Source organism: Chryseobacterium sp. Marseille-Q8038, from assembly GCF_965111995.1.
In genome coordinates, this window is the sequence record NZ_CBCOPN010000001.1 from 2595219 (window position 1) to 2652889 (window position 57671).

At 36.8% G+C, this 57671-nt stretch carries 57 protein-coding genes (2 of these 57 cut by a window edge); 36 read left to right on the forward strand and 21 right to left on the reverse strand.

Going from position 1 to position 57671, the window contains the following annotated elements; all coding sequences use genetic code 11:
- From ACWPWS_RS11990 to ACWPWS_RS12010, 5 genes are all read right to left on the reverse strand, one after another.
- Positions 1-1124: the 5' portion of a CsgG/HfaB family protein gene (locus ACWPWS_RS11990; protein WP_454046640.1), read on the reverse strand. The gene continues 241 nt to the left of window position 1, outside the view; the window shows 1124 of its 1365 coding nt (coding positions 1-1124); its start codon is at positions 1122-1124; its stop codon lies off the left edge, out of view.
- A 24-nt stretch (positions 1125-1148) separates the two neighbouring features.
- Positions 1149-1559 (reverse strand): curli production assembly/transport component CsgF, encoded by a 411-nt coding sequence (locus ACWPWS_RS11995; protein ID WP_209785754.1) that lies wholly within the window; start codon positions 1557-1559, stop codon positions 1149-1151.
- An 11-nt stretch (positions 1560-1570) separates the two neighbouring features.
- Complete coding sequence (csgH, locus tag ACWPWS_RS12000; protein ID WP_454046641.1) at positions 1571-2305, reverse strand: curli-like amyloid fiber formation chaperone CsgH; 735 nt, start codon at positions 2303-2305, stop codon at positions 1571-1573.
- Between the two features lie 7 nt (positions 2306-2312).
- On the reverse strand, positions 2313-2711 hold the full coding sequence (locus ACWPWS_RS12005) for a hypothetical protein (RefSeq protein WP_309513405.1): 399 nt from the start codon (positions 2709-2711) through the stop codon (positions 2313-2315).
- Positions 2712-2829: 118 nt separating this feature from the next.
- Positions 2830-3648, reverse strand: a complete 819-nt coding sequence (locus ACWPWS_RS12010; RefSeq protein ID WP_454046642.1) for a hypothetical protein — start codon at positions 3646-3648, stop codon at positions 2830-2832.
- 481 nt (positions 3649-4129) lie between these two features.
- Between ACWPWS_RS12010 and ACWPWS_RS12015 the strand changes: the two genes are divergently transcribed.
- The 4 genes from ACWPWS_RS12015 to ACWPWS_RS12030 are packed head-to-tail and all read left to right on the forward strand — an operon-like array spanning position 4130 to position 7390.
- Positions 4130-4759 carry an NUDIX hydrolase gene (locus ACWPWS_RS12015; RefSeq protein WP_105684445.1) on the forward strand — a complete coding sequence of 210 codons (630 nt, stop codon included), beginning with the start codon at positions 4130-4132 and terminating at the stop codon, positions 4757-4759.
- A gap of 27 nt (positions 4760-4786) precedes the next feature.
- Entirely contained in the window at positions 4787-5593 is an 807-nt protein-coding gene (locus ACWPWS_RS12020) for a lysophospholipid acyltransferase family protein (protein ID WP_105684446.1), read from the forward strand.
- A 15-nt stretch (positions 5594-5608) separates the two neighbouring features.
- On the forward strand, positions 5609-6046 hold the full coding sequence (locus tag ACWPWS_RS12025) for a hypothetical protein (RefSeq protein WP_454046643.1): 438 nt from the start codon (positions 5609-5611) through the stop codon (positions 6044-6046).
- A gap of 6 nt (positions 6047-6052) precedes the next feature.
- The gene (locus tag ACWPWS_RS12030; protein WP_209785757.1) at positions 6053-7390 is read left to right on the forward strand and encodes a UDP-N-acetylmuramate--L-alanine ligase; all 1338 of its coding nucleotides are present in this window, start codon (positions 6053-6055) and stop codon (positions 7388-7390) included.
- A gap of 50 nt (positions 7391-7440) precedes the next feature.
- Here the strand turns inward: ACWPWS_RS12030 and ACWPWS_RS12035 are convergent, their stop codons facing one another.
- The 3 genes from ACWPWS_RS12035 to ACWPWS_RS12045 form a co-directional block, all read right to left on the reverse strand.
- Positions 7441-8055 carry a hypothetical protein gene (locus tag ACWPWS_RS12035; RefSeq protein WP_454046644.1) on the reverse strand — a complete coding sequence of 205 codons (615 nt, stop codon included), beginning with the start codon at positions 8053-8055 and terminating at the stop codon, positions 7441-7443.
- Between the two features lie 95 nt (positions 8056-8150).
- Positions 8151-9209, reverse strand: a complete 1059-nt coding sequence (locus ACWPWS_RS12040) for an NAD(P)H-dependent flavin oxidoreductase (protein WP_454046645.1) — start codon at positions 9207-9209, stop codon at positions 8151-8153.
- A 171-nt stretch (positions 9210-9380) separates the two neighbouring features.
- The gene (locus tag ACWPWS_RS12045) at positions 9381-10256 is read right to left on the reverse strand and encodes an aldo/keto reductase (protein WP_454046646.1); all 876 of its coding nucleotides are present in this window, start codon (positions 10254-10256) and stop codon (positions 9381-9383) included.
- 235 nt (positions 10257-10491) lie between these two features.
- On the opposite strand from ACWPWS_RS12045, the gene ACWPWS_RS12050 reads away from it, so the two are divergent.
- Positions 10492-10926 carry a GNAT family N-acetyltransferase gene (locus tag ACWPWS_RS12050; protein WP_454046647.1) on the forward strand — a complete coding sequence of 145 codons (435 nt, stop codon included), beginning with the start codon at positions 10492-10494 and terminating at the stop codon, positions 10924-10926.
- The gene (locus ACWPWS_RS12055; protein ID WP_454046648.1) at positions 10927-11394 is read left to right on the forward strand and encodes a GNAT family N-acetyltransferase; all 468 of its coding nucleotides are present in this window, start codon (positions 10927-10929) and stop codon (positions 11392-11394) included. It begins immediately after the preceding gene.
- Here ACWPWS_RS12055 and ACWPWS_RS12060 read toward each other — a convergent pair.
- Together ACWPWS_RS12060 and ACWPWS_RS12065 are read right to left on the reverse strand one after the other, a co-directional pair.
- Positions 11371-12267: a LysR family transcriptional regulator gene (locus ACWPWS_RS12060; protein WP_454046649.1), complete on the reverse strand. Its 897-nt coding sequence runs from the start codon at positions 12265-12267 to the stop codon at positions 11371-11373. The genes ACWPWS_RS12055 and ACWPWS_RS12060 overlap by 24 nt on opposite strands.
- 40 nt (positions 12268-12307) lie before the next feature.
- Positions 12308-13054 carry a metallophosphoesterase family protein gene (locus ACWPWS_RS12065; RefSeq protein WP_454046650.1) on the reverse strand — a complete coding sequence of 249 codons (747 nt, stop codon included), beginning with the start codon at positions 13052-13054 and terminating at the stop codon, positions 12308-12310.
- A 615-nt stretch (positions 13055-13669) separates the two neighbouring features.
- Between ACWPWS_RS12065 and ACWPWS_RS12070 the strand changes: the two genes are divergently transcribed.
- The 6 genes from ACWPWS_RS12070 (at position 13670) to ACWPWS_RS12095 (ending at position 18613) form a co-directional block, all read left to right on the forward strand.
- On the forward strand, positions 13670-14287 hold the full coding sequence (locus tag ACWPWS_RS12070; protein ID WP_454046651.1) for an NAD(P)H-dependent oxidoreductase: 618 nt from the start codon (positions 13670-13672) through the stop codon (positions 14285-14287).
- Complete coding sequence (locus ACWPWS_RS12075; protein WP_454046652.1) at positions 14284-15168, forward strand: NAD-dependent epimerase/dehydratase family protein; 885 nt, start codon at positions 14284-14286, stop codon at positions 15166-15168. Before ACWPWS_RS12070 ends, ACWPWS_RS12075 begins: the two co-directional genes overlap by 4 nt.
- Position 15169: 1 nt before the next feature.
- A complete protein-coding gene (locus ACWPWS_RS12080; protein WP_454046653.1) occupies positions 15170-15457 on the forward strand; it encodes a putative quinol monooxygenase in 288 nt (95 codons plus the stop codon).
- A gap of 2 nt (positions 15458-15459) precedes the next feature.
- Positions 15460-16212: a type 1 glutamine amidotransferase domain-containing protein gene (locus ACWPWS_RS12085; RefSeq protein ID WP_454046654.1), complete on the forward strand. Its 753-nt coding sequence runs from the start codon at positions 15460-15462 to the stop codon at positions 16210-16212.
- A 230-nt stretch (positions 16213-16442) separates the two neighbouring features.
- Positions 16443-17426 carry an aldo/keto reductase gene (locus tag ACWPWS_RS12090; RefSeq protein WP_454046655.1) on the forward strand — a complete coding sequence of 328 codons (984 nt, stop codon included), beginning with the start codon at positions 16443-16445 and terminating at the stop codon, positions 17424-17426.
- A 218-nt stretch (positions 17427-17644) separates the two neighbouring features.
- Entirely contained in the window at positions 17645-18613 is a 969-nt protein-coding gene (locus ACWPWS_RS12095; RefSeq protein ID WP_454046656.1) for a cyclase family protein, read from the forward strand.
- Positions 18614-19101: 488 nt separating this feature from the next.
- Here the strand turns inward: ACWPWS_RS12095 and ACWPWS_RS12100 are convergent, their stop codons facing one another.
- From ACWPWS_RS12100 to ACWPWS_RS12110, 3 genes are all read right to left on the reverse strand, one after another.
- Complete coding sequence (locus ACWPWS_RS12100; protein WP_105684462.1) at positions 19102-19545, reverse strand: carboxymuconolactone decarboxylase family protein; 444 nt, start codon at positions 19543-19545, stop codon at positions 19102-19104.
- 7 nt (positions 19546-19552) lie between these two features.
- Positions 19553-19984: a DoxX family membrane protein gene (locus tag ACWPWS_RS12105; protein WP_454046657.1), complete on the reverse strand. Its 432-nt coding sequence runs from the start codon at positions 19982-19984 to the stop codon at positions 19553-19555.
- A 63-nt stretch (positions 19985-20047) separates the two neighbouring features.
- On the reverse strand, positions 20048-20620 hold the full coding sequence (locus ACWPWS_RS12110; protein WP_105684464.1) for a Crp/Fnr family transcriptional regulator: 573 nt from the start codon (positions 20618-20620) through the stop codon (positions 20048-20050).
- Between the two features lie 63 nt (positions 20621-20683).
- Between ACWPWS_RS12110 and ACWPWS_RS12115 the strand changes: the two genes are divergently transcribed.
- The 4 genes from ACWPWS_RS12115 (at position 20684) to ACWPWS_RS12130 (ending at position 24515) form a co-directional block, all read left to right on the forward strand.
- Entirely contained in the window at positions 20684-21049 is a 366-nt protein-coding gene (locus ACWPWS_RS12115) for a DUF1304 domain-containing protein (protein WP_454046658.1), read from the forward strand.
- Positions 21050-21579: 530 nt separating this feature from the next.
- On the forward strand, positions 21580-22830 hold the full coding sequence (locus ACWPWS_RS12120; RefSeq protein ID WP_454046659.1) for a quaternary amine ABC transporter ATP-binding protein: 1251 nt from the start codon (positions 21580-21582) through the stop codon (positions 22828-22830).
- A 1-nt stretch (position 22831) separates the two neighbouring features.
- Complete coding sequence (locus ACWPWS_RS12125) at positions 22832-23659, forward strand: ABC transporter permease (protein ID WP_454046660.1); 828 nt, start codon at positions 22832-22834, stop codon at positions 23657-23659.
- 1 nt (position 23660) lies between these two features.
- Positions 23661-24515, forward strand: a complete 855-nt coding sequence (locus ACWPWS_RS12130; protein WP_454046661.1) for a glycine betaine ABC transporter substrate-binding protein — start codon at positions 23661-23663, stop codon at positions 24513-24515.
- Between the two features lie 296 nt (positions 24516-24811).
- Here ACWPWS_RS12130 and ACWPWS_RS12135 read toward each other — a convergent pair whose 3' ends face one another.
- Positions 24812-25189, reverse strand: a complete 378-nt coding sequence (locus ACWPWS_RS12135; RefSeq protein WP_105684557.1) for a winged helix-turn-helix transcriptional regulator — start codon at positions 25187-25189, stop codon at positions 24812-24814.
- 92 nt (positions 25190-25281) lie between these two features.
- Between ACWPWS_RS12135 and ACWPWS_RS12140 the strand changes: the two genes are divergently transcribed.
- On the forward strand, positions 25282-26271 hold the full coding sequence (locus ACWPWS_RS12140; protein WP_454046662.1) for an NADP-dependent oxidoreductase: 990 nt from the start codon (positions 25282-25284) through the stop codon (positions 26269-26271).
- 3 nt (positions 26272-26274) lie between these two features.
- Positions 26275-26745 carry a cupin domain-containing protein gene (locus tag ACWPWS_RS12145; protein WP_454046663.1) on the forward strand — a complete coding sequence of 157 codons (471 nt, stop codon included), beginning with the start codon at positions 26275-26277 and terminating at the stop codon, positions 26743-26745.
- A 323-nt stretch (positions 26746-27068) separates the two neighbouring features.
- Here ACWPWS_RS12145 and ACWPWS_RS12150 read toward each other — a convergent pair whose 3' ends face one another.
- Positions 27069-27530, reverse strand: coding sequence for a thioredoxin family protein (locus ACWPWS_RS12150; RefSeq protein WP_309513385.1), 462 nt, complete (start codon positions 27528-27530; stop codon positions 27069-27071).
- Positions 27527-29596, reverse strand: a complete 2070-nt coding sequence (locus tag ACWPWS_RS12155; protein ID WP_454046664.1) for a TonB-dependent receptor plug domain-containing protein — start codon at positions 29594-29596, stop codon at positions 27527-27529. Before ACWPWS_RS12155 ends, ACWPWS_RS12150 begins: the two co-directional genes overlap by 4 nt.
- A 122-nt stretch (positions 29597-29718) precedes the next feature.
- On the opposite strand from ACWPWS_RS12155, the gene ACWPWS_RS12160 reads away from it, so the two are divergent.
- The 10 genes from ACWPWS_RS12160 to ACWPWS_RS12205 all read left to right on the forward strand — a co-directional run bounded on the left by ACWPWS_RS12160 (position 29719) and on the right by ACWPWS_RS12205 (position 40030).
- Positions 29719-30870 carry a homogentisate 1,2-dioxygenase gene (locus ACWPWS_RS12160; protein ID WP_454046665.1) on the forward strand — a complete coding sequence of 384 codons (1152 nt, stop codon included), beginning with the start codon at positions 29719-29721 and terminating at the stop codon, positions 30868-30870.
- Between the two features lie 173 nt (positions 30871-31043).
- Positions 31044-32555: a succinate CoA transferase gene (locus tag ACWPWS_RS12165; RefSeq protein ID WP_454046666.1), complete on the forward strand. Its 1512-nt coding sequence runs from the start codon at positions 31044-31046 to the stop codon at positions 32553-32555.
- 201 nt (positions 32556-32756) lie between these two features.
- Positions 32757-32942 (forward strand): bacteriocin-like protein, encoded by a 186-nt coding sequence (locus ACWPWS_RS12170; RefSeq protein WP_454046667.1) that lies wholly within the window; start codon positions 32757-32759, stop codon positions 32940-32942.
- Between the two features lie 259 nt (positions 32943-33201).
- Positions 33202-34476: an acetyl-CoA hydrolase/transferase family protein gene (locus ACWPWS_RS12175; protein ID WP_309513382.1), complete on the forward strand. Its 1275-nt coding sequence runs from the start codon at positions 33202-33204 to the stop codon at positions 34474-34476.
- Positions 34477-34615: 139 nt separating this feature from the next.
- Positions 34616-35332, forward strand: coding sequence for a hypothetical protein (locus ACWPWS_RS12180; protein ID WP_454046668.1), 717 nt, complete (start codon positions 34616-34618; stop codon positions 35330-35332).
- Positions 35333-35642: 310 nt separating this feature from the next.
- On the forward strand, positions 35643-36773 hold the full coding sequence (hppD, locus tag ACWPWS_RS12185) for a 4-hydroxyphenylpyruvate dioxygenase (protein WP_105684476.1): 1131 nt from the start codon (positions 35643-35645) through the stop codon (positions 36771-36773).
- A 71-nt stretch (positions 36774-36844) separates the two neighbouring features.
- Positions 36845-37306 (forward strand): hypothetical protein, encoded by a 462-nt coding sequence (locus tag ACWPWS_RS12190; protein WP_454046669.1) that lies wholly within the window; start codon positions 36845-36847, stop codon positions 37304-37306.
- Positions 37307-37359: 53 nt separating this feature from the next.
- Positions 37360-38607, forward strand: a complete 1248-nt coding sequence (gene fahA, locus ACWPWS_RS12195) for a fumarylacetoacetase (RefSeq protein WP_454046670.1) — start codon at positions 37360-37362, stop codon at positions 38605-38607.
- Positions 38608-38707: 100 nt separating this feature from the next.
- Positions 38708-39121 (forward strand): GxxExxY protein, encoded by a 414-nt coding sequence (locus ACWPWS_RS12200; RefSeq protein WP_309513380.1) that lies wholly within the window; start codon positions 38708-38710, stop codon positions 39119-39121.
- An 84-nt stretch (positions 39122-39205) separates the two neighbouring features.
- A complete protein-coding gene (locus ACWPWS_RS12205; RefSeq protein WP_454046671.1) occupies positions 39206-40030 on the forward strand; it encodes a flavin reductase family protein in 825 nt (274 codons plus the stop codon).
- Between the two features lie 198 nt (positions 40031-40228).
- Here the strand turns inward: ACWPWS_RS12205 and ACWPWS_RS12210 are convergent, their stop codons facing one another.
- On the reverse strand, positions 40229-40735 hold the full coding sequence (locus tag ACWPWS_RS12210) for a hypothetical protein (RefSeq protein ID WP_454046672.1): 507 nt from the start codon (positions 40733-40735) through the stop codon (positions 40229-40231).
- A gap of 49 nt (positions 40736-40784) precedes the next feature.
- Positions 40785-41627: an alpha/beta hydrolase family protein gene (locus ACWPWS_RS12215; RefSeq protein ID WP_454046673.1), complete on the reverse strand. Its 843-nt coding sequence runs from the start codon at positions 41625-41627 to the stop codon at positions 40785-40787.
- 61 nt (positions 41628-41688) lie between these two features.
- On the opposite strand from ACWPWS_RS12215, the gene ACWPWS_RS12220 reads away from it, so the two are divergent.
- From ACWPWS_RS12220 to ACWPWS_RS12240, 5 genes are all read left to right on the forward strand, one after another.
- On the forward strand, positions 41689-42945 hold the full coding sequence (locus tag ACWPWS_RS12220; RefSeq protein WP_454046674.1) for a PKD domain-containing protein: 1257 nt from the start codon (positions 41689-41691) through the stop codon (positions 42943-42945).
- A gap of 15 nt (positions 42946-42960) precedes the next feature.
- Entirely contained in the window at positions 42961-43734 is a 774-nt protein-coding gene (locus tag ACWPWS_RS12225) for a HipA family kinase (protein ID WP_454046675.1), read from the forward strand.
- The gene (locus ACWPWS_RS12230; RefSeq protein ID WP_209785790.1) at positions 43721-44104 is read left to right on the forward strand and encodes a DUF3037 domain-containing protein; all 384 of its coding nucleotides are present in this window, start codon (positions 43721-43723) and stop codon (positions 44102-44104) included. The genes ACWPWS_RS12225 and ACWPWS_RS12230 overlap by 14 nt, the downstream gene beginning before the upstream one ends.
- A 20-nt stretch (positions 44105-44124) precedes the next feature.
- A complete protein-coding gene (locus ACWPWS_RS12235) occupies positions 44125-45159 on the forward strand; it encodes an alpha/beta hydrolase fold domain-containing protein (protein WP_454046676.1) in 1035 nt (344 codons plus the stop codon).
- Positions 45160-45353: 194 nt separating this feature from the next.
- Positions 45354-47195, forward strand: coding sequence for a carbon starvation CstA family protein (locus ACWPWS_RS12240; RefSeq protein WP_454046677.1), 1842 nt, complete (start codon positions 45354-45356; stop codon positions 47193-47195).
- A gap of 224 nt (positions 47196-47419) precedes the next feature.
- Here ACWPWS_RS12240 and ACWPWS_RS12245 read toward each other — a convergent pair whose 3' ends face one another.
- Positions 47420-50188 (reverse strand): TonB-dependent receptor plug domain-containing protein, encoded by a 2769-nt coding sequence (locus tag ACWPWS_RS12245; protein ID WP_454046678.1) that lies wholly within the window; start codon positions 50186-50188, stop codon positions 47420-47422.
- Between the two features lie 415 nt (positions 50189-50603).
- Positions 50604-52934: an ATP-dependent helicase gene (locus tag ACWPWS_RS12250; RefSeq protein WP_209785793.1), complete on the reverse strand. Its 2331-nt coding sequence runs from the start codon at positions 52932-52934 to the stop codon at positions 50604-50606.
- A 431-nt stretch (positions 52935-53365) separates the two neighbouring features.
- On the opposite strand from ACWPWS_RS12250, the gene ACWPWS_RS12255 reads away from it, so the two are divergent.
- The 3 genes from ACWPWS_RS12255 (at position 53366) to secG (ending at position 57280) form a co-directional block, all read left to right on the forward strand.
- Positions 53366-54679, forward strand: a complete 1314-nt coding sequence (locus ACWPWS_RS12255; RefSeq protein ID WP_309513375.1) for a M16 family metallopeptidase — start codon at positions 53366-53368, stop codon at positions 54677-54679.
- Positions 54680-54750: 71 nt separating this feature from the next.
- Positions 54751-56796: a M16 family metallopeptidase gene (locus ACWPWS_RS12260; protein WP_454046679.1), complete on the forward strand. Its 2046-nt coding sequence runs from the start codon at positions 54751-54753 to the stop codon at positions 56794-56796.
- 133 nt (positions 56797-56929) lie between these two features.
- Positions 56930-57280, forward strand: coding sequence for a preprotein translocase subunit SecG (secG, locus tag ACWPWS_RS12265; RefSeq protein ID WP_209785796.1), 351 nt, complete (start codon positions 56930-56932; stop codon positions 57278-57280).
- A gap of 51 nt (positions 57281-57331) precedes the next feature.
- On the opposite strand, the gene ACWPWS_RS12270 is transcribed toward secG, so the two are convergent.
- Positions 57332-57671 carry the final stretch of a glycosyltransferase family 2 protein gene (locus ACWPWS_RS12270; RefSeq protein WP_454046680.1) on the reverse strand. The gene runs 494 nt beyond the window's last position, so only the last 340 of its 834 coding nucleotides appear in the window; the start codon falls outside the window, past its right edge; it ends in the stop codon at positions 57332-57334.

Sequence of the window (57671 nt, forward strand, 5' to 3'; positions counted from 1 at the left end):
TATTTCGGGAAAAGTATGTATTCCAGATTCACTTCAGGACCGAAGTAGTTTCTTTTCACAATATTTGAGTTTTCAAGCGTAAAATAGCTTGCATTCAGTTCCATATTCAGATAAGGAGTAAGGAAGTATTTGAATCCTATTTTTCCTCCCACATTCATTTTAGAACTTACATAGTCATCTTTAACTTTCTGTCCTTCCACATTGGCAAATATGGATACTTTCTGTCTGTAATCCTGTGGATACCTGCCTCCAACCACCCGGTCATTATTTTGCTCCTGCTCTCTGTTATATTCATTGACTAAACTTTGATAACCGCCATTGTCATCTATTGCTTTCCCCCATATTTTATCTCTGATTCCTTCTACAATGAGGGCTTTTACAGCTTTTTCGATAGCTTCTGTTACAGCGAGCTGAACGGGTTCATTCTGAGTAAGCCCTACTTCAGCCTCCAATAGTCTTTCCGTATCAATATATCTGAAAAAACTTCCGTTAACACTGGTTGAGAGAATGGTTTTAGAAGTATAAACCGTTTTAAGAATTTCTCCGTTAAGCGTAGAAACAGCACGAAGATAGATGGTAATTCTGTCCTGGCGATACTGTGTGGAAGCTCCGATACCGAAATATCTTGCTCCAAGTCCTCCGGTCAGAATATTGCTGTCATAAGAAATAACGCCGCCTTCGAGAAGAATCCCAGCGTATAAAAGAGGAGGAAGTGATTGATTGTTTTTGTCTGCATCCTTGATATATTCCTGTCTGGTGGAACGGATGATCTGTCTTTCATTGAGAAGATTGGCGATATTTTCCCTTTCAATAGGGATAAACCAACGGCTGTCTTCTAAGGCTTTTATGAGAATGGTAGTGGTTCCCTGAGGAACTGCCGTACTCCAGTTATTTCCATTTTCAGATGGTTTATACTGGCCGGTCTGGTCTCTGAATTTGTAGACTCCTATTACAATCTTCTCTTTGGGAAGCGGAAGATTTTTTAATTCTGCGGTAGAAGAAGTAACCTCTCCCATTGTTGGTTTTTCGGGATCCGAAGGTAAACCAAATATTGAACTACAGGCCTGCATAATGCATAGCAGGAAGGTGCAGAAAAAGATTCTGGTATAAGTGTAGGTTGTCATGGTAAGTTTATTTTTAGTTATTTCCTATTTCGGAATTACGATCTCGGACTGATCGCCATTACTGGTATCCAAAATATTGATTAAAAGTCCCTGATTAGTATTGGTAATTTGTAGATAAAGGGATCCGAAGAGATAATTTCCGGGTTTTATGTTTCCATCACCAAACTGTTCATCAAACAGTTTTCTTGAAAGCTCACTGAGGATCTGTCTGTTAAGACTCTGGGTAAAACTATCAAGGGAATTCACACGATCCAGCAAGTTGCTGTAATCATTTTTTTCATCAAATGGGTTTTGTGCATTAGCAGAGCTTAAAAGCCACTGGTAATTGAAGGTATCTCCTCCAAAAGCTGGATTTACCGGCTTATAGACGAGCTGCTGAGATTTTCCGTAGAAAATACCCGCAATAAAGGTCAAAATAATGATAAAGGTTTTCATGGCGGACATTTTTAATAGATGAATTCATTTTTTATAAGATTTTTCTTGGCATTAAATTCTTTGATATATTTTAAGCTGTAGCTCAACTGTTCTTTTAAATAATCTTCTGTCGGATTGGTCATAAAACTGTAAATAATTTTATCTTCCATCTGAATAGTAATCTGGCCGCTTGTTCCACGAAGAGGGAGCTCTGTAATAGTAATAACGCTACTGCTCTTATCAGGAAGCTGACTGTACTGCATGTAAAACATGTCATAAAAGTCTTTTCCCACCTTGGTTTTCGTCTCATCAATAGTAAGTCCTCTGAGCTCGTAAGCAGCATCTTCTTCTATCTTAGCTGTTTTTTTTTTAAAAAGGTCGCTGTTCAGTTCCAGACTGTCTTTGGCAATCAGCTTCTGCGTTTCTTCATCCCTGATATAAAGGAAGGCTTTAAGAGCATCTTTTGATTCTAGATTCACATTGATTTCCGATAATACCTTTACTTCATTGGGATTGACAGAAAATTTACCACTCTGCTGGTTGTTGGAGAGATTTCCACCATTTCCTTTTTTAATAGAAACCAAAAGGTAATTCAGTTCTTTATACACTGCAGTATTATTAACTACAACTGCTTTTAACCTGACCTGGTTTTCAAGGAGACTGCTCTCTATCCTGGCGTTTACTTTCTTATCTTCCTGCCCATATGTCCATACAGACAGGAAGCTAAAAAAAGTACCCAAGCTAAGGGAATATAAAAGTTTCATCATCTGTGTTTTAATAATTTCTCATGAAGACTGTTTTATTATCTCCCTTTACATTAATCTGAATTCCATCCGAAATACTGTTGCTTCCTGTAACATCAATAATATTATTGTTTCCCTGTGCAGTAATGGCAGCTTTTGTTTCTTTATCTGTAAATGAATTGATAAAATATAGGGTATTGAAATCTCCCAGCTGTTTTACTAAAATATTCGTTCGGGCGTTAAGGGAAAGTTCGGCATTGTTATAATCTCCTATCTGAATGATATCGGATCCATAAGAACTCTGATCAGTCTGCTGTCTGGCTATAAGATTAAAGATTGTAGTACTGTTTACCTTATCCCAGTCTATTTCCTGTGCATGTAGTGGCAACATGGTGAAAAGAGCCAAAACACTCCATCTCAAGTTAAACATAGCCTATTTTATTAAAATTACATGAATAACAAACCGGAGAAAATCGAAGGTGAAAAAGGAGAAACACTGTAGTTTCTCCTTTACAATTTCTAAGATTTACAGTATTTTGTTATAGGGCTTAATTCGACTGATTCACAATCATTGAGTTTCCATTACCCATCTGAGTTCCAACATGGATATGGCCATCTCCGCTTTGTGCTACCCAGGTAAAGTTACTGTTACCCATCTGAAGGTCAATAGCAGTGTTAGAATCTCCTATCTGGAATTGATAAAGCTGGTTGGCATTACCTACCTGTAATCCTACAGAGGTGTTATCATCTCCTACCTGAACTGAAGCGGCAATATTACCTGTTCCGGCTTGAGCATGAGTAGCACTGTTATCATTACCATCCTGATACTGAACAAGAACATTATTAGCACCGATCTGAAGGGCACTGGCATCATTTCTTCTTCCCAGCTGAATTTGATAAGCATCATTACCGATACCTACCTGGATAGCAGAAGCATCATTTCTTCTTCCATCCTGATATTGAAGGACAGAGTTACCTAATCCAACCTGTACCGAAGAGGCTTCATTTCTTCTTCCGATCTGAGTTTGTTCTGTAGAGTTAAGCACTCCAAGCTGCCATGTTGAAGCAGAGTTTCTGTTTCCTAACTGCATCACTTCATTTGAGTTTCCAATACCCACCTGATCCACATCTATAGAGTTTCTGTTTCCGATACTCTGTGCATTATTGACATTTAAAATTCCTACCTGGTCAATATCAGCCATATTACGATTCCCTGTTTGTGTTAGAGAATTAATGTTCAAAAGACCTGTCTGGTCTACTGTAGCAACATTTAAGTTTCCTGTTTGAGTAGTCACATCAATATTGAATTGTGCGAATCCGAAACTCATTGCGAATAGTGTAAGTACACCTGTAAGTAAATTTTTCATCTTAGTAAAAATTAATTGGTTAATAGTAAGGCAAAGGTAGCTTCCCCGACAAAATGAAAAACCACCATCAAAGTGTAAATTTTGAAAATCACGGTTTCCAGTTCGCCAGGTCATTATTTACCGTTACGGAAAAACCCCATCACAACTTGTTGATTTTCAATAAAATCTATTAGTGGTGAATATTAATTTTTCTTCAATGATGATTTTTTCTGAATAAATCCGGGATTTTATATTTTTAAAACATCACAGTACAGGGTTTTAAGCTTTTGATAGAAACTATTGCTCAAATTTATTTACACAACCAAAAATCAATTTTGAATTAAAAATTAACAGTTAAAAGTTGAAATATGTTCTGTTTTATCATTAACGATATATCATTGGGTTTAAGAAGCAAAAATTTCCGCTTACAATGCCGTCTTTCTCATAGGTTAATTAATGTTAAGGCACTTATTTCTTCAAGATATATTGCTAAATTTGAGCTATGGAAAATTTTGGAAAAGATTTATTGAGAAAAATAAAAAGCGTGGAACTTCCCGGTGAACACGCACATGGAGTATTCTCGCCTCCCTACCGTCCCGTTTTCACTTATGATGAAGTATTGTCAAAAAATCCCAAATTTGCAGCTGTCAATATTGTTTTATATCTGAAAGACAACGAGTGGTATTTTCCCTTGATTCAAAGAACCATTAATGAACACGACAGACACAGCGGGCAGATATCCCTGCCTGGAGGAAAGCGTGAGGAGATGGACAGTGATTTTGCTGAAACAGCAGTTCGGGAAACCTCTGAAGAAATCGGAATAGATAAACATTATGTAAGGATTATCCGAGAAATGTCTCCTATTTATATTCCGCCAAGCAATTTCTATGTATATCCTTACATTTCTTATACAAAAAAGAACCCGGCCTTTGTTCTTCAGCAGACGGAAGCTGTGGAAACAATAGAATTTCCTATCACTTCCTTTTTAAACCTGTCGGATACCCCGGAAATTATGGCTTTACCCAGTGCTGGCGGACATGACGTTCCGGTGATTAATTTCAACGGATACATCATCTGGGGTGCTACAGCAATGATATTAAGTGAATTCAGTCAGTTGCTGAAAAAAATGTAACTTTGCACTACCGTGTTTAATTGAGAGATGGCGAAGAAAAATATTTTCACCGATGCATTCGGAACACCTTATTTTTTGAAAAGGTTTATTATTTTTATTTTAGGAGTTGTATCATACAGAAGATTCAACGGCTTTAATAAGTTAAAAATAACCGGTACAGAACACCTTGTGGATCTTCCGGACTCTAACGTACTTTTTGTATCCAACCATCAGACCTATTTTGCAGATGTGGCGGCCATGTATCATGCCTTCTGTGCTGTAAATAACGGATATTTAAATACGATAAAAAACCCGATCTATCTACTGAATCCTAAGATTGATTTTTACTATGTAGCAGCTGAAGAAACCATGAACAAGGGTATTCTTCCCAAGATATTCAAAATTGCAGGTGCTGTAACGGTAAAAAGAACATGGAGAGCCGAAGGGAAGAATGTCAACAGAATGGTAGACATGAGTGAGGTAGATAATATTATGAAAGCATTGGACAATGGCTGGGTAGCTACTTTCCCTCAAGGAACTACATCGGCTTTTGCACAGGGACGAAGAGGAACTGCCAAACTGGTAAAAAACCAACGCCCCATTGTGATTCCAATCAAAATAAATGGCTTCAGAAGAGCTTTTGATAAAAAAGGACTCCGCGTAAAGGTAACCGGTGTAAAACCTACGATGGAATTTAAAGCTCCTCTGGATATTGATTATGATAATGAAAAAGCACCGGAAATTTTATTGAAGATTATGACTGCCATTGAGCAGACAGAAGACTTCAATGTATTACACAGTTATGATGAAGAACTTAAAGCTAAAAAATTAGAACAAAAGGACTCAAATAATTAAAGTAAAATAAAAATTATGAACAAAATACTTGGAATCTTATTCGCAATCATAGTATTAGTTTCATGCAACAGCCAAAAGATATATTCGGATTTTGATATCAGCTATTCGAAAAGCGGTGGCTATGCTCCAGTTTATGAAAACCTGCTTATAAAAGGGAATACTGTACACTACTCTTTTGAAGGACAGGGAAAGAAATACAAACAGGATTTTAAAATTTCTGCTGAAGATTTAAAAAAACTGGATCAGGTTCTTTCTCAGAATAATTTCAGAAGAATACAGGAAGACCGTAAAAAATTGTACGACAATATTTCCACTTCCATCAATATCAAGAAAGGTCCTAATGAAGGTAGTAAAACGGATGCCAGTATGATTATTCCGAATTACCAGACCAACTGGAACAATATTATTGAGGCTTTCCAGCAGATCATTACTACTAATGTTAAAAAACAGTAAATACAATTGAAAACCCACTTCATTGCCATTGGCGGAAGCGCCATGCATAATCTTGCGATCGCATTAAAAGACAAAGGATATCAGGTGACAGGTTCTGATGACGCTATTTTTGAACCTTCAAAATCCCGATTGGAAAAGAAAGGAATTCTGCCTCAGGAAATGGGCTGGTTTCCGGAAAAAATCACTCAGGATATTGATGCAGTTATTCTTGGAATGCATGCCCATCAGGATAATCCAGAGTTGGCAAGAGCAAAAGAACTGGGGCTGAAAATATATTCTTATCCTGAATTTCTATACGAACAGTCTAAAAACAAAACAAGAGTGGTCATTGCAGGATCACATGGTAAAACTACCATTACTTCAATGATTCTTCACGTGTTGAATTTCCATCAGAAAGATGTGGACTTCATGGTAGGAGCTCAGCTTGAAGGGTTCGACTGTATGGTAAAACTGACTCAGGATAATGATTTCATGGTGCTGGAAGGTGATGAATATCTTTCTTCTCCTATCGATCTTCGTTCAAAATTTTTACTGTATCAGCCGAACATCGCTTTAATGAGCGGCATCGCATGGGATCACATCAATGTATTCAAAACCTTTGATGATTATATCGATCAGTTCAGAAAGTTTGTGGCAAGCATTACTGCCGGTGGAGTTCTGGTATACAACGAAGAAGATCCTGAAGTAGTAAAAGTAGTGGAAAATGCAGAGAACTATTTCAGAAAAATCCCTTACAAAACTCCTGAATACGAAATCAATAATGGTAAAGTATATTTAAAAACCGAAATGGGAGATGTTCCGCTTTCTGTTTTTGGAGCCCACAACCTACTGAACCTTGAAGGAGCAAGACATATCTGCCGTCAGCTTGGCATTATGGATGAAGATTTCTATGAGGCGATTATGAGCTTCAAAGGAGCATCCAAACGTCTTGAAAAAGTAGAAAGAGAAGATAAAGGAATATTATACAAAGACTTTGCACATGCACCAAGTAAGGTAAAGGCTGCTGTAAAAGCATTTGCAGAGCAATTTAAAAATGATAAGAAATATGGATTTCTGGAGCTTCATACCTATTCCAGCTTAAATCCGGCATTCCTTGAACAATATGACCACGCCATGGATGGTCTGGAAGAAGCCATTGTTTTCTATTCTGAAGATGCGTTGAAGATCAAGAGAATGGAACCTATTTCTCCTGAGTTTATCAAGGAAAAATTCAAGAATGAAAAATTAAGAGTTTTCACGAATGCTGAAGATCTTCATGCCTACTGGAATACATTAGATAAAACAAATGGTGTTTATTTAATGATGAGTTCCGGAAATTTCGGCGGTCTTGATTTAACAAAATAATAAAAAAGCTTCAGATTCTATTTCTGAAGCTTTTTTATGAAGTATACTTTCTAATTGTCGCTTAATTTTTTATTATTGGTCAGCTCAATACTCTTTATGGAGCCCAACGGTGCTATTTTTATCGTTTTATTTCCTTTTGCCAGATAAATATAATACATGCTGTTCGATCCTATCAGATGTACCTGCTCAAAGCTATCATCACCATAGTTTAATCTATAGTCATATTTAAGCTTGTTCTCCCTTATCTTTCTGGTGAGCCCAATCCCTTCTCCCCAACCTATCCCCACAAAGAAAGACAGTAGCATCATAGCGAGAAATTTCACAAACATATTGGTAAAATGATTCTCAATAGCCTCTTTGCTCATATTTTCATGTCCTTTGAGAGATGCCATCTGGAATGCCCAACGTTTATTTTTATTGGCCTGTTTGGATAAAAAAGAGGGAAAAGCAAATGAAAATACGACGATAACAATCAGAGCAATCAGTATAACCGGATGAGCCGTTAAAGTAGCAATCGGACTTATCAAAATGTCCATTATTGTTGAATATTTTAGAATATTAATATTGATCTGATAGTAGAAGACACTTTCTTTTAATATTCCCATTATAACGAGAAAAAGATACCCGAATGGAAGTGATCTCTTAATTCCTTCTGAATATTTCATGGATGTTTTTTATTGGTTTTAGTTTTATATTGGGGCAGATCAATGATATTGATGTACGAAAATATAAAATTATCATCAAATTAAAACATACAGATTTATCTTTCACATTCTTTGATCAGTTTTTTCAGAATTTCTTCTGTAGAAAGTTCGCTATATGGGTGGATAGACTGTCCTACCCAAATTCCTACAAACTCCGGATTTTGCAAAGATTTTGCTTCTTTACGCAAGGCATTGGTCAGTTTGTTCTGGTAAGGATAAGGTAAAATATATTCTGAATTTTCAACTGTTTCTATAAATTGATTTTTCACGCCTCTGGCATATCTTCCGGAAAAACTCTTTGTCAGAACAATTTCTTCTTCTCTTACCTTTTTCAATCTTTCTTTTTCAAAAGGCTGCAAAGCACTTTCCTGAGAAGCCAGTAAAAGATTGCCCACCTGAAAACCCTGTGCTCCTAACTCTTTAACAGCCTGCAATGTCTTCGCTCCATAAATTCCTCCGGCATAAATCAAAGGAACTTTTACCTGTTCATAGATCTGTGACAGCAAAGACAATCCTCCGATCTGCGGAATATTTTCGGCTTCAAAACTTCCTCTGTGCCCTCCGGCCTCTATTCCCTGAACGCAAATGATATCAATACCGGAATTTTCAAGTAATAAAGATTCTCTCACAGAAGTACAGGTTCCGATAAGAGTAACTCCGTTTTCCTTCAATTTTTGAATACTCTGATCATCGAGATTTCCGAAAGTAAAACTTAAAATTTTACAGTTTTCCTGAATAATGGCATCCACTTGTTCATGGTAGCCGTTTACACTGATTTCTTCAAGATCCGGAAGATGTACTTCAATCACATTTTCCTTTGCCAGCTGCTCAATAAAAAGCTTAGTTTTACCATACTTTTCTTTTAAAGCATCAGTCACTTCCGGAATGTGATGAACAAATATATTGGCAGCAAAAGGTTTATCTGTCAATTTTTTCGTCTCTCTGATCAATTCAACAGACTGATCTGCAGAAAGGTCAGCCAGTGCCAGTGATCCGAGACAACCTGCTTTTGCAGCTGCAACAGCCATCTGGACGGTGCTCACTCCAAACATCGGAGCCTGAATAACAGGATATTGTATCCCTAGTTTTTTACTGATTGTATCTGGCCAAAACATAAGAATTATTTTTATTAAAAAGGTACAAAAAATAGGAACACTTCATTTTCAACAGGATATGATATTCTTCACCCTGAATGAAAATACAATTCCCACAGTTTTCACTATTTCACAGATTACAATCTGTGTTTTCTGTGAGATCTGTGGGAGTATTCTTACTTTTTATTTCTATTAAATATCTGCTACAGAATTTAACATTTTTTGCTCCCATTCCGGATCTTTAGGATCAAAGAATAATCTTTTTCCGGTATCTAAAGAACGTACAACATTCATTTCATCCTCTGTCAGCGCAAAATCAAATACATTAAAGTTTTCTTCGATTCTTGAAGGGGTCACAGATTTCGGAATTACAACAAAACCTTCCTGTAAGTGCCATCTCAGAATGACCTGAGCTACGGTTTTGCCATATTTTTCAGCAATCGCTTTCAGATCAGGATTGCTTAAAAGGTTGGCATTACCATTTCCTAGTGGGCTCCAGGGCTGAGTTACGATATTATTTTCTCTGTCATATACCTGTAATTCTTTCTGCTGGAATACAGGATGCAGTTCAATCTGATTGATAACGGGTAAAACGGTTGAATTAGCCTTCAATTCCTCAAGTTTCTCGACGGTAAAATTACACACCCCAATGGCTTTAATTTTCCCTTCATGATATAACTCTTCCAAAGCTTTCCATGTTCCCAGAAAATCTCCATACGGCCAGTGGATTAGATACATATCAAGATAATCCATCTGCAATCTGTCTAATGTTCTCTGGAAAGCACTTTTTGCCTTTTCATATCCATGATCCTGAACCCATACTTTTGATGTGATAAACAATTCATCTCTGTTTACACCGCTATTTTTTACGGCAGCACCTACCGCTGTTTCATTCTGATAAATAGCAGCAGTATCTATCATTCTATATCCTGTCTGAATAGCTTTGATTACTGCATTTTCACATTCTTTCAGATCTTCCATCTGCCATACTCCAAAGCCTAAAGCCGGAATATCCACTCCATTATTTAAGGTTACCACAGGTTGTCCTGTATAGGTTTTCTTTTGCATAAGTCTTTATTTTAATGATTAATATAAAGTGATAAACAAATTTGCAATAAAAAATCGGAAATTCTGCCTACCAATTTTACTGTTCCTGTTAGAAAATTGTTAGGTAATTGCAGTTTTGAGTTGCTGGTTTCTGGTTTCTGGTTGCTGGTTGCTGGTTGCTGGTTGCTGGTTGCAAAATTATGTTCCTGCTGGTATACCATCGCTATTTTCTTTATTTTTGTTTAAATTAAACATCATGTCACAACACATCAGACTGGCAAATGCGGAGGATTATCCTCGAATTATGGAAATATGGGAATCAGCAGTAAAAGCCACTCATGATTTTCTTGCTGAAGAGGATTTCAATTATTTCAAAGAGGTAATTCCAAGAGACTATCTTCCTAACCTGGAAGTCTATTTAATTACTGAAGACAACGACGCTGAAGGATTTGCGTCCGTAGCAGAGGGCAATCTGGAAATGCTTTTCATTCACAATAACACTCGGGGAAAAGGCTATGGAAAAACTCTTTATCAGTTCATGAAAGAGAAAACGGGATTGACCAAAGTAGATGTGAATGAGCAAAATCCCCAGGCGATCGGGTTTTATGAAAAAATGGGCTTCAAAAAAATCGGAAGATCGGAAAAAGATGGTTCAGGAAAAGAATATCCACTTATCCATATGAGCCTGTAAATGGAAAATTTCACCTTCAACAAGCTAAATTCGGATTCAGAAATCCCTTATCATTTACTGCTTCTGGCTGATGAAACCCAAGAAGCTATCAATCAATATATTTTTAGTTCTGAGATCTATATTTTACATGACGGTACTGAAAACATTGCTGTAATGGCGTTGTACAAGAAGACCCATACTGAACTGGAAATTAAAAACATTGCTGTCATTGAAAGCTACAGAAATAAAGGTATTGGAACGATCCTGATAGATAAGGCAAAAGAAATTGCGAAAGAAAATTATTATAAAACACTGACTGTTGGAACATCGGATACCGGCTTCCAACAGATCAGATTTTATGAGAAAAACGGTTTCATTAAAAGTGGAATTCTGAAGAATTTCTTTATTGAAAATTATCCAGTACCTATTTATGAAAACGGTTTACAGATGATAGATATGGTTTTATTAAGCCATCACCTTGCGGAATAATCCTTTAATATGTTCTATTTCAGTTTGATAATTGGTTTTCTTGCGACAACCGAAGTAAAGCGTATTTTCAAATTTCTTCTTTCCTTCCCAAATCAACTGGATATCACCTTTTTCAATATCATTTCTGCATAGAAAATCAGGAACAACGGCTAATCCTGTTCCTCCTTTCAGACAGCGGATGATTGAGTTCATATTAGGAACGATATAATTAGGACGGAAATTGGGTTTATGACCAAAATTCAATATCCAGTACTGGAAAAGATGTTCCATGTCTCCGGTGGTTCCGTACCATTTTTCATTTTTCAGCCATTCCTCTATCTGTTCAGCATCTTTTGTTTTTAAAACCTTATTGAAAGCTGCTTTATCCACATCTTTCCCTCCTACCAGAATAATTTGTTCTGAAGAGAACGCTTCATGTTCAATATTGGGTGAAGCTCCTTTTTTCGGAGTAATGATAAGATCCAGAATTCCTTTATCCAGCTGATCCAGCATTTCAGGATATTCTCCAAAACTGATAATCAGATTAAAGGGTAATGAAGAAACATATTGTTCCAGGGTAGTCTGAAAAGTCTCAAAACACATACCCACGCTGATTGTAGGAGTATGTTTCTCAGTAGACTTCTGAAAATTCTTTTCTACATCTTCCAGCTTGGTGATTGGTTCAGCTACTGCATTAAACAATACTTTCCCACGTTCTGTCGGAATCATTTTTCTACCGGTTCTGTCGAACAGCTTATAACCTACATAAGCTTCCAATGAGCTTAAATGAAGGCTTACTCCCGGCTGTGATATGAATAAAGCATCCGCAGCACCTGTCAATGTCCCGGTTTTATAGATCGCCTTAAAAGTACGATACCATTCTAAGTTAACCATGACTTAATTATTAATATTATAATGCAAAATTACAAAATAATTATAATATTAATACATTTTCATTCTTCAGAAAGGAAGCATAATAATCCGGAATCCCGCTTTCCTTTATCTGGCGGACAGTTTCATCAATCGGATAGGATAATTGGACAATTTCCGGGGTAATTTTTTCTTCATCTAAAGTCAATACTAAATAGGAAGCCAATCTGTTTTCTTCTTTAGAACGGCCTACGGAACCACAATTGACAGCCCAGGTATCATTTTCAAACTGTTTTTTAAAAGATAAATGAGTATGTCCCATTACCATCAGATCAGCATCTGCCCTTTCCAGCATTGCCCTAAAAACCTTATCATTTTCTGATTCGTATAAGTAAGTGTCATTGCTTTCAAGACTGGAATGAACCAATTGAATATTCCAGTGCTTATTCCCTGTTTTATAGTTTAATTTTAAATGAAAAGGAAGCTCAGTAAGAAATTTTTTATTCGGTTTTGAAATGTGTTTTTTAGAGTGATCTATCGCAACAAATCTGGCATTGGTTTCTTCTTCAGAATGCTTGGACAAAGGAACTACAGGAATATCAAAAGCAATCCTTTCATCGTGATTTCCCATCAGACAGGGAATGTTTAAACTTCTAATCTTCTCAATCACTTCATTTCCCCAGGGTGCAAAATCCACCAGGTCCCCCAAACAGAATTTCTGCCGGATTCCCCTCTGCTCAATATCATTCAGTACAACTTCTAATGCAGGAAGATTTCCATGCACATCACTAAAAACGGCTATCTGTATCATTGTCCTTCAATTTGTTAGACAAATTTACACGACAGACAGGAATTTCAGTTCAAATATGATATGACATTTTACCATTAGTGCCGTCAATACTCAATTTTTGCTGCGCAAAGTCAATGATGAATCGGTATACTCATAAAAATTCACAAGCGAAGCGGATTGACTATTCACAATTAATGCTGTCAATAGTCAATTTTTGCTGAGCAAAGTCAATGATGAATCGGATACTCACAAAAATTCACAAGCGAAGCGGATTGACTATTCACCATTAATGCTGTCAATAGTCAATTTTTGCTGAGCAAAGTCAATGGTGAATCGGCATACTTACAAAAATTCACAAGCGAAGCGGATTGACTATTCACCATTCACCATTAGTACCATCAATAGTCAATTTTTGCTGCGTAAAGTCAATGATGAATCGGTATACTCATAAAAATTCACAAGCGAAGCGGATTGACTATTGACTATTCACCATTCACTCTCGATCTTCAACTTTATCTCCAAAACCTTGAATCAACAACTATAATTTAAATAATACTTTCCTATAATTTATATTATTTTTATTATACAAACATCCGTTCTAACTTTGCAGAGTAAAATTTAAACAATCATAAAAAAATGAAAAAAGTACTAATCATCAACGGAGGACAGAATTTCGGACATTCCGGAGGAAAATATAATCAGACTATTACAGAAAATACACTAGCAGTTCTTAAAGAATTGGGTAACGTAGAAGTAAAGATCACCAATGTAAGCGAAAATTATGATAAAAATGAAGAAGTAGAAAAGTTTGTGTGGGCAGATTACATCATTTACCATACGCCTATCTGGTGGTTTCAGCTTCCCAACGGATTGAAAAAATACATTGACGAAGTTTTCACAGCAGGTCATGCCAAAGGAATTTATATGAGTGACGGAAGAAATGCTGAAAATCCGGAGATCAATTACGGTACAGGAGGAATGCTTGGTGACAGAAAGTATATGCTGACTACAAGCTGGAATGCTCCTGCAACAGCCTTTACGCTTCCCGGAGAATTTTTCAGTGAAAAAAGTGTAGATGAAGGTCCTTTATTTGGTTTCCACAGAATGAATGCTTTTGTATCTTTAGAAAAAATGGAAAGTTTCCACTTTCATGATGTAGAGAAAAATGCCAATGTAGAACGTGATATGAAACGCTACAGAGACCATGTGAAAACTGTTTTTGAAAAAGAATTAAAACCAGAACTAGTATCATGAAAAAAGTACTGATCACAGGAATTACCGGCTACATTGGCGGAACTATCGCAAAAAAACTGCTGGACAAAAATTATGAAGTAACAGGGCTGGTGCGTAATGAAGCGCATTTACAGGAACTGGAATCATTGGGAATCAAGGCTATTGTGGGAGATATCCATAATGAAGACCTTATAAAAACGGCTGTTGCTGATGTGGATGCAGTCATCCATAATGCCGATTCCGCAGATGATGCCTATGCTGCAGACAACTTGATCAAGGCACTGGAAGGAAGTCATAAAACTTTTATATTCACTTCAGGTTCAGCTATTTTCGGTGGTAAAGAAAATGGTAAAAGAAGTAATTTCGTTTATACGGAAGACTTTCCATTAACTCCGAGATTGGAAATGGCATCAAGAGTACTGATCAACAATTATGTACTGCAATCTGTACAAAAAGATATAAGAAGTATCGTTATTGTTCCTACAATGGTTTATGGTAAAGGCTTAGGCATTAAAAAAGACAGTATTCAGATCCCGGCTCTCGTTAATTTTTCTCAGGAAAAAGGACATGGCGTTTACTTTGAAGAAGGGGAAAATATCTGGTCTAATTTACATATTGAAGATTTGGCAGATTTATATGTACTCGCATTGGAAAAAGCAAAAGGAGGTTCCATTTATTATGCTGAAAATGGTTCGTCATCCATAAAAAATATTGCAGAAAACATCAGTAAAAAGTACAATCTTAAACCTACAAAATCATTAAGCATACAGGATGCTGTTAATAAATTCGGTCCTGCAGGAGGTTATTTCGGCTTTGCATCTAACAGCAGATGTAGTTCCGATAAAGCCAGAACAGAACTGGATTGGAAACCTATCTATAACTCAATTGAAAATTTTATTTAATATGAAAATTCATCTTACAGCCATTATAAAAGCCAAAGAAGAACATCAGGCAGAAGTATTGGAAGTTCTTCAGAACATGGTAAAAGAAACAAGAAAAGAAGAAGCTTGTGAACTTTACAGCTTACATCAGGGAATTGAAGACAAAAATGAATTCGTTTTCTATGAAATCTGGAAAAATGAAGAAGGACTGGCTCAGCATAATCAGCAGCCTTACATCCAGGCTTTCGGAGCTTTGGTAGACGAAAAACTTCAGGAGAAGCCACAGATTTATCTTACAAATAGTATTTAACCATGAAAAAATTAGCGCTGTTAGTACTGGCAATCCTTACCATAGGATTCGTTCAGGCCCAAACCAAAAAATCAAAAAATATGAAAAAGAAAATTTTATTTGTCGTAACCAGCCATGATAAAAAAGGAAGTACCGGTGAAGATACAGGATATTATCTTGGGGAGGTTTCTCATCCATGGGAAGTTCTTCATAAAGCAGGATATGAAATTGATTTTGTAAGTCCAAAAGGAGGAACTCCTCCAGTAGACGGATTTGATTTGAAAGATCCTGTAAACAAGGAGTTTTGGGAAAACAAAGAATACAAAAACAAGATTGATCATTCTATGACTCCATCTCAGGTGAATCCAAAAGACTATTCAACGGTGTTTTATGCAGGAGGACACGGAGCGATGTGGGATTTTGCAGACAATAAAGAACTGGCAGATATCGCTTCAAAAATTTATGAAAACGGAGGTATTGTAGCAGGGGTTTGTCATGGTCCTGCAGGGCTTGTAAATATCAAACTGAATAATGGGAAATATCTTGTAGACGGAAAGAAAATCAATGCTTTTACCAATGAAGAAGAATCTGAAGTAAAATTAACCAACGTTGTTCCTTTCTTACTGGAAGATAAACTGAAAGAAAGAGGAGCAAAATTTGAAAAATCAGGGCTTTGGCAGAATCATGTAGTGGCAGATCAAAGAGTTATTACAGGACAGAATCCACAATCTGCAAAGAGCGTTGGAGAAGCTATCTTAAAAGAATTAAAGAAATAACAGACAATTTTTAACCACAAAAGTCACAATATTTTTCAGACACTTAAATAAAAAAAGTTGTTATTCAGAATACAGAGAAGAACACTTAAGTTCTTTTAAATCCGAAAAAGCTCTTAAAAGTGTCACTATTGAAACGGCGGGAATTCCCCTCCTCCGGAGGGGTGGCGAAAATTCAAAGAATTTTTGACGGGGTGGTTTAACATATAACAATCAATTTTAAAACAAACAAAATGGAATATAGAAAATTAGGAAATACCGATTTAGAATTATCAACCATCACACACGGTGCTTTTGCTATTGGTGGAAACATGTGGGGCGGTAATGAAAAGCAGGATTCTATCAATTCTATTCACGCATCATTGGATCATGGCGTAACTTCTATTGACACGGCACCTTTCTATGGTTTCGGATTAAGCGAGGAAATGATTGGTGAAGCAATCAAAGGAAAAGACCGTTCAAAAATCCAGCTTTTAACAAAATTCGGATTGGTATGGGATGGAAGTAACAATGGAAAAGGAGAATTTTTCTTCGATGCAGAAGATGAAGGGAAAACGATTCCCGTTTATAAATTAGCTTCTAAAGAAAATATCATCAAAGAAGTTGAAGAGAGCTTACAAAGATTAGGAACGGATTATATTGATCTTTTACAGCTTCACTGGCCGGATAGTACAACTCCTACCTCCGAAACCATGGAAGCCATGGAGCTTTTAATCCAGCAGGGAAAAATCCGTACTGCAGGAGTAAGCAACTATAGCGTAGCTCAAATGGAAGAAGCTAACAGAACTTTACAGCTTGCCAGCAACCAGGTTTCTTACAGCATGCTGAACCGTGCTATTGAAAACGATCTTGTTCCTTATTCTTTAGAAAACAATACCGGAATTATCGTGTACAGCCCAATGGAAAGAGGTCTTTTGACCGGTAAATATTTCAAAGAAACTCAATTGAAGGATAACGACCACAGAAACGGATATTTCTCTCAGTTTGATTTGAATAAAGTGAAAACTTTCTTAGAAAAAATTGAACCTATCGCTCAGGAAAAAGGAGCCAGCCTTTCTCAATTGGTATTAAGATGGACTACTCTGCAACCCGCTATTACAGTGGTACTGGCAGGCGCAAGAAATGCACAGCAAGCTATTGAGAATGCAAAAGCAATGTCGATTGACCTTTCACAGGAAGAATTGAACATTATCAATTCAGCGTTGAGCCAAATTTAATAGGGCTGGAAGCTGGAAGAAGGAGGCTGGAAGTTATTGATGCCGGATAATAAATAGATTGGTTTACAATTAACTTCAATTGTCATTCCGACGAAGGAGGAATCTCTTTGTTACCTACAAAATAGTGCAATAGAAATCTACTACTTATCAATATACTAATAAAACTTCCCTCCCCCAGCTTCCAGCTTCCCTCCCTTAACCCCCAAACCTTACAAAAAATGAAAAATAATCTGATCAAAATGTTCGGGTTAGCAACTCTGTTGACTATTAGCAGCGTTGCTTTAAAAGCTCAAACCCTTGTTAATCCGGAAGACCAGTCATGGTATCCGTCTGCTTATGGAGCAAAAGACGAAATCGGAGCGGCCAATCTACTGACTCCTGAAGTGGTAAAACAAGCCCTTGGTTTAGTAAAACAAGGTAAAACATTAGCCCTTGCCGTTCCTATTGATAAAAACCTTCCCGCTTTCAGACACAGAAGCTTCAATTTATACAATATTCAGCCCGGAGAACAGGCCGGAAAAAGCATAGGTCCCAATAAATTCACCTTCAATGACGAATTGGTCAACGGATGGACCGGAGTAGGAACACAGCTGAACGGTATCGGACATATCGGAATTGATAACATGTACTACAATGGAAATAAAGCCACAGACTTTGTAACCGTAGAAGGGGTAAAAAAACTGGGTGTTGAAAAATTACCTCCATTCGTTACCCGCGGTGTAGTTCTTGACATGACGGCTCATTATGGAAAATCTATTGTGCCGGGAGGAACAGAATTTACCGTAGAAGATATCCAATCCGTTTTAAAGAAACAGAAGCTTACCCTACGAAAAGGTGATATCGTTCTTTTTAATACCGGATGGCTTGAATTGATTGGTAAAAATAACCAGCAATTTCTTGAAACAGAACCGGGAATCGGAATGGATGCCGCAAAATGGCTTGCCGATCAGGGAATTGTTGCTTTTGGCGGTGATACCTGGGCGTCCGAAGTTTATCCCAACCCAAAAAATAAAGAAGAATTCCCTATCAATCAGTTTATGCTGGCTAAAAAAGGAATCTATAATCTGGAACTGATTGACAGCCGTCCATTAGTTAAACAAAAAATCTGGGAATTTTTATTCGTACTCGGGCAGCCTTTATATGTAGGTTCTACTCAGGTGAATGTAAACCCTGTAGCGATTTATTAAATCAACTACTTACAATATGAGGTTGTTTAAACTTTTATATTAATTATTTTAACCACAAAAGGCACAAAAGTTTTAAACACTTAAGTTTTTTCAGAACTACGCCTTATGCGTAATAAGTACACCTAAGTTTTGTGAAAATCTTTGATTTTCATCTTGTGTGAACTTTTCTGCGGTATCATTTTACACGTACTTAAGTGAACTCAAGTGTTTTAAAATGAAACCTTTTGTGACTTTTGTGGTTGGGTAAAATTAAAACAACTTTTATATCCGAGAAACAAAGAGACAAGGTAATTCCGTTTAAAAAATAAAATGAACCTTAGATTTATTTTTAGAATTAATACCCAAACCGTATTACACTGTCACTTTGCATATTGCATCAAAACGGCCTTTCAAAATTTGAAAGGCCGTTTTTTTAAATAAAGTAAACATCCGTAGATGATGCAGTCTTCATTAACATCCATCTTCCATCTCCCCGCTTCCAGACTTCACTATTTTGCAATCGGAAGATGAGTACTTACTGCAATTCTGTTCCATGCATTGATCGTTACGATAGCCATAATGATCTGAGCAATCTGGTTATCATCAAAAAATGACTTTGCTTTTTGGAAAGTTTCTTCAGTAAGCCCTTGATGGCTGATCAAAGTAATTTCCTCAGTCATTGTTAAAAGTACCTGTTCTTCTTCTGTGAAAAATTCTCTGGCTTCCGTCCATCCGTTCAGAATAAAAATTCTCTGAGGCGTTTCACCATATTTGATAGCATCCTTTGTATGCATATCAAGGCAGAAAGCACATTTATTGATCTGTGAAGCTCTGATTTTAATTAATTCCTTCTGAATATGGGTTAAAGAAGTAGTTTGTAAATATCCTTCTAATCCCATCATCGCTTTGTAAGCTGCTGAATCTACTGTTGCAATATTCAATCTTGCGCTCATAATATTATTATTTTTTGGTTAATTGATCTATACTTAAAGAATAATGTTGTTGTACTGCCAATAAAAGTGCGGCTGCACTTCCTACCCACACGGAATAGTTAAGCGGAGCTTTTGGTCCTGATGCAATGGTCATTGATATCGCAAAAATCAAGAGTAAAATACTGCTTCCGTACGCTGCCATTTTTGTTTTAAAACCTAAAACCAGCATTAAAGGGAAAAGAATTTCTAATACCGTTGCAGCATATGCTGAGACTGTGCTCAAAGCTTCCGGAAGGAAATAGGTCAGCTGTCTTGTATATTCTTTAAAACTCTCCATGTTTCCCCATGACGAATTTTCTTTGCTCCATAATCCGAATCGGTCTGCCACTGCAGAAAGCATCGTAACGGCAAGAGCCAGCCTTAAAAAGAGTTGCGGAAATTGATTTTTATGATCTGTCATTGCATTAGCTTTTAATTACATGACAAATTTCCGGTTTCTTATTCGTAAAAATCTTAAACTGGTTTAAGATCGTAATTTTGCCCTGATTTCGCTCAGATATTCCGGAGTAAGATTCAGAAAGGAAGCAATCAGGTATTGAGGAATTCTTTGGATAAACCACGGATATAAAGTACTGAAATGCATATAAAGTTCTTCTCTGGACATCTCATACAAATAACGGATTCTCCGTTCCGAAGCAGCATATGCCCTTTGATAGACCATCCGGAAATACCTTTCCATCACAGGATGTTTTTTTAATAAATCTTCCTGACGCTCCAGATCAATTACCAGAATAGAAGAATGCTCTACTGCCTGTATTGAAAAATCTGTCTGTATTTGTCTTTCGTAAGCAAATGTATCTGTAATCCACCAGTTTTCAATGGCAAACTCGGTAGTTTGCTCCACTCCTTTTTCGTTGATGAAGAACTTTCTTAAACATCCTTTCAACACAAAATACATCGTTCGGCAAACCTCTCCTTCCAGCACCAGATTTTGTTTCTTTTTCACATCAAGAACCTGAAAAAAAGACATGATGGAAACAAATTCCTCATCGGTTATGGTAATAAATTTATTTAAATGCGATTTGAATGAGTCCATCTTATAAATTAATACTCAAACTTAACTTTATTTTTTTAGTTTTACAATGAGAAAATATTTATTATGGAAATCGTTGCTAAAATTCTGATCGCAATCGTTGCACTGGAACATATTTATATTCTTTGGATGGAAATGTTTGCCTGGGAAACCAAAGGAAAGGAAGTTTTCAAAGCAGCTTTACCTACGGAAATGTTTAAACCTACCAAAGGATTAGCAGCCAATCAGGGACTTTACAATGGCTTTCTGGCAGCCGGACTGATCTGGTCATTTTTGATTAAAGATCCGCAATGGCAAACCAATGTGGCGCTGTTCTTTTTAGGATGTGTAGCCGTAGCAGGAATCTATGGAGCAATTTCAGCTACTAAAAAAATATTCTTCGTTCAGGCTTTACCCGCTATCCTTGCCATTATTGCCGTTTTATTGAAATAGTCTTACGGGTAATATCGTCAAAGTTTCTTTTCACATCAATATTCTCTTAACTAGAATGATAAGAGAAGAAATCCCTGTGAAACACAACTTTAAAACAATACTGAAAATCAACATATTACAGCCTAAAAAACTCATTTAATATAAAATTCGTAAATTTGCAGCGTCATAAAAAATTGATATACAGTTTTTTGATGCTGGCAAGCATTTTGATGAAATGTAGCCATTCAAGTTGTTCAGTACACATATCTGTAATTACCTCATCAGTAATTTAATTGTAGAATCTATGTAAAAGATTAACTTCCTTTTACATGATACACTCTTTTTCTAGAGTATAATCTATTGAAATATTTAAAATAAACATAAGGCCAGGTGGTCTTTATGCTGTTATTTTTTTGTTTAAAGCTTTTATCACTAAAGCCTTAGCAAATTATTTTATCCTATCGTCATCAGCAGAACAACAAATGCTAAATGTATATAATGAATTGGTGTACAATTATTTATATCAAATTATTAATTGAAAAATTCTGAATATGGAAAAAAATGAAAACACTCGAAAAGTAAAACTTAAAGTGGAAGACCTGACCATCATCTTTGGTAAAAACAAAGAAAAGGCACAGGAACTTCTGGACAAAGGTTTTTCCAAAAAGGAAATTCTTGAAAAAACAGGCTGTACCATCGGAATCAACAAAGCCAGTTTTGAAATCTATGAAGGAGAATTTTTTGTCATCATGGGACTTTCAGGAAGTGGAAAATCTACTCTGCTTCGTTGCCTCAACAGACTGAACGAACCCACTTCCGGAAAAGTATACATCAATGACGATGATATTACCGGTAAAAACAATAAACAACTGCTGGAAGTAAGAAGAACAGAAATGAGTATGGTATTTCAGAAATTCGGATTACTTCCCCATCATACCATTTTAGACAATGCAGGTTTCGGCCTGGAAATTAGAGGAGAAGACAAAGCTTCCCGTGATAAAAAAGCACAGAAAGCCCTGGATATTGTAGGATTGAATGGTTTTGAGAACCAGTATCCTTCCCAGCTTTCCGGAGGAATGCAGCAGAGAGTAGGATTGGCAAGAGCTTTGGCTAATGACCCGGAAGTACTGCTTATGGATGAAGCCTTCTCCGCACTGGATCCATTGATCAAATCTGAAATGCAGGATCAGATGCTTGAACTGCAGAATACATTACAAAAAACCATTGTCTTTATTACCCATGATTTGGACGAAGCCATTAAAATTGGAGACCGTATCGTCATTATGAAAGATGGGGTCATAGAACAGATAGGAACAGCTGAAGAGATCTTAACCAATCCTGCAAGTGATTATGTAAAAGCCTTTGTAGAGAAAGTAGACCGTAAAACAATTATTACAGCCAGATCTTTAATGTTCGACAAAGCTACAGTGGTACGTTTCAGAAAAGACGGTCCTGAAGGAGCTTTAAGAAAAATGAGAGCCACAGGACTGGAAAACTTACCTGTTGTAGATTTTCAGAATAAATTTCTGGGGTTTGTAACGCTTAATGACGTTGTCCGAATTGCAAAAAAGAAAGAACCTACAGTGGAATCCATTATCAACAGCAATGTTCCTTCAGTTTATCCAGAGGTAACTGTAGAAGAAATGCTGCCATTGATTTCCGGAAGTAAATCAGCCATCGCAGTAATTGATGAAGACAATAAATTTTTAGGTCTTGTTACCCAGCTATCTCTCATTATAGAAGCGACCAAGTTTAACGAAGAAGAAATCATTGAATTAAAAGAAATCGCAAACAATCAATAAGATGAATAAAACTATAGATATAGGTCAATATGTAGAAACTGCTATCAATTGGCTCACAGAAAATGGAAAACCTGTATTTGATGTCATAAAACACTTAGGAAACGCCTCTATTATGGGGATTGAATGGGTTTTGGTGCATACCCCCTTTTATGTTATCATTCTCTTCTTTACCCTGCTGGCATTATGGAAGGCAGGAAAAGGAATTGCTGTGGTAACGGCTGCCGGATTAAGTTTAATATTTTTAATGGGATTATGGAAAGAAACCATGGAAACACTGGCCCTTATTTTTGTTTCCACCATTACAGCTCTTATTCTTTCTATTCCTTTGGGAATTTTAGCGGCTAAAAGCACAATAGCAGACAAAATCATTCGTCCTTTACTGGATTTGATGCAGACCATGCCGGCATTTGTTTACCTGATTCCTGCCGTCCTGTTTTTCAGTATCGGTAAAGTTCCGGGAGCTTTTGCAACCATCATTTTTGCCATGCCGCCTGCGGTTCGATTAACCACATTGGGAATTGAAGCCGTTCCGAAAGATATTGTAGAAGCGGCCAGAGCTTTTGGAGCTACCAATCGTCAGATCCTGTTCAAGGTAGAGCTTCCTTTAGCCATGAAAACTATTTTAACAGGGATCAATCAAACCATACTTTTATCATTATCCATGGTGGTTATCGCAGGGATGATTGCCGCAGGAGGTTTAGGGGAGAAAGTATTGGAAGGAATTAATAATCTGGATATCGGATTAGGATTTGAAAGTGGTTTATCTGTAGTGATTTTAGCCATTATCCTCGACCGTATTACTCAGGGATTTGTAAAGAAAAAGCAATAAGATGAAACAATTAAAATATCTGTTTTTTCCCGTTTTAATGTTAGTATTTGCAGCATTAAATTCGTGTGAAAATATAAAAAACTCCAAATACATCACCATAGGAATGGTAGATGGCTGGGCAGAAGATGTTGCCATGACGCATGTTGCCAAAGCCATTCTGGATAAACAGGGTTACCATGTTATAATTCAAAAAGCGTCTACCGATATGATTATGGCTTCAATGAATAATGAAGATACAGATCTTTTCATGGGTGTCTGGCTTCCTTATACACATGCTAAAAAACTGGCAAAATTCCCGGGATTAACCCATATTGGCACCAATTACAACAATGGCCGTATAGGATTAGTAGTTCCGGAATACGTCCCTGTTAATTCCATTGAAGAACTCAATCAGCATAAAGATCAGTTCAATCACAAAATTATTGGAATTGAAAAAGGAGCTGGATTAACAACCGGAACGGATAAAACTATTATTGATTATAAGCTGGATTATCAACAGATCAACTCCTCTACCATTGCCATGATCACCGAATTGCAAAACGCCATACAACGTAAACAATGGATTGTAGTAACCGGATGGCAGCCTCACTGGATGTTCGGCAAAATGAAACTTAAATTTCTTGATGATCCTAAAAAGATATTTGGTGAAGCAGAGCAGATTAAAACCTATTCCAGAAAAAGTTTTGTGAAGGATCATCCGGAGCTTGCCAGGTTCTTTTCCAGACTTCATTTTGATGATGAAAATATGTCTGATCTTTTAATGAAAATGGAACAGAGTAAAAATAAAGAAGCTACCGCTAAACAATGGGTGGAAGATCACTCTGAACTGGTAAATTTATGGTTAGATAAAAATTAATAAACAATTTGGTTATATTCAAAATCCTCAACTCTATATGGGTCTGAGGATTTTTTATTGTGATCTATAGCTCAGAAGTATTCATAGATTCCTTGATCTTTTCCCGATGAAGCAATATCAAAGGCGCAAAGAAATTTAATAATATACTGCTGTAAGGCGCAAGAAAATCAAAGATTTTCAGCAAAGGTTTTATAAAATAAATAAACAGCATTCAATTTTATCGGAGATAAAATCCTTGCGCCTTACAACATAAGAAAAAAAAACTTAGCGTCTTTGCGTTTTCCAATATCTCATAACTACCCCATTGATTCCTTGATCTTCTCTCGATGAAGAATCCCCCAGTTTACCAATGTTTCCGTCACCGGAAAAACAGACTTTCCATATTCAGTTACCGCATACGTTACGGTAATCGGTTTTGTATCCTGAATGGTTCTTGTAATCAAAAGGTTTGTTTCCAGTTCTTTTAATTCTTTGCTCAGCATTTTAGCAGAGATTCCTTCAATACTTCGTTCCAGTTTTTTAAAATGAATCATCTGATCCGGCCTGTTGGTCAGATACCGTAAAATCATCAGTTTCCATTTTCCTCCTAACACATCCAGACTGTCCCGCATCGCGAACAATTCTTCTGTACAGCTTGCTTCTCTTTCGATGCCGTTTTCTATGATTTTTGCCATAATAGTTTCATCAAGGTAACTAGTTACCATTAGTTAACTAGTAGCAAATATAAACTATTCCCTCTTTACATTTGTGTATCAAATAAAAACATATGAAAGCACTTATTTTAAATAAAAACGGAAAACTGGAGGACGGATTTACAGAACAGCCCAAACCTAAAAGCAATGAAGTTTTAATCCAGATTAAAGCAAGTGGTTTCAACCCCATCGATTATCAGATGCTGGAAAATGAATTGGAACGGAAACTGATCAGTTCCCCGATATTAGGAAGAGAATTGTCCGGAATTGTAACAGATAAAGGTTCCGAAGTTACAGAATTCAATATTGGTGATGAAGTATATTGTGGCAGCGGCTCTATGGGAAGCAACGGTACTTACGCTGAATATATTGCTGTTCCGGAAGCTATTGTTTCTTTGAAACCTGAAAATATTTCGTTTGAACAGGCAGCTGCTATTCCTTCCGCAGGGCTTACTTCTTCGCAGATCTTTAAACGCTTACAATTAAATCCGAAAAATACTGTCCTTGTGACAGGTGCAGCCGGAGGTGTGGGTTCATTTCTGATTAAACTTTTACTGGCACATAATATCCGACAGGTTATTGCGACCGTTGGCAATGAAGAAAACAGGCAGATGCTTATCAAATTAGGTCTGAAAGATCATCAAATCATTAATTACAGAGAGGAAAATCTTATTGAAAACATTTTAAAAGCCAATAACGATCAGCCTTTTGAATTTGGAATTGATCTGGTTGGAAACTCTATGTCTGAAGTGACAGCTGAAGTTTTAAAAATTAATGCAACTTATGTGGATGTGACCGCTTTAGTCACTAAAGATGCTCATGAAATGCTGTTCAACAAGGGAACTTTGATCATGAATATCTCCAATTATACCTATGGAATGATAAAAAAATATGAGTATTATAAAAACAGTTTACTAGAAATAAAAAGACTTATTGAAAACGGAACAATTCTTCCTCCTCAGCATAAACTCGTAGGAAACCTTTCTCTGAATACTGTTTTGCAGGCACATTCTATATTAAAAAAAAATCAGACCCAAGGGTATAAACTTATTATGAAACATTAATCTATGAACAAAATACCAAGACGAATCGTAACTGGAATTAAAGAAGGAAAATCGATTATTATTGAAGATCAACAGGTAGAAAACGCTGTGGAACATTTTCCCGGACTTATTATTTCAGATGTATGGAATACGCAGAAAATGCCGGCCAGCTTAGAACTTGAAACGAAAATTCCCAATACCGGATTTCCTCAAACTCCCAAAAACGGCACTTATTTCCGATATGTAGTAATCCCTCCGGATAAAGATCTAGGAGTAGAATGGAAAAAGAACGAACCTCACCCAATGATGCATCAAACACCAACACTGGATTACATTATTATCCTTTCCGGTGAGCTCTATCTCATCATGGAAGAAGGAGAAACGCTTCTGAAACCGGGAGATATCGTCATACAAAGAGGCACCAATCATGCATGGAGCAACCGTACTGATGAACCTTGTATTCAGCTGGCTGTTTTGATTGATGCTGATAATTAATTAAAAGATTTAATTATTTAAAAATTTAAAGATTGGGATCGTTCTCACAAATTTTAAAACTTCAACAAGCCAAAAAATCTGTGGCATCTGTGTAATCTGTGGGAAATAAATAAAATTTTGCTAGGTTAGAAAAATGCAAAGGCGCAAAGAAAAATAAATAATGTGTTGTTTTTTAAAGCGTAGAAAATCAAAGATTTTCAGCAAGAAATAATCTATAAAGTATCAGGAATATACAATTTTATCGCAGATAAAATCCTCGCGTCTTAAAACATAATAAAAGAAAAAAACTTTGCGCCTTTGCGTTTTCCAACAAAATCTCCCACTTACAAAGCAGAAATCTCCAACAGTTTCTGCTTCATTTTTTCAGGCGTCATCTGCCCTTCCTGATAATACACTAAGTTCTGATGCTTATCCAAAAATACCCACAAAGGATAAACAGGCTGGTTTTTATTCTTTGACAACGCCAGTGCCAATTCATGAATTCCAGAATTTCCATTTTGCAGATATTCAAACTCCTGATTCTGAAAGTGGATTTTCTCCTTTGTCTTCTCCGCTTCAAAATTGACGAAATAAAAATGGTCATTGATCATATTAACCAACTCTTTATCTTTACTTAAACGGAAGGACTCAATTTTACAAACCGAACACCAGTCCGTATAAAGATGGATTACAACCGGTTTAGGATTTTCTTTCTGCTGAACCTCAAGATCAGAAAAAGTGCCTGTCTTCATCTGAGACAGATAAAAACAGGGCACTAACATTAAAAATAAAGCTAATTTTTTCATTTTAAAGTATATTTTACTCCCAGAAAACCTCTGATCCCTTGCATCGGAGCATAGCCGTATGCCGTATCAAAAGTATAATGATTAGGATTGTTGATAGGATCATCAACATGCTTATCAAATGGGTCAAATGGTCTCATCAAAGGATCTTTAGGCCTGAAATTGAATAAATTTTTCATCCCGCAATACACTTCAAATCCGGATTTGAAACTCTTGGACACCTGAATATTGGCCAAAGAATACAATGGTGAATATTCAGGGCGGTAGTCATTCACCAGGACCGGAAGCCTCATAGGGCCGTAAAACTGTCCTGTAAAATCTATAGTCAGATTACTTGGAAACTTATACGTCAGGTTATACGTTCCACTCCACTTTGGAGCATGCAGCTGTTGTGTTTTTTGATTCTCATTATCAAATTTCTGATAGACATCCAGGTAAGTCACTCCCAGATTAACACTCAGAGGAAACTGAAAACTAAAATCCACATTCAGGGAAGCTCCTCTTGAAATTCCATATCCATGAAGGTTATCATAAATAATTTTATTAGGATCGGAATCAAAATCTCCTACAATTTTATTACTGAAATAGGTATAAAACGCAGACGCATCAAGATTCACCATTCGGTTACCGACAGGGATTTTCCAGATATAGTTCAGGTTTCCGTTAACAGATCTTTCCGGTTTCAGGTCAGATTTTACCACAACTTCTCTTGAACCTGTTAAGGCTGCGTGATCTTCCGTAAATAAATTTACCACTCTGAATCCTGTTCCAAAATTAAAACGTAAAGTATGATATGGATTAGGATTGAATTTCCATGCAAACCTTGGTGAATGTACAGAATGATGTACTTTATCGTAATCGTATCTGTAGCCAATCAACAAAGTATTTTTATCATTGATTTCCCACTGATCCTGGATAAAAGCTCCCCAGATTGGAGATTTCATCGGAGCATTGGTAATTCCGTCTGAAGCTAAAGTTCCCGGAGTGTTATCATCGTAAAAAGTTCTTTTGAAAGTAAGCCCGGCAGTGATATCATGCTTTCCGAAGCTTCTGTCCCAATAGGTCTGTACAAAAGCTACCTTTTGTGTTGCATTGAAAGGATTTGATCCATAAAAAGAGTTCTGATCATGATAATTATAAGAAAACTGAGTCACGATATGCTCTTTCATTGGCCATTCATACAAACCAAAAACTTCTGCCCTGTTGGTGTAAATACTTTCTCCATATACTTCATCACTTCCACGGAAAGATTTATTCCATTGCATTTCTCCCCCAAAACGGTCTTCATACAGATACCTCAAAGCAAAACTTGCCTGTCTGTTTTCTTTTCTCTTAAAGTTCCACTTGTTGAATACAGAAATTCTGCTTTGTAAAGTGGCATCCGTGAAATTATCTTTATTCTGATCTATTCTTTCCTGAAAACTGAAATAATTTAAACTTAATAATGAAGCGGCATTCTTCCCGACATTAAACTTGGTAGAAAGATCCAGATTATTTTCAAACCAGCTCGATGTCATCAGGTCCACACTTAATTTAGGAGCAGTCAAAGCATTTTTGGTGATAATATTGATCACTCCTCCCATGGCTTCAGAGCCATAAATTGATGAAGCTGGCCCTTTCACTACTTCAATCCTGTCTACCAGACTATTGGGAATCCCACTCAGGCCATACACTGTAGATAGTGAACTTACAATGGGCATTCCGTCAATCAGAATCATGGTATAAGGACCTTCCAATCCGTTAATGTGAATATCTCCCGTATTACACACGGAACAGTTCAGCTGAGGTTTTACACCGTTTACCATCGCAATCGCCTCAAAAATGCTGGGAGTAGGATTTTTCTGGAAAAATTTCTGACTGTAGATCTCTACGGCAACAGGACTTTTAGACCTGCTCATTGGTTTTATAGTTCCGGTAACCACTACATCCTCAATGTTACTTGTCTTAAATTCCCTCTTCATAACTTTTGCAGAATCCAGATTTTTAGTCTGTTGTAAACTCAAGCTGTCTGTCTCCTGCGCAAAACAATAGGTTGATAAAAAAGTAATAGAAAATAATATTCGCTTCATGAAATTAAAATTGTTAGACAAATCTAACAATTATTTTTCAAATACAAAACTTAATCTAAAAATATAGGTTGAGCCAATTCGTGAAAAATGATTAAATTTGAGAAACTACATATCAAAGTAAAATGAGATATCATCAATTGGGAAATATCCCACCAAAAAGGCATACGATCTTTAAGTCTCCGGAAGATAAATTTTACTATGAGCAGCTTTTCGGAACAGAAGGCTTCCATGGTATTTCTTCACTGTTATATCATATCCACCGCCCCACTCAGATTAAATCTATCGGTGAACCGAAAGATGTTACTCCCAAAATAGCTGTGGAAAAAAATGTTGCTCCGAGAATGTTTAAGGGAATGAACGTCACTCCTGAAAATGATTTCATGGACAGCCGAAAGATCCTTTTGATGAACAACGACCTGAAAATGGGATTGGCAAAGCCAAGAAAATCGATGGATTATTTCTACAAAAATGCTGAGTGTGATGAGCTTTTGTATGTTCATAACGGTACAGGGATTTTAAAAACATTTGTAGGTGATCTTGAATTTGTAACCGGAGATTATCTTATTATTCCGAGAGGAACCATTTATCAGGTAGAGCTGAAGTCTGATGATACAGTCTTTTTTGTATTAGAAAGCCATTCTCCTATTTATACTCCGAAAAGATACAGAAATGAATTCGGGCAGCTATTGGAACATTCTCCATTCTGTGAAAGAGATATGATTGCTCCTACTTATAAAGAACCCATCGATGAAAAAGGAGAATTCTTAATTAAAGTAAAAAAAGAAAACCAGATTACCGACTTCATCTATGCTACTCACCCGTTCGATGTGGTAGGCTGGGACGGCTATTTTTATCCTTATAAATTCAATATTAAAAACTTTGAACCGATTACCGGGAGAATTCACCAACCACCACCGGTTCACCAGAATTTTGAAGGACATAATTTCGTAGTATGTTCATTCTGCGCAAGAATGTATGATTATCATCCACAGGCAATTCCGGCACCATACAACCACTCCAATATTGATTCTGATGAGGTATTGTTCTATACAGAAGGAGATTTCATGAGCCGTAACCATATTGATCTGATGGATTTCACCCTTCACCCGGGAGGAATTGTACACGGACCTCACCCTGGTGCTATGGAAAGAAGTATCGGTAAAAAATTCACGGAAGAATATGCCGTAATGGTAGACCCTTTCCGTCCTTTAAAAATTACTGAAGAAGCTTTAAAAGTAGAAGATCCTTCTTATAAAACTTCATGGTTAGAATAAAACAGTAAAAATTATCAATAAAGTATTACTGAATACATACAAAAGACGCTTTAAATCCTTTATTTAAAGCGTCTTTTTTTGTAAATTTGTAAGGTATGGTTAACATATTTAACCATCATTATTTTTCATAACGCATCCTAAGTAATGGTGGTTTAAAACAAAATCAATATTACATGTTAGAAAGAATCAGATTAGAAAGTTTACACCAAAAGGTAACAACAGCTGAAAACGCTGTAAAAATCATTAAAGACGGTATGACCATTGGGTCCAGCGGCTTTACAAAAGCAGGTGACAGCAAGGCTATTTTGCCGGCACTTGCAGAAAGAGGAAAAACAGAAGACCTTAAAGTCACTTTGATGACCGGAGCTTCACTAGGGCACGGTACTGACGGAAAGCTGGCAGAAGCCAATGTTCTGAAGAAAAGAATGCCGTTTCAGGTAGATCCTGTCTTAAGAAACAAAATCAACAGCGGTGAGATTCTCTTCATCGACCAGCATTTGAGTGAAAGTGCCGAGCTTCTCCACACCAAAAATCTTCAGAGCATTGATGTAGCCATTATTGAAGCTGCCTATATTGAAAGAGATGGAAGCATTGTTCCTACCACTTCTGTAGGTAATTCCGTGACTTTTGCAGCTTTGGCTAAGAAAGTCATCATTGAAATCAATACAGAGATTCCTGAAGAAGTATATGGTATCCATGATATCTACCAGGCAGAAGATTATCCGTACAGAAATGTTATTCCTATTGTTGCCCCATGGAACAAAATCGGGAGAAAAAGCATCCCTGTAGATCCTGAAAAAATTGAGGCTATTGTATTTACCAATCGTAAAGACAGCCCGGCAGATATCGCAGAACCGGATGAAAAGACAACAGCCATCGCCAAACACCTTCTTGCCTTCTTTGAAAATGAAGTTCTTTTGGGACGCCTTACAGACCGATTGCTTCCTCTTCAGGCAGGTATCGGTAAAGTAGCCAACGCGGTTCTTACAGGATTCAAAGACAGTAATTTTTATGATCTGACGATGTTTTCCGAAGTACTTCAGGACAGTACATTTGATCTGATAGATTCCGGTAAACTGAGTTTCGCCTCCGCATCATCCATTACCGTATCTCAGGAATGTTATGAAAGAGTGCTGGGAAATCTTTCAAAATATAAAGACAAATTTGTTCTAAGGCCTCAGAATATTTCCAATACTCCGGGATTGATCCGAAGATTGGGAGTAATAGCCATCAATACTGCTATTGAATTCGATATCTATGGAAACGTAAACTCTACCCATATCGGAGGAACGAAAATCATGAATGGAATTGGAGGTTCCGGAGACTTCGCAAGAAATGCTTATTTAAGTATTTTTGTGACTCAGGCAGCTTCAAAAGGTAACAATATCTCTCACGTTCTTCCCATGGTTTCTCATACAGACCATACGGAACATGACGTAGATATTCTGGTAACGGATGTCGGTTTGGCCGACTTAAGAGGGCTGGCACCAAGAGAAAGAGCACAGAAAATCATCGACAATTGTGTTCATTCGGATTATAAGGAAGAACTACAATCCTATTTTGACAGAGCCTGTGAAAAAGGAGGTCATACCCCACACTTACTGCAAGAAGCATTCAGCTGGCATCTGCGGTTTGCAGAAACAGGAAGTATGAAACAGAAAACAGTTTTTGAAACTGCCAATTAACCTGAGTTTGGTTTAAGCAAAATTTTAAAATAATTGACCGTCATTTACTTTATCTAAGTTTAATGGCGGTTTTTTTTTGAATAAATAATTATTTTTTGGAATAAATTATATATTTCGGAATTAATTTTTAAATTTAAAAGATTTTAAAAGCGTACTCCGAAAAGCTATACGAGTAGGAAAAACTAAAAACAATAATAACTTATGAAAAATCTAAAAAAAATGAAGAGAAACGAGCTGAAAAATGTAAAAGGAGGAGATAATCCAACACGTGTCGTTTGTATTCAACTTATGAATCAGTTTGTAGAAGCATTTCCTGAAGATTTTTGCTATAATCCGGAAAATTCGACTCATACGGTATGCGTATGTAAAAGACTTTATGGTTTATAATACATGATAAAAATATAATTATCATACACTTAAAATATTTGTAAGATTCTTACAATAAAATGATAAACAAAAAGAACTGAATGCCAATGCATTTGGTTCTTTATTTTTTAGTTTAGTTCCATCCATCCTATATGATAAATGTCTTTCCAATATCTTTAAAATATTTGAAAATGTATTATTATAAAGATTATCTTTGAAAGAATAGAAGTATTTTTGAGGCAGAAAAATACTCTTAACACCCTTTTAAAAAAGATAAAATATGAATAATTACATCAGTGCAGAAGAGGCAATATATACGATAAAAAGTGGAAACCGTGTATTTTTCCACGGCAGTGCTTGTACTCCCAATTATCTGATTGATGAACTGGCAAGACAGGCTGGACGATTACAAAATGTGGAAATGGTTTCTATTACCCAGCAGGGAAATGTGGAAATTGCAAAACCAGAGTACAAAGACAGCTTTTTCATCAATTCTTTATTTGTTTCTACGCCTGTACGTGATGCTGTGAATTCTGACAGAGGAGACTTTGTGCCGGTATTTCTAAGTGAAATTCCTATTTTATTCAGAAAAAATATTTTACCACTGGATGTAGCGATCGTCACAGTTTCTCCACCGGATAAACATGGTTTCTGTACACTGGGAACTTCCGTGGATATTGCAAGAGCAGCCGTGGATACAGCCAAGATTATTGTGGCCATTGTCAATCCAAGAATGCCCAGAACCCATGGTGATGGAATGCTTCATATCAGCAGAATCCACAAGCTCGTTTGGCATGAAGAAGAACTTCCAACAGTAGACTATGGATCAAAAGTAGGGCCTGAAGAAATGCTTGTCGGAAAAAATGTAGCTGAGCTGATTGAAGACAGATCTACCCTTCAAATGGGTATTGGTACAATTCCAGATGCTGTTTTGAAATGTCTTACCAACCATAAAGACCTGGGAATCCATACAGAAATGCTGAGTGACGGTGTTATTGACCTTATTCAGGATGATGTAATCAACAATAAGTACAAAGGCTACAACGATAACAAAACTATAACAAGTTTCTGTTTCGGAACCCGAAAACTCTATGATTATGTGGATGACAATACCGTGTTTGCGTTCAGAGATGTAAGTGAAGTCAATTTCCCTATCAATATCATGAGAAACAAGAAAATGGTAGCCATCAATTCCGCCATTGAAATAGACCTTACGGGACAGGTATGTGCAGATTCTATCGGAACCATGCAATACAGCGGAATCGGAGGTCAAATGGACTTTATGCGTGGAGCCGCTTTAAGTGACGATGGAAAACCTATCATAGCCATTACCGCAAGAACGAAAAAAGGAATTTCCAGAATCGTTCCTTTTCTTAAACAGGGAGCTGGTGTAGTAACAACCAGAGGTCATATCCACTATGTCGTTACTGAATACGGAACAGCTTACCTGTATGGAAAAAATCTCCGCCAGCGAGCACAGGAGCTCATCAGTATAGCCCATCCGGATGACAGAGAAATGCTGGAGAGAGCTGCTTTTGAAAGATTTAAACATTGACAATCAATCATAAAAGACCTCAAAACGGTTTTTTAACCGGGGACTTAAAAATAAATTTTGAATTCATCACCATATAATGATCAAAAAACATTAATAATTTGGCAGTATATTTGATAAAACTCTTTCAAAAACAAGGAAATTGAAAACTATATATAATTCGATACGAGAAGAAGTGGTAAAGCATTCCAAAGTAAGGAATTCTGTTTTGGGGAATGTGAATGAATGGAAGAGAAGCCATTATATTATTCTTTCTGAAATTATTAAGGATGAGCTTTCTGAAGCAGAGGAACTGAAAGGAGGAAAGAAATTTGAAATTGGAAATACGATTTCCCATGTTACTCTTCAGCGTTTTTTTGAAAACGATTACCAGGATAAAACCCATAGTGATCTCAGGTTTCTGAAAACACTGGATAAAATATGTATTTTTTTAGGGCACAAAGACCTTAACGATTATATTCTTACGATAAGATACAAGAAACAGGGCGATGAGGAAACTGACGACCAGTCCTATCTTACCCAGATGGTGTACGATTACTGTGCAGCAGCTTTTGAGTTTTACAAACTGTTTCCCACCCATAATACGGAACTCTTAAAAGGTCTGGTATTTGATGATTCTCCTTTTTTGGAAAGAGCTTCACAATTCAGTAAAGAGCTGTGTGATAAAGATTTTCATCTGGTTACCAAAAACAACAGATCCAACTACGAAGTTTTTGACATACATGTTGTTACCGATGAGCCCGATAAAAAAATATTAGAATCCCAGGAATTCTGGAATCTTCTCTTCAAAGTGGGAGAAACAGGAGAGGAACATTTTGTGAATCAGCTGAGTACCCAAATCTATTTTATAAAAAAATAAATAACACCTGGAAAATCTGGGATAATTATAATCCCGATGCAGGAATGCTCAACAGAAAAATTGAGACTATCTAAAATAAGAAAGCCGTAGAGAGTATCTACGGCTTTCATGTTTCGAAATATTTTTTTCATTTGTCTTTTGTATAACAAATGTAGTCAGCCTATTTTAAACTTAAGAAACTTAAATATACTTAAGTAAACTCTTCTTTAACGTTATGTTAAATATATTCAATGAATCCGTGGTAATATTTTCGCGATATCTAAGAATTTTGTAATTTGCATACCAATAAAATAAAAGTAAAAGAGAAAATATGTCAACACTTACATTTGCCGAGAAAATAGCTCAAGCAGAAAATTTCTTACCGATTAACGGTACAGATTATATTGAGTTTTATGTAGGAAATGCAAAACAGGCTGCCCATTATTACAAAACCGCTTTCGGTTTTCAGTCTGTAGCTTATGCCGGTCCTGAAACAGGAGTAAGAGACCGCGCATCTTATGTACTTCAACAGGGAAAAATCAGATTGGTATTAACTACCGGATTAAAGTCTGACTCTCTTATCAGCGAGCACGTAAAAAAACATGGTGACGGAGTAAAAATTTTGGCACTTTGGGTAGATGACGCTTATGCAGCTTTCGAAGAAACAACTAAAAGAGGAGGAAAACCTTATTTAGAGCCTGTAACGTTAACTGATGAGCATGGTGAGGTAAGAATGTCCGGTATCTACACGTATGGAGAAACCGTTCACATGTTTGTGGAAAGAAAAAATTACAACGGAGCTTTCATGCCTGGATATGAAAAGTGGGAAAGTGATTATAAGCCTGAAGAAGCAGGTTTATTATATGTAGACCACTGTGTAGGAAATGTTGACTGGAACAGAATGATCCCAACTGTAGAATGGTACGAAAAAGTAATGGGGTTTGTAAACATACTTTCTTTTGATGACAAGCAGATCAACACAGAATATTCTGCATTGATGTCTAAAGTAATGTCAAACGGAAACGGATATGCAAAATTCCCTATCAACGAACCTGCAGAGGGTAAAAAGAAATCTCAGGTAGAAGAATATCTTGATTTCTATGAAGGTGAAGGGGTACAGCACATTGCTGTAGCCACGAAAGATATTATCCACACCGTAACGGAATTGAAAAAACGTGGTGTTGAATTCCTTTCTGCTCCACCAGAGGCTTATTACGATATGGTTCCTGAAAGAGTAGGTCATATTGATGAAGATCTTAAAAAACTTCAGGATTTAGGTATACTTATTGATCATGATGAAGAAGGATACTTGTTACAGATTTTCACAAAACCTGTAGAAGACCGTCCTACTCTATTCTTCGAAATTATTGAAAGACACGGTGCACAGAGTTTTGGTGCCGGAAACTTCAAAGCTTTGTTCGAAGCATTAGAGAGAGAACAGGAAAGAAGAGGTAATCTTTAATTTTACATTAAAAAATATAAGTTTTGTCAGGATACAGTATTCTGGCAAAACTTTTTTATAAAACACACTATATGAGAAAACTTTTAATAGGAACTTTCCTTCTGGGAACACTGGGACTTCAAGCTCAGTATGGAACCCTGAATGAAATCCTTAATCGACTTGAGCAAAGAAAAGGCATCAATCAGCATCTTGAAAATGTAAATATTGACAACAAAAAGTTTGTTTTCATTAAAGATGAAGCCGATCATACAGAACGGGACTTTATTATAATCAAAGGGAATAATGCCACTTATGTAGAAGTTTTCGATGATAAAGCAACAGGAGAAAGCAGCTCTAATGTTTTCACCGGTGATATTATCAGAAAAAAAAATATTATTTCTTTACGGGCAGATATGCTTGAAAATAAAAAAATCCCAATGCCTGTCACCAAAACCTTATTGCTGACACAACAGGATAATATTCTGTACCTCATCGATGTCAATACCAGAGACAGATGGATTGATGAAGCATCTTACTCAAAAAAGACAAAATAAATGTTCCGGGGAATTCCTCTGGAGAATCTTTAATCTAACTAAAATCTAAACTTATGAAATCATTTGTAGACTATTCCTCAAATTCGGATTTTTCTATACACAATATTCCTTTCGGAGTCGCAGTTTTTAACAAAGAATATATCGGATGCTGTACAAGAATCGGAGATCAGGTAATTGATCTTGCTACGTTGTACGATCTTGGTTATTTTGAAGATATTGAAGGATTAGACGACAATGTTTTTGAAGCGTATACCATCAATGAATTTATCGAGCTGGGTAAACCGGTTACCAATGCTGTTCGTACCAAAATTCAAACATTATTACAGGAAGGGTCTATTTTATCAAAAGATCAGAAAACCATTGAAGAAGCTTTCTATGATCTTGATAAAGTAAAAATGATGATGCCTGTTCACATCCCGAACTACACCGATTTCTACAGCAGCATTGAACATGCTACCAACGTAGGAAAAATGTTCCGTGATCCTGCAAATGCCCTATTGCCAAACTGGAAACATTTACCAGTTGGTTACCATGGAAGAGCCTCTTCTATCGTAGTTTCCGGAACTGAGATCAACCGTCCGAAAGGTCAGATGAAACCTGCAGATGTGGAGAAACCCTTTTTCGGACCTTGCAAACAGCTTGACTTTGAATTGGAAATGGCTTTTATCCTCAACAGAAATACAGAGATGGGAGAAAGTATCTCTACTAAAGATGCTGAAGATGCCATTTTCGGAATGGTAGTTTTCAACGACTGGTCTGCAAGAGATATCCAATCATGGGAATATGTTCCACTAGGGCCATTCCTTGCCAAAAACTTCGGTTCATCTATTTCTCCATGGGTAGTTACCCTTGAAGCTTTGGAGCCATTCAGAACAGCTTCTCCAACTCAGGATCCTGAAGTATTGGAGTATTTACAATTCGAAGGTGATAAAAACTACGATATCAACCTTGAAGTATATATCCAGCCCGAAAAAGGAGATCATAACCTGATCTGCGAAAGCAACTACAAACACATGTACTGGAATATGACCCAGCAACTGGCACACCACACCGTAAACGGATGTAATGTAGAAGTAGGAGACCTATATGCCAGCGGTACTATTTCCGGAAGTGATCCAAAATCTTTCGGATCTATGCTTGAGCTTACATGGAGAGGACAGAATCCTTTATCATTAAGCAACGGAGAAGAAAGAAAATTCATCGAAGACAATGATACGGTTACCATGAAAGCATGGGCTGAAAAAGATGGTGTAAGAGTAGGTTTCGGAGAAGTTTCCGGTAAAATTATTCCAACCCTTTAATAACTATTTAAACACTTTAGTTTTTAAGTTACATAAATATGATAAAATTAAGTTCACTTTAGTTTTTTGAAAATCTACGATTTTCGTTCTTTCCTTCATTATGATTACTCAAAAAATAATTAATGATCTGTCTTATAAAATTGTTGGAGCTTGCATTGAGGTCCATAAATTAGCAGGTCCTGGACTATATGAAGGTCTATATCACCAATGTCTGGAAAAAGAATTTAAATTATTAGGTTTAAAATACCAAAGTGAACTTGAAATACCATTTTCCTATAAAGGAAGCTATATAGATTGCAAATTAAAATGCGACTTTTTGATTGAAGATCTGATTGTTTTAGAAATAAAATCAGTTGCTGAAATTCATCAGATTCATAAAGCACAAACTATGAATTATATGAATCTATTAAAGCTGCCTCGCTCAATTTTAGTTAATTTCAATGTTACCAATCTTTATCACGAAGGCTGTGAATCCTTTGCTTCTAAATTATTTAAAGAACTTCCCAAAGAATGAAAATCGTAGATTTTCAAACTTAAGTGCTCTTCATTAAGGCGCTACCATAATAACTAAAATAACTTAAGTGTTAAAAGCAAAAATATGAAAACAGTAATCCCTTCCGAGATAACCTCCGTACAACTACAGACCATCATGCAGACTGCCGTTTCACCACGTCCGATTGCACTGGCTTCTACTGTAGATAAAGACGGCAATAATAACTTATCTCCGTTCAGTTTTTTTAATATGTTCAGTACTGTTCCACCTATCCTGATCTTTTCACCATCAAGGAGAGTACGTGACAATACAACAAAGCATACACTGGAAAATGTTCTTGAAGTACCCGAAGTAGTCATTGGAACAGTGAATTTTCCAATTGTACAGCAGATATCTTTAGCTTCTACAGAATATGAAACCGGAGTCAATGAATTTATCAAATCCGGACTTACCATGAAAGATGCAGATTTTGTACAGCCTAAACTGATTGAAGAATGTCCTGTCAACTTTGAATGTAAAGTTTTAGAGGTAAAACCATTGGGAGATCAGGGTGGTGCCGGAAATCTGGTGATCTGTGAAGTTCAGAAAATCCACATCAGAGAAGAATATCTGAATGAAGCAGGAAATCTGGATCAGAAAAAACTGGATATGGTAGCCCGTTTAGGCAGTAACTGGTATTCCAGAAGCAATGAAAACAGTCTTTTTGAAGTACCGAAACCTTTGGTCACAAAAGGAATTGGTTTTGATCTTTTACCTGATTCTATCAAATACAGCAAAGTATTTACAGGAAACGACCTTGGGATGCTTGCCAACACAGAGGTTTTACCTGCGGGTAACTTCCATGCTGATGAAAACATTCACATAGAGGTTCAGAAACTACTTCTGGACAGCAAAATTGAAGAAGCATGGGTTTTACTCACTATGCAATAAAAAAGCGGCCTGAAATTTCAGGCCGCTTTTTTATTGTATGCAGGAAGTCAGAAGCGGGAGGCTGGAAGTTCATAAAGTCTTCTGAATAACTTTTCTCCAAATTAATGATCTTTTGGAAAACAGTTCTATTTTGATTTCAATAGATAAGGAACACCGTTAATGGCTTCCAGCTTCTATCTTCCAGCTTCCCAACTTATATTACTTCGTTTTCAATGCTTCAGAAACAACAATTTTCCCTTTTTCAGCAAAGTCAGTTATCTTACCATTTTTATCAATGGAAACATTCAGATTATCATTTTTAGCATCGTAAAAAATACTTGTAGCATATCCCGGACAGTCATGCTGCTTACATCCTGTCAGTTTATAAATTCCATTTTCCGAAGCCACAGGACTTTCTACATTGAAATTCTTTACCATTTCATCATATTGAGCTCCTACCAGCTTTTTCAGTCTTTCTGTAATACTTTTATCTTCAAAAAATTTAATATCATGAGGGTATTTCCCTACATTTTTAGTAATAATCCGAGCAGACGTAGCAGAAGGTGGTGGTGGTGCAACAGAGTCACTTTTTGGAGTGGACACGGAATCTTTAGGCATTACTGTAGCCAGAGTATCTGTGCTTGTTGAAGATTCTGTTTTAGTTTCTTTTTTACAGGAAACGACACACAATGTAAGCGCGAATGCGCCCGCAATAACTTTTTTCATAATTATACTGATATGGTGGTTAATTTATAATAACGGAGTTTTATCTGTTTTATTTCAATTTTTCCTTGATAAAATCAATACATTTTTCGGTTACAGTATGCAGATCCTTTGGTAGATCTTTTTCTGACCATGGTTCTTTTGCTCCGAAAGTATGGTTGGCATTTTCAATCAGAAACAGTTCAGAATTCGGGTGAAGAATATGAAGATGTTCCGCCTGTTTCACCTCTACCGCTTCATCGTCTGTTCCATGAATAATAAGCATATGAGCTTTAGCCATCTCTGTAGCCCGCTCTACATCAAAACGATGAATATTGTTCTCATAATCTTCATAAAACTGATAATAATGAGGCATTTCCTGTTTTGTACGGCCGTTCAGCGCATAATATACTCCATTATTTTTCCAGTTCTCAAAAGCTTCTCCTTTTGGAAAACGATCTAATGTGTCTACACTGGCCAATGTAATCAATCCGTTGATTCTCTCGTCTTCAAAGGTTTTAATAATAGAAATCCCTCCTCCTCTGCTATGTCCTATCAAAACAATCTTTTCCCCATCCACATGAGGATTCCCACTAAAATGATCAATGACCACACCAAGGTCAGAAAGCTCTTTAGAATAATTGTTATGACCAAAGGCTTCAAGATCTGCAAAGTCTAGCGGATCAGCAACCGTAGTTCCATTATGGGAAAAATTAAACTTAACGAAGAAAAAACCTGCTTCTGCAAATTTTTCAGCCATCAGATTCCAGGCTCCCCAATCTTTATACCCTTTATATCCGTGAACAAATATGATCAGGGGAAATTTTTCTGTGGTGTCTTTATAAAAAACATCAGCAAGAAAACCTTTTGTTTCTTTATTTTCTAAGTATATATTCTTTTCAATAATCAAATTCATAATATAATTAAATTTTGTTTAATAATATTTATATTTATAACCATAATCTAAACTGAAATTTATGAAAAAAACTCTACTTTTTTTATTTTTAATTACTTTTTCTTTACTCCTCAGCCAGACCACCAAAAGGGTCTTCTTTATTGGAAACAGCTACACGTATGTTAATAATCTGCCTGGGCTTATCCAAAGTATTGCGGCTTCTAACGGAGATGTACTGGAACATCATAGCCAGACTCCGGGAGGCGCTACCCTACAGAACCATGCCAATAATCCCAATGTTGCTTCGGACATTAATCAGGGAAACTGGGATTATGTGGTATTGCAGGAACAAAGCCAGCTGCCATCATTTCCTTATTCTCAGGTTCAAAACGAGGTATATCCTTTTGCTCTTCAACTTTCAAATCTTTTTAAAAATGCAAATGCATGTGGAAATGTAATATTTTACATGACCTGGGGCCGTAAAAATGGAGATGGAACCATCTGCCCGGGCTGGCCATCTGTCTGTACATATCAGGGAATGGATGATTTGATCTATGCACGCTACATGGAAATGGCAATGAATAATGAAGGGATTATCTCTCCTGTAGGTAAGGTTTGGAGAACGATCCGAGAACAGAATCCGGCTATTGAACTGTATGATCAGGACGAATCACATCCGAGTTACATTGGTTCTATGGCTGCAGCATATACATTTTACACTATTATATTTAAAAAAGATCCCACACAGATTCCTTTTAACGGGAACCTTAGTCCGGCACAGGCTCAATTGATTAAAGATATTGTTAAAACAGAGGTATATAATCAGCCTGGTAAATGGTATGTAACGAACAATGATGTTCACAGCAGATTCACCTATCAGATGAATGGAGCAGGAACCGTTCAATTTACCAATACCACACAGAATGCAGCCAACTATTCATGGGATTTTGGTGACGGAACGACTTCTACCCTGGAAAATCCGGCACACACCTATACTACAGGCGGAAATTATAATGTAAAACTTACAACAGATGCGTGTGGAGCCACTACGACCAAAACGAAACTGGTAGTTGTAAGCACATTAAATACCACAGAAACACTACTGGAGAACGGAATTCAAATTTATCCAAATCCGGCTCTGGAACATATTGACATTGTTTCTAAAAAGAAATTTGAAGTAATTTCACTTACAGAAGCCTCAGGAAAAATTATGCCTTATCGTTTGAATAAGACAGAGACTGGCTACCGTATTTCACTTCAGCATTTAACGAGTGGTGTTTATTTCCTTCAATATAAAACAGGCGAAAAGGAGCTCACTAAAAAAATAATTAAAAAATAACCTTATTTTTGCTTCATGCAGAATTTAAGAACTGTAACCGTGATGCGTTACATTCTGCCACTGAGAGAGGGAGGATCTCTTCCCGCCCTGGCAGAAGCTGATGATGATTTCAAATATGTATTAAAATTCCGTGGTGCAGGCCATGGAGTAAAAATGCTGATCTCCGAACTTATAGGCGGAAAGATTACGGAAGCTTTAGGACTTAAAATTCCTGAATTAGTTTTTGTAAATCTTGATGCTGATTTTGGGAGAACGGAAGCCGATGAAGAAATACAGGATCTTCTGAAACATTCTGAAGGCCTGAATCTCGGGCTGCATTATCTTTCCGGTTCTATTACCTATGACCCGGGAGTAAGTGTAGATCCGCTTCTGGCTTCAAAAATAGTATGGCTGGATGCATTCATTACCAACATCGACCGTACTTTTAAGAACACCAATATGCTGATGTGGCATAAAGAACTTTGGATCATTGATAATGGTGCTTCATTCTATTTCCACCACTCATGGCAGAATTTTGATGCAGCAGCAAAGACACCTTTCAAATATGTAAAAGACCATGTGCTTCTTCCTAAAGCAAAAATGCTTGACGAAGCAGATACGTTTGCTCATGAAATCCTGAATGATGCTCTTTTCAGAGAAATTGTCAATATGATTCCTGAAGACTGGTTGCATTGGAATGATGCCGATGAAACACCCGATGAAATCCGTGAGATCTATTTTCAGTTTATGAAAACCAGATTAGAAAATTCTCAAATCTTTGTAAACGAAGCGAAAAATGCAAGAGGATAAAATATATGAATACGCGGTAATACGCCTGGTGCCCAAAGTTGAAAGAGAAGAGTTTTTCAATATCGGACTGGTGATGTTTTCTAAGAAGGAAAAATTCATCAAAGCGGAATTCTATCTGTGTCCGGACAAATTCAAACTGATGCACAGTAAGCTTGATTATGATGATATTATCCACAATCTGGAAAGCTTTCAGAAAATTGCGAATGGAGATAAAGATGGTGGCCCTATTGCTTTTCTGGATATTCCGGAACGCTTCCGCTGGCTTACGGCTGTAAGAAGTTCTGTGGTACAGACCTCAAGACCTCATCCTGGAAAGTCCAAAGATCTGAATACTACTTTTGGTAAGCTTTTTGAGGAGTTAGTAAAATAACACATCCTTAAAAATTTATTATGAATTCATCGATAAACAACATATCAATCTACAGGTTTTTCACAAACCTGTTTTTTGTTTTATTTTTAGGTTTTTCTAATTTATTTTTTTCCCAGAACTTTTCACAAGTACAGGTTAAAACACCTCCAGTAAAAAGTACAGTACTTCCTAGTATAGCCAATCTGTCTGAGGATATTGTATATAAAACCAATAAAAAAGGAAAATCTCTTGCTCTGGATTTATATATTCCTAAAAATGTTGCCACTGAAAAAATACCTGTACTGATCTATGTTCACGGAGGTGGATGGATTGAAGGCGATAAAGTAGTTCATGCAGACAATTATCTGGAAACCACTGTTGAAAAATTATTGGCAAAGCAATATGCCGTGATCAGCATTAATTATACACTGCTGAATGACAGTACTCATTTTCCATTGCCTCTGGAAGATACCAAAGATGCTATCAGATGGGTAAGAAAAAATGCAGATAAATATCATTTCGATACCCATAATATAGGTCTGTTCGGAGCTTCAGCCGGAGCTCACCTTTCCCTGATGGCGGCTTATACTCCCGACAATACCTATCTGGGAAGTCCGGAGCTTTCGTCTTATTCTGCCAAAGTAAATTATGTAATTGATCATTATGGTCCTGCTGATCTCAACAAACTTTTCCATACAAGACTAGGAACAATTCCGATGGGAATGATCGGGTTGATGTCCAAAAAAATAGTCGGTTTACAGGAAAATCTGGTGAAAGGAATTTCCGGATATGATATCAGAAAAGATCAGGACAGAGCTATTGATTACCTTAAAACCCTATCTCCAGTTAATTTTGTTTCGGGAGGAGTTCCAACTTTAATTGTTCAGGGCAATAATGACAAAATTGTTCCGTTAAACCAATCTAAAAAACTTCACAGAAAATTAAACAGAGCCAAAATACAAAACGCTCTCATCATTGTTAATGGCGGAGTACATGGTTTTGGAACAACTGATAAAGCTTATCTGGACAAAATTACTGATGAAATGGTGGATTTTGTTCTTTCACAAAAGAAGTAATATACATTAATCTATTCAATTATAATTCAAATAACTATAAATCAATATAATAGAATACAATACAACAAAAAATTTGCTAGATTGATATACATATTGATATTTTTTCATTGAGAATTAATTACCTTGGCTATTGTTTAAATTATTAACAACAAAAACACCAATAAATTAATTATTTATCAATAAAAATAAGCAATATGGAATCTTTAAACAATATCAATACGCTTACTCTCATATTTGTATCTGTTCTTATTTTTGCGATAGCTTACCGTTTCTATGGTATTTTTATTGCCAATAAAGTCCTCCGGCTCAACGACCAGAATACCACCCCTGCAGTGGAATTTGCAGATGGTAAAGATTATGTTGCAACCAATAAAAATGTACTTTTCGGACATCATTTTGCCGCTATTGCTGCTGCCGGACCTTTGGTAGGGCCTGTTCTTGCTGCACAGTTCGGATATCTTCCCGGCGCTTTATGGATACTGATAGGATGCGTACTGGGTGGCGGAGTACATGATATGATCGTACTTTTTGCTTCAGTAAGGCATAAAGGACAGAGTCTTGCGACTATCGCCTCTAAAGAAATCGGAAAAACAACAGGAACTGTAGCAGGTTTTGCCATCCTTTTTATTTTGATTCTCACATTGGCAGGATTGTCTCTGGCTTGTATCAATGCAATGCATGAGGCTTCATGGTCTCTTTTTACCGTTGTAATTACCATGCCCATTGCCATCATTATGGGACTGATTATGCGCTATAAAAAGAACAGCGTTCTGTTTGCCAGTATCCTTGGTGGAATCCTCCTGATTGCCGGAATTATCGGGGGACATACGCTCATGCAGAATCCTACGATGAATGGTTTATTTTCATGGGATATTAAAACAATTTCTATTGCAATTCCTTTGTATGGCTTTATTGCGTCTGTATTACCGGTTTGGCTTCTTTTAGTTCCTAGAGATTATCTTTCAACCTATTTAAAGATCGGAACTATTATTATGCTGGCTATCGGGGTAATTGTTATTCATCCTACGATACAGATGCCTGCTATTACAGCTTTTGTGAATGGTGGCGGCCCTATTATTGGCGGCCCTGTACTTCCTTTTATCTTTATTGTGATTGCCTGTGGCGCCATTTCCGGATTTCATGCTGTGATTGCTACAGGAACCACTCCGAAAATGCTTAACAAAGAGAGAGAAATTCTTTTCGTTGGATATGGAGCAATGCTTGTGGAAGGTTTTGTAGCCTTAATGGCACTTATTGCTGCCTGTACGCTAATGCCTGGTGATTATTTTGCCATCAATACTCCAAAAGAAGCTTATGATTCATTTCTTGCAGCCCATCCGTCACTACACGGAGTAGATATTGATTATTACTCACAGAAAATTGGTATTGATCTTTATGGCAGAACCGGAGGTGCTGTATCGCTGGCTGTAGGAATGGCTCATATTTTCAATAAAATCCCGTACATGGATCAGCTGACAGCTTATTGGTATAATTTTGCCATTATGTTTGAAGCAGTATTTATTCTTACCGCTATTGACGCGGGAACAAGGGTGGGACGCTTCTTTTTACAGGAAATGCTGGGGTCAGTAGTTCCAAAATTCAATGATAAAAACTGGATTCCGGGAATTATTATCAGCAGTATTCTTTTCACTTTTGCCTGGGGATATCTGGTATATACCGGAAATGTAAACAGTATCTGGCCATTATTTGGAATCAGTAATCAGCTACTGGCAGCCTGCGGACTCATTGTCTGTACAACAATGCTGATCAGGATGAACAGAGGAAAATATGCTTTATGCTCGGCTATTCCCGGCGTTTTTATGGCTGGAATTACATTCTGGGCGGGCTATATTCAGGTGACCGCTATTTATATTCCAAAAGGACAGTATTTACTCGCAGTTTTAGCAGCAACAGCAATGGCTCTTATGCTTGTTGTATTTATAGGAGCTTTCATCAAGTGGTATCAGCTGCTTAAAATCAATACCACTGAAATTGATCATTATGGTGAACCCGTGAAGGAGCTGGTAGAAAGATAAAATTCAAATTATAAATTGAAAACCATTAAGAAAGATTTAAGAAATAAAGTATAATTAAGATGAATCATTCTGATTTCTAAGCTTAAAGCGAATCTTATCTTAATACTCTTAAACTCTTATTACATCGAAATGGCTCAAAAATAAAAGTTTAATTCATATTACATAAAGAAAAAACAGTTCAGGATTTCTGAACTGTTTTTTCAAGCATTATCTTTTGTTTTTATTTAAAAATTGAAATTAAGTCTCGCAAAAACATACCTTCCGTTCTGTCCAAACTGTGAAGTGGAACGGGAATAGATGAATTGGTCGTTATTGGTAGAAGCGGTAAGGTTTTTTGTTGGATAAATATCAAACAAATTATTTACGCCTAAAGTCAATCCTACATTTTTAGTAAACTGATAAGCAGCAGATAAATCAGTGATGATCTTATCTCCGATCTGTTGGTGCTCATTAAAATCAATGATTCCGTCTCCATTCACATCAATAATATCAGCGCCTGTAACTTTTCCGAAATAGGTATTTCTCAGGTAGAAAGTTGCATTCTTCCATGACAGCGTGTGCGAAAGACTGGCTTTCACTCTCGGTACGGCTTCTTCCAGATACACTCTTGATTTTTCCGAAAAGTATACTTTCTCAAGCTGTGGCGACTGCAAAAGTCCTGCAGAATGGATATCTCCTACCTGCTTGGTTTTATTAAGGTTAATGGCAAAATTATTATCCAGTTTAAATCCTGAGAATCTTGCATTATGTGAAATTACCACATCTAAACCTTTTGTTTCAGTATCAATGGCGTTGGTAAAGAACTGTGCGGCATTGATTCCCAACTGATCATAAGCTTCCTGTGCTTTCTGAGGAACGCTTGCTCTCAGGAACTGGTCAGTAAGGATAATACGGTTGTCAATTCTCGTGAAATATCCGTCTGCAGTAAAGCTAAGTCCAACAGCAGGGATTCTGTAAGTGAATCCTACACTTGCCGATTTTGAGGTCTCCTGCTTCAGTTTTGGCATATCCAGCAATCCTGCCAGCTGAGAATCATTACTGAAAGTTCCTACTTCCAGAAGTTGATTATTCGTAAACAATGTAGACGTTACGTTATAATAAATCTGGTGAATAGATGGTGCTCTGAACCCCGTAGAACCGGCAAATCTCACATTGAAATTAGGGGCTACCTTGATTCTTGAAGCCAGTTTATAATTGAAAGTCGATCCGAAATCCGAATAGTTTTCATATCTCGCTGCAGCATCTACCAGTAACCAGTTGGTAAAATTAAATTCTACATCTGCATAGGCTGCTACCGACTGTCTGTTTTTATCCACGGCATTTCCAGGTTTAAACCCGTTGAATACCTGAGATCCCCCGGGAAGCGCTGCTCCGAAGAAATCTGTAGGTCTCACGGAATTTCCGTTCCATACATTTCCGGAAACATCATAGGTTGCATAAGAAGCTTCCTCACCCTGAGTAATTTTAAAATTCTCATAACGGTGCTCAGCTCCAAATGCTACGTTGATTCCTTCCCATACATCATATTTTTTAGAGAAATCTAAATTGATGGTATTTTGAGAAAATCGCAGTCCACCCGCATTAAACTCTCTTGGTGAAGCAAAACGCAAAGAGGTATTTCCTGTATTCTGAATATTATAGGTAAATGAATTCTGTCCGTAAGTATTACTGAAATCAATATTCCAGCCTTCCCATTTTCCTTTGATTCCGGCTGCTAATGAAATATCCTGAATATCTGTTCCGATCTGCGGAAGATAACCGTTAGGATATAATCCTGTAAAGGTTCTGCTTTCGCTTGGTCTTCTGTAAAACCCTCCGGAAGTTCCGTGTCTTAAGCTATACCCTCCAAAAGTATACACTTTCCAGTTGTCACTTACAGGAATTTCAGCATTCACAAAAAGTTGGTGATTATTAAGCTTAGACTGCCCTACCTGCATGTTAAAATCCTTTCTCGTCTGTCCTCTGTAAGCCAGCTCCTGATCTGTGATATAATTAAGCTGATCTCTGGTGAAATTTGCAGATTTCAAAACATTTTGTAACGCAGAAATGGTATTGGCTCCCTGGATTGAATTTTGAAGATCCGGAGAGAAATAGCTTACATTTTGCGCATACTGATGTACATAATTTACAAGCTGTTGTGAATTGGGAGTATTGTTGATATTTGTAAAAAGAGAAGAAAGATTCACTCCGTCATTCAAAGCACGTTGTTCAATGGCGTTATAAGCATTATAAATAGGACCACTTTCAGTTCCTGCTCTGTATGTTGGGTTTCTGAACTGTGAAGACCAAGTAATATTAAAGAAACCTCCTTTAGTACCGATTTTATTACCATAGTTCAAATCCAGCTGAATATTCTGTCCGTCAAAATCTCCGGTATGGTCATTAGCCGTTGGCGTTAAATTTCCTCCATAGCTAATCTGTCCGGCCAGTTTTCCAGTGTCTCTTTTCAGATCAAGGTTAATTACTCCGGCAATAGCATCAGATCCATATTGCGCAGAAGCACCGTCCCTTAATACTTCAATTCTGTTTAAAGCGAAAGACGGAATAGCATTCAAATCGGTTCCTACCGTACCTCTTCCGGGTGTTCCGTTAACGTTAACCAATGCCGAAGTATGTCTTCTTTTCCCATTCACCAAAACCAAAACCTGATCCGGACCTAATCCTCTCAGCTGTGCAGGATCCAAATGATCCGTTCCATCGGAATTAGTCTGAATAGTAGAAGTAAACGAAGGCGCTACCGCATTCAGAATCTGTCCGATATTGGTTTGCGGAAGGATGATTGAAGATTCTTTCACATTGAATACATCTACAGGAACCGGGCTGTCTACTTTAGATCTGGCTCCGGCTCTTGAACCCAATACAACTACTTCTTCTACCGTATTGGTTTTTATGGTGTCTTTATTTGCTTTTATGCTGTCTTTTTCCTGTCCGTAAGTAAATACGCCGAGGAAAAATAAAACAGAGGCCGAAAGAATAGTTTTCTTATTTTTCATAGTTTAGAATTTGATAACATTTATGTTTTTTACAAGGTGCAAATGTAAAATTTATTTATTAGTCTACAAAACAGATAGACTTTGTTTTTATAAAAAACTATTATTGTTTCTTTCTATCCCTCACTTAAAGTTATGATAATTTAAGGAAACATTCATAAAAAACATTGTTTTATGGAAGGTTAACGGTAAAATAAATATTGAAAAAACACTATGAGCGCAAAGAAATTCTTACTTAGTGATTATTTTGCGATCGCAACGGCACTTCGTTCAGCAAGGAAAATCATCTCTGCTAAGTGAAACGCCTTCGCAAAAGAAAAATATACATAGAGTGAGAGCAACATTGCGAACTTCATGTTTAAATAAAAAACGGATCCAAAAATTGAATCCGTTCGTTTTATATTGTTTTGTTCTGAAATTAAATCTTAGTCAGTTTCGCATATTTCAGGATCAGGTTTTTCTCTCCTTCATGGATGAAAATAACTTTTGCTTTGATATTCTGAGGATCTGTTCCATCCAGAAAACTAACTTCCCCTATCCCAAAACGGTCATGTCTCACTTTATCTCCTACTTCAATATCCTGAGAAGAAGCTCCGCTTGGATTGATAATTTTAGCAGTGCTTACGGGTTTCAACTTTCTGACTTCCGGTGCCGGTTTCGATGTATCTCCTCTGTCAATTGATTTTTTCTCAACCTTTTTGAAAGATTTCATTTCCGAAGGATGCTCATCAAAGATATTGGATCTTACTCCTGAATTATTGATAAACCTTTTTTCCAAAGCAGGATTAAGGAATTCAATATATTCATCATCAATTTCACTTAAGAATCTTGAAGGCTCTGCATCGGTAATTTTTCCCCATTGGAAACGGGAAACGGCATATGAAAAGAATACTTGTTTTTCAGCTCTCGTTAATGCTACATAAAATAATCTTCTCTCTTCTTCAAGATCTTCTCTGGTAGCAGAACTCATAAAGCTAGGAAACAGGTTTTCTTCAAGCCCAACCAAATGTACTACCGGGAATTCCAGTCCTTTTGAAAGGTGAATGGTCATCAAAGAAACCATATCATCTTCCAGGTTTTTATCCTGAGTATCTGCTGAAAGTGCAATATTTTCAAGGAAATTAGAAAGACTCGGATCTCCATCCTCCAGCTGCATCTGTTCTTCAATGAATCCCTGCATAGAGTTCATCAATTCCTGTACGTTTTCTACTCTGGAAATTCCTTCAGGAGTCTGATCATCTTTTAAAAATTTGATTAAACCGCTTCGTTTTGCCACTTCCATCGCAACACTGTAAGCCGTTTCTGTTTTCAGCAATACCTGAAAAGCCTTGATCATTGACCAAAAGTCATTCAGTTTGTTTAAAACACCATTGTTTAGACCTAACTGAGGTGCGTACATCGGAAGATTATCCAAAACTTTTGAAACCGCAATATTGTGAGCATCCGCAAAAACGATCAGCTTATTCTGTGTTGTTTCTCCAATTCCTCTTGCAGGATAATTGATAATCCTCATTAAAGCTTCAGAATCATTTTCATTGATCAGAAGACGAAGATAACCAATAAGGTCTTTTACTTCTTTCCTTTGGTAGAAAGAAAGTCCTCCATACACTTTATAGGGGATATTTTTACGTCTCAGTGCATCTTCAAAAGCACGGGTCTGAGAGTTGGTTCTGTATAAAATGGCAAAATCGCTGTACTTTCTCTGGTCACGGTTACGAAGTTCCCAGATATTTCCTGCTACGAAATTGGCTTCATCAGCATCGGAAAGAGATCGGTATATTTTAATCTTATCTCCTTCTTCATTATCACTGAATACATTTTTCTTAAACTGCTGTAAGTTTTTTGCAATGACTACATTAGCCGCATTTACAATATTCTGTGTAGAGCGGTAATTCTGTTCCAATGATACCGTTTTGGCATCAGTATAATCTTTTTTAAAGTTTAAGATATTATAGATATTCGCTCCACGGAAAGAATAAATAGACTGTGCATCATCTCCTACCACACAGATATTCTCAAATTTTGAAGCTAAAGCTTTTACAATAAGATACTGAGAGTGGTTGGTATCCTGGTACTCATCTACCATGATGTATCGGAATCTATCCTGATATTTTGCCAGCACTTCAGGAAAACGGGTCAATAATTCATTGGTTTTCAGCAAGAGGTCATCAAAATCCATAGATCCGTTTCTGAAACACTGATCAACATATTTCTGATAAATCTGCCCGATGAATTTCATATTCGCTTTTTCATCCGCTTCCATCAGTTCCGGATTGTTGAAATAAGCTTTTACGGTGATAAGGTTATTCTTATACGTTGAAATTCTTGCCTGAACTTTTTTAGGTTTATAAAGATCGGCATCGATATTCATATCCTTCAATACTTTTTTGATCACATTCAGGGCATCCTGCTGATCATAAATGGTAAAGTTGGAAGGATATCCCAGATAGTGGGCTTCAATTCTTAAAATTCTTGCAAAAACGGAGTGAAAAGTTCCCATCCAAAGACTTCTTGCATTGCTGTCTCCTACTACTTTTGCGATACGGTCTTTCATTTCACGTGCCGCTTTATTGGTAAAGGTAAGCGCCAGGATATTGAAAGGGTCTATTCCATTGTGAATTAAATGGGCGATACGCATGGTCAATACACGCGTTTTCCCGGAACCTGCTCCGGCAAGCACCATCAAAGGTCCTTGTAAAGAGGTAACGGCTTCATATTGTGATTCATTGAGTCCTTTCAAATAGTCCATACAGCAAAAAAATTTTGGGAACACAAAATTAAGGTATTCAGAGCAGAATTCAAACTTTCATAGAAAAGTTCAAAATTTTGAGTACCAAGATTGGATCGTGGGATTATTTGTCAATGGTCAATTTTGCTTCGCAAGTGAATCGTGAATGATTACCCATTGATTAGAAAATTTCTCTACAATAATTATTGGCAACCTTAAATCTCACAACCCGAATCATGCAAATAAACAAACACAGCGAATTACTATCAATTAGGAAATTTCTTCCTATTAATTATTCATAAACTTAAATCACGCAACCCGAATCCCGTAACAAAAAATTCACAAGCGAAGCAAATTCACCATTCACCATTCACATTTACCTATCTATTTCTATTCATTTTGTAACATTTAATTCACTTTTCATACTAATTGGTAAACAATTTCTAAATTTTATGAAAAAGCGACTTCTTTCTGCTGCTGCCGTAGCTTTCTTCGGGCTAATGCTGAATGCACAGCAAATCAAATTCGAAGAGTATGACCTTCCCAATGGTCTTCACGTAATTCTTCATCAGGATAACTCGGCGCCGGTGGTAACGACAGGTGTAATGTACCATGTAGGTGCAAAAGATGAAGTAAAAGGCAGAACTGGTTTTGCTCACTTCTTTGAACACCTTTTATTCGAAGGAACTCCTAATATCAAGAGAGGAGAATGGTTCAAAATCGTTTCTTCAAACGGAGGGCAAAACAACGCCAATACGACTAATGACAGAACGTATTATTATGAAACATTCCCTTCCAACAATGAGCAACTAGGGCTTTGGATGGAGGCGGAAAGAATGCGTCAGGCTGTAATCAACCAGATTGGAGTGGATACACAGAGAGAAGTTGTAAAAGAAGAGAAAAGATTGAGAATGGATAACCAGCCTTATGGAAATCTTTTCACAACAATTCAGAAAAATTTATTTACCAATCACCCATACAACTGGCCAACAATTGGTTCTATGGAAGATTTGAACTCAGCGAAACTGGAGGAATTCCAGGCATTCTACAAAAAGTATTACGTTCCGAATAACGCAACTTTAGTAGTAGCAGGAGACATCAAGCCTGAACAGACTAAAAAATGGATTGAAACGTATTACGGAGGGATTCCAAAAGGAACACTTTATCCAAAAGATTACCCGAAAGAAACTCCTATCACACAGGAAAAAGAGGTTACTGCTACGGACCCGAATATCCAGCTTCCAGCTTATGTTTTCGCATACAGAACTCCTGCTAACAAAGAAAAAGATGCGTATGTTTTAGATATGCTTTCTTCTTATTTAAGCAGTGGTAAATCTTCCGTTTTATATAAAAAATTAGTAGACCAGGATAAAAAAGCGCTTCAGGTAGCTGCTTTCAACCAGGGTCTTGAAGATTACAGTATTTTTGCCTTCTTCGCGATTCCAATGGGACAAACTACGAAACAGGCTTTACAGACTGATATTGATGCTGAAATCAAAAAACTTCAGACTACTTTAATTTCTGAGGAAGATTACCAAAAACTTCAAAACCAATACGAAAACCAATTTGTAAATGCTAACTCAAGCATTCAGGGAATTGCTGCTTCATTGGCAACCAACCACGTATTGATGGGTGACACGAATTTAATCAACAAAGAAATCGACATTTACAGATCTATCACAAGACAGGATCTTCAAAATGCAGCTAAAAAGTATCTTAATTCCAACCAAAGAATAATCATTAATTACGTACCTGAGAAAAAGTAATCATTTCAACTTTTAGGTTACCATATGATTATTAGGTTACCATATGATTATTAAAAATTAAATTTTTACAAATGAAAAAGCAATTAACATATATAGCTGCAGCGTTTTTCTTTACAGGAATGGTTTCAGCACAAAAAATAGATCTTAATGCAATGCCAAAACCAGGACCTACTCCTGCGATTAACATAGCGAAGCCAAAAACTTTCCAGCTAAGCAACGGTCTTACGGTAATGGTAGTAGAGAACAACAAACTGCCAAGAGTAAGTGCAAGCCTTTCTATGGACAGACCTCCATACCATGAAGGAGCTGTAACCGGAGTAAGCGAAATTATGGCTGAACAGTTCGAAAATGGAACCACCAACATCAGCAAAGATGATTTCAACAAAAAAGTAGACTACCTTGGAGCAAATCTTAATTTTTCTTCGGGAGGAGCTTCTGCCAATTCTCTTTCAAAATATTTCCCTGAAATTTTAAATTTGATGGCTGATGCGATCATTAATCCTAAATTCTCTGCTGAAGAAATTCAAAACTCTAAAGAAAGAGCTGTTGAAGGATTAAAATCTGAAGAAAAAAATGCTTCTTCTATCGCACAAAAAGTTTCTAAAGCTTTGATGTACGGAAAAAATACTTCAAGAGGTGAGTTTGAAACCGTTGAATCAATCAACAAAATTCAGTTAGCTGACGTTCAAAATATTTATAAAAAATACTACGCTCCGGATAATGCTTACTTAGTAATCGTTGGAGATGTAAAATTTGATCAGGTAAAACCTTTGATCGAAAAAGCTTTCAGCGGCTGGAAAAAAGCAAACACTCCTATCGCTCAATTAGAGCCGGCTTCGAATGTTGCTAAAACAGAAATCAATGTAGTGGACGTTCCTTCAGCAGTACAGTCTGTTGTTTCATTAAACAACCTGAACACCCTGAAAATGAAAGATGCCAACTACTTCCCGGCTACCATTGCCAACTATATCCTTGGTGGAGGTGGTGAAGCAAGACTTTTCATGAACCTTAGAGAGAAGAACGGATTTACTTACGGTGCTTATTCAAGTATGGTTGCCAGCAAATATTCTCCTGAATTTTCTGCCAGCGCAAGTGTAAGAAATGAAGTTACCGACAAAGCGGTTAAAGAATTCATGAATGAGCTGAATGCTATTTCTACAGTAAAACCTGAAGAGCTGGCTAATGCGAAGGCTAAACTGAAAGGATCTTTCATCATGTCTTTAGAGCAGCCAGCAACCATCGCAAGATTTGCTTTAAATCAAAAAGTTCAGGATCTGCCTGCTGATTTCTATACCAATTACTTAAAATCTATTGATAAAGTAACTGCAGCAGATGTCTCCAATGCAGTAAAAGCTACTATTTTACCAAATCAAAGCAGAATTTTCATCGCTGGTAAAGCATCTGATATTTCTGAAGGTCTTGAAAAACTAGGTTATCCTGTAAAATATTTCGATAAAGAAGCTAACCCAGTTGCAAAGCCAACTGTACAAAAAGTAGACGCAAACGTAACAGTAGCTTCTGTAGTTGACAAATATATCAATGCTATCGGAGGAAAAGCTAATCTGGCAAAAATCACTTCTTATACAACGAATGCGTCCATGTCTATGCAAGGACAAAGCATCGATTTTAAAATCGTTAGGGCACAAGGTGGAAAGGAGCTTACTACAGTAACAGCAATGGGACAGGTTGTTCAGAAGCAGGTATTCGACGGAAAGACAGGCTATTCAATGCAAATGGGCCAAAAAGTGGATATCACACCGGAAGAAGTTGCTGAAAAACAAAAGAATCCTGAACTCTTCGAAGAATTAGGTTTCGCCAAATCTGCTGATTATAAATTAGGCGGAATTGAGAAAATTGCGGGCGAAGATTCTTATGCAATTAAAGGCGGAGATACAACCTATTACTACAGTGTTGCAACTGGATTAAAAACCGGGGAAACCAAAAAGGTAAAAGCTAAAGGTCAGGAAATGACTATTCCAACAACATTTTCTAATTACAAAGAGGTAAACGGCGTGAAAATGCCTTACACCATCTCTGTAAGCCAAATGGGAATGGATATGACTATGGCCGTGAAGTCTTATGAAATCAATAAGGCTACTGATGCTGATTTTAAATAATAACATCCTATTTTTATAGAAAAAACGGCAACAATTGTTGCCGTTTTTATTTTTATCAACATTTGGCGACATCTTTTTTTGTCATTCAGTAAAAAAAGATTAAATTTGCCCATTCAAAAAGATATCAGAATTAATGGATACTATATTTACACTATTGATGGTTCTTGTTATGGTTGCCAGCGTTTTATTGGTAATTATCGTTATGGCACAAAATCCAAAAGGAGGAGGCCTTTCCAGTACATTCGGAGGTGCATCATCAGCACAGTTCGGGGTACAAAGAACCAATGATTTCATGGAAAAAGCAACATGGACTCTAGGCGGAACTATCATCGTTCTTATCCTTTTAAGCGTTGTTATTACAGGTAAGCCATCTCAGGCACTTCCTGCACAACAGCCAGTAAAGAAAGAAGCGCCGGCAAAACAGTCAGCACCTGCTTCTTCTACAACAACTCCGGCACAGACACCTGTTGCTCCGGCAAAATAAGAAGAACATTATCTTACATACAAAAAAAGCAACTCAAATTGAGTTGCTTTTTTATTTTAACTTGATCTTTTCAATCTGATGGCGGAGCTTCAACCCAGCCTTTAAAAATGAATACTGCACAGGTTTTGATTCTTTATAATATTTATCAATAAAAATCTGCATAGCTCCATAAAATCTGTTGAGGTATACCTCATCTTTAACCGTGCTTTCGCCCTTGTGATGAAGAATAGAAACTTTCCCGTAATAGAAGTTCTTATATCCGTTTCTTAAAAATGTATAACAGAGATCAATATCTTCGCCATACATGAAGTAAGCTTCATCAAGCCCTCCTATTTTCTCATAAACGTCTTTTTTAGCCAATAAAAATGCTCCGGTAATCACTTCCACTTCT

Excerpts from the sequence above, each read along its gene's own strand:
- ACWPWS_RS12080 (WP_454046653.1), top strand. The coding sequence starts at position 15,170 with ATGAAAATTCATCTTACAGCCATTATAAAAGCCAAAGAAGAACATCAG.
- ACWPWS_RS12010 (WP_454046642.1), bottom strand. The coding sequence starts at position 3,648 with ATGAAAAATTTACTTACAGGTGTACTTACACTATTCGCAATGAGTTTC.
- ACWPWS_RS12205 (WP_454046671.1), top strand. The coding sequence starts at position 39,206 with ATGAAAACAGTAATCCCTTCCGAGATAACCTCCGTACAACTACAGACC.
- ACWPWS_RS12160 (WP_454046665.1), top strand. The coding sequence starts at position 29,719 with ATGAGATATCATCAATTGGGAAATATCCCACCAAAAAGGCATACGATC.
- ACWPWS_RS12130 (WP_454046661.1), top strand. The coding sequence starts at position 23,661 with ATGAAACAATTAAAATATCTGTTTTTTCCCGTTTTAATGTTAGTATTT.
- ACWPWS_RS12145 (WP_454046663.1), top strand. The coding sequence starts at position 26,275 with ATGAACAAAATACCAAGACGAATCGTAACTGGAATTAAAGAAGGAAAA.
- ACWPWS_RS12045 (WP_454046646.1), bottom strand. The coding sequence starts at position 10,256 with ATGCAAAAGAAAACCTATACAGGACAACCTGTGGTAACCTTAAATAAT.
- ACWPWS_RS12085 (WP_454046654.1), top strand. The coding sequence starts at position 15,460 with ATGAAAAAATTAGCGCTGTTAGTACTGGCAATCCTTACCATAGGATTC.
- ACWPWS_RS12040 (WP_454046645.1), bottom strand. The coding sequence starts at position 9,209 with ATGTTTTGGCCAGATACAATCAGTAAAAAACTAGGGATACAATATCCT.
- ACWPWS_RS12230 (WP_209785790.1), top strand. The coding sequence starts at position 43,721 with ATGCAAGAGGATAAAATATATGAATACGCGGTAATACGCCTGGTGCCC.
- ACWPWS_RS12105 (WP_454046657.1), bottom strand. The coding sequence starts at position 19,984 with ATGACAGATCATAAAAATCAATTTCCGCAACTCTTTTTAAGGCTGGCT.
- ACWPWS_RS12115 (WP_454046658.1), top strand. The coding sequence starts at position 20,684 with ATGGAAATCGTTGCTAAAATTCTGATCGCAATCGTTGCACTGGAACAT.
- ACWPWS_RS12210 (WP_454046672.1), bottom strand. The coding sequence starts at position 40,735 with ATGAAAAAAGTTATTGCGGGCGCATTCGCGCTTACATTGTGTGTCGTT.
- ACWPWS_RS12035 (WP_454046644.1), bottom strand. The coding sequence starts at position 8,055 with ATGAAATATTCAGAAGGAATTAAGAGATCACTTCCATTCGGGTATCTT.
- ACWPWS_RS12165 (WP_454046666.1), top strand. The coding sequence starts at position 31,044 with ATGTTAGAAAGAATCAGATTAGAAAGTTTACACCAAAAGGTAACAACA.
- ACWPWS_RS12150 (WP_309513385.1), bottom strand. The coding sequence starts at position 27,530 with ATGAAAAAATTAGCTTTATTTTTAATGTTAGTGCCCTGTTTTTATCTG.
- ACWPWS_RS12125 (WP_454046660.1), top strand. The coding sequence starts at position 22,832 with ATGAATAAAACTATAGATATAGGTCAATATGTAGAAACTGCTATCAAT.
- ACWPWS_RS12005 (WP_309513405.1), bottom strand. The coding sequence starts at position 2,711 with ATGTTTAACTTGAGATGGAGTGTTTTGGCTCTTTTCACCATGTTGCCA.
- ACWPWS_RS12020 (WP_105684446.1), top strand. The coding sequence starts at position 4,787 with ATGGCGAAGAAAAATATTTTCACCGATGCATTCGGAACACCTTATTTT.
- ACWPWS_RS12200 (WP_309513380.1), top strand. The coding sequence starts at position 38,708 with ATGATTACTCAAAAAATAATTAATGATCTGTCTTATAAAATTGTTGGA.
- ACWPWS_RS12120 (WP_454046659.1), top strand. The coding sequence starts at position 21,580 with ATGGAAAAAAATGAAAACACTCGAAAAGTAAAACTTAAAGTGGAAGAC.
- ACWPWS_RS12065 (WP_454046650.1), bottom strand. The coding sequence starts at position 13,054 with ATGATACAGATAGCCGTTTTTAGTGATGTGCATGGAAATCTTCCTGCA.
- fahA (WP_454046670.1), top strand. The coding sequence starts at position 37,360 with ATGAAATCATTTGTAGACTATTCCTCAAATTCGGATTTTTCTATACAC.
- ACWPWS_RS12190 (WP_454046669.1), top strand. The coding sequence starts at position 36,845 with ATGAGAAAACTTTTAATAGGAACTTTCCTTCTGGGAACACTGGGACTT.
- ACWPWS_RS12050 (WP_454046647.1), top strand. The coding sequence starts at position 10,492 with ATGTCACAACACATCAGACTGGCAAATGCGGAGGATTATCCTCGAATT.
- ACWPWS_RS12155 (WP_454046664.1), bottom strand. The coding sequence starts at position 29,596 with ATGAAGCGAATATTATTTTCTATTACTTTTTTATCAACCTATTGTTTT.
- ACWPWS_RS12110 (WP_105684464.1), bottom strand. The coding sequence starts at position 20,620 with ATGGACTCATTCAAATCGCATTTAAATAAATTTATTACCATAACCGAT.
- hppD (WP_105684476.1), top strand. The coding sequence starts at position 35,643 with ATGTCAACACTTACATTTGCCGAGAAAATAGCTCAAGCAGAAAATTTC.
- ACWPWS_RS12135 (WP_105684557.1), bottom strand. The coding sequence starts at position 25,189 with ATGGCAAAAATCATAGAAAACGGCATCGAAAGAGAAGCAAGCTGTACA.
- ACWPWS_RS12245 (WP_454046678.1), bottom strand. The coding sequence starts at position 50,188 with ATGAAAAATAAGAAAACTATTCTTTCGGCCTCTGTTTTATTTTTCCTC.
- ACWPWS_RS12170 (WP_454046667.1), top strand. The coding sequence starts at position 32,757 with ATGAAAAATCTAAAAAAAATGAAGAGAAACGAGCTGAAAAATGTAAAA.
- ACWPWS_RS12025 (WP_454046643.1), top strand. The coding sequence starts at position 5,609 with ATGAACAAAATACTTGGAATCTTATTCGCAATCATAGTATTAGTTTCA.
- ACWPWS_RS12140 (WP_454046662.1), top strand. The coding sequence starts at position 25,282 with ATGAAAGCACTTATTTTAAATAAAAACGGAAAACTGGAGGACGGATTT.
- ACWPWS_RS12250 (WP_209785793.1), bottom strand. The coding sequence starts at position 52,934 with ATGGACTATTTGAAAGGACTCAATGAATCACAATATGAAGCCGTTACC.
- ACWPWS_RS12090 (WP_454046655.1), top strand. The coding sequence starts at position 16,443 with ATGGAATATAGAAAATTAGGAAATACCGATTTAGAATTATCAACCATC.
- ACWPWS_RS12015 (WP_105684445.1), top strand. The coding sequence starts at position 4,130 with ATGGAAAATTTTGGAAAAGATTTATTGAGAAAAATAAAAAGCGTGGAA.
- secG (WP_209785796.1), top strand. The coding sequence starts at position 56,930 with ATGGATACTATATTTACACTATTGATGGTTCTTGTTATGGTTGCCAGC.
- ACWPWS_RS12220 (WP_454046674.1), top strand. The coding sequence starts at position 41,689 with ATGAAAAAAACTCTACTTTTTTTATTTTTAATTACTTTTTCTTTACTC.
- ACWPWS_RS12235 (WP_454046676.1), top strand. The coding sequence starts at position 44,125 with ATGAATTCATCGATAAACAACATATCAATCTACAGGTTTTTCACAAAC.
- ACWPWS_RS12095 (WP_454046656.1), top strand. The coding sequence starts at position 17,645 with ATGAAAAATAATCTGATCAAAATGTTCGGGTTAGCAACTCTGTTGACT.
- ACWPWS_RS12215 (WP_454046673.1), bottom strand. The coding sequence starts at position 41,627 with ATGAATTTGATTATTGAAAAGAATATATACTTAGAAAATAAAGAAACA.
- ACWPWS_RS12260 (WP_454046679.1), top strand. The coding sequence starts at position 54,751 with ATGAAAAAGCAATTAACATATATAGCTGCAGCGTTTTTCTTTACAGGA.
- ACWPWS_RS12075 (WP_454046652.1), top strand. The coding sequence starts at position 14,284 with ATGAAAAAAGTACTGATCACAGGAATTACCGGCTACATTGGCGGAACT.
- ACWPWS_RS12100 (WP_105684462.1), bottom strand. The coding sequence starts at position 19,545 with ATGAGCGCAAGATTGAATATTGCAACAGTAGATTCAGCAGCTTACAAA.
- ACWPWS_RS12070 (WP_454046651.1), top strand. The coding sequence starts at position 13,670 with ATGAAAAAAGTACTAATCATCAACGGAGGACAGAATTTCGGACATTCC.
- ACWPWS_RS12255 (WP_309513375.1), top strand. The coding sequence starts at position 53,366 with ATGAAAAAGCGACTTCTTTCTGCTGCTGCCGTAGCTTTCTTCGGGCTA.
- ACWPWS_RS12225 (WP_454046675.1), top strand. The coding sequence starts at position 42,961 with ATGCAGAATTTAAGAACTGTAACCGTGATGCGTTACATTCTGCCACTG.
- ACWPWS_RS12060 (WP_454046649.1), bottom strand. The coding sequence starts at position 12,267 with ATGGTTAACTTAGAATGGTATCGTACTTTTAAGGCGATCTATAAAACC.
- ACWPWS_RS12240 (WP_454046677.1), top strand. The coding sequence starts at position 45,354 with ATGGAATCTTTAAACAATATCAATACGCTTACTCTCATATTTGTATCT.
- ACWPWS_RS12055 (WP_454046648.1), top strand. The coding sequence starts at position 10,927 with ATGGAAAATTTCACCTTCAACAAGCTAAATTCGGATTCAGAAATCCCT.
- ACWPWS_RS11995 (WP_209785754.1), bottom strand. The coding sequence starts at position 1,559 with ATGAAAACCTTTATCATTATTTTGACCTTTATTGCGGGTATTTTCTAC.
- csgH (WP_454046641.1), bottom strand. The coding sequence starts at position 2,305 with ATGATGAAACTTTTATATTCCCTTAGCTTGGGTACTTTTTTTAGCTTC.
- ACWPWS_RS12175 (WP_309513382.1), top strand. The coding sequence starts at position 33,202 with ATGAATAATTACATCAGTGCAGAAGAGGCAATATATACGATAAAAAGT.